Below are 57,671 nucleotides of genomic sequence, written 5' to 3' on the forward strand. Positions count from 1 at the left end.
GCTGACACAGTTGGAGCTAAAAAGCCCAGACCTAGCAAAATGACACCTGTCGCAACAATTGCACCTGTTCTCAATTTTCTAAAGCCACGGAGGGACAAGCTTCCTCTAACATTTGTTTGTCTCATAATGTTTATTTTTCCTCACTAGTTTAAGAAATCGCAAGAAAAACAATCTTGCGATTTTAGCATACTTACTTTCTCCTAGTATTAGCAAAACCAATTCTCATTAAACTTTAGCATCTCACAAGAGAGATTATAAACTTGGAATAACTGATTTTTATATACTAGACGCATAGAGACTTTTCAACCTTACTTCTCTTCAAATCCTTCTGAGACTGCGTCCGCAAAGTTTTCTTCTACGATGCTTGCACAGTGATCACAGATAACTGCGTGGTAGCTACGTTCTGCTGTTGTTGGGTCGATGCGACGGCAGCGGTCACATACTTCACCTGCAGCGCGTTCAACTGTAAAGGCGACATCTTCGAAGCTAACGGCAGCTTCTGGAGCTGGTCCTTCTGCGATGGTCAAGTCTGACACGATCAAGAGTTGAGCCACATTGCTGTTTACTGCTTCAAGTAGAGTTTTCACAACTTCGTTTGGATAAACTATCAAGTGTGCTTCAAGTGATTTACCGATAACTTTTGCATTACGCGCTTCTTCCAAGGCTTTTTGAGCTTGTCCACGGAAGTCCATGAAGGCAGCCCATGTATCCAAGATTTCCTCTTGATTAGCAAAAGTTTGAGCTTCTGGTAATTCTGACAATTGAACAAAATCTTCAGCTTCAAACTCAAGATATGACCAGATTTCTTCCGCAGTGTGAGGAAGGATTGGTGTCAAGAGTTTGGTAATTTTGACAAGAATGTCATAGAAGACAGTCTGCATTTGACGGCGTTCCAATGATTTGGCACCTTCGATGTAAACAACATCTTTGGCAAAATCAAGGTAGAAGGCTGACAAGTCAACGTTGATAAAGTTCACCAATGCCTTATAGATTGTCAAGAATTCAAAGTTTGCATAAGCATCACGAATGGTCTTGACAAGCTGGTTAAAGCGAATCGTCATGTACTTATCAACTGAACGAAGTTCATCGTAAGCGACTGCATCTTGAGCTGGATTAAAGTCAGATGTATTGGCAATCAAGAAACGAAGAGTGTTACGGATCTTGCGGTAAGTTTCAGAAACTTGGCTCAAGATATCCATAGAGATACGCACGTCGTTGCTTGAGTCTACGCTTGTTACCCAGAGACGCAAGATTTCTGCACCAAATTGTTTTTCAACATCGCTTGGAGCAATGGTATTTCCAAGAGATTTAGACATCTTCTCACCTTTACCGTCAAGAGCAAAACCTTGTGACAAGATTTGCTTGTAAGGTGCTACGCCATGGTTGGCAACAGATGTGATGAGTGAAGAGTTGAACCAACCACGGTACTGGTCAGAACCTTCTAGGTAAAGGTCTGCAGGGTAAGTCAACTCAGGACGGTTTACTACCACTCCATTCCATGATGAACCTGAGTCAAACCAAACGTCCATGATATCTGTTTCTTTTTTGAACTCTCCATTTGGTGAACCTGGATGAGTAAATCCTTCTGGCAAGAGGTCCTTAGCATCACGTTCCCACCAAATGCTTGAACCATGTTCCTCAAAGAGTTGAGCCACGTGTTCAATAGTTTCAGCAGTCATGATCGCTGTACCATCTTCAGCGTAGAAAATTGGAAGCGGAACACCCCAAGCACGTTGACGAGAGATGACCCAGTCACCACGGTCACGAATCATATTGTAAAGACGGACTTTACCCCATTCTGAGTGGAATTTCACTTTTTCAATTTCATCCAAGATTTCTTGGCGGAATTTAGAAACTGAGGCAAACCATTGTGGTACTGCACGCCAGATGATTGGTTTCTTAGTACGCCAGTCAAATGGGTATGAGTGAGAGATTTCTTCTTGGGCAAGAAGGAGGTTACCAAGTTTCTCGATAACAGTTGGAACTACCTTTTCATAGAATTGACCTTCAAACTCAGGACCAGCATTCTTCATCATGATACCACGTTCGTCAACAGTCACTGCGACTTCAAGACCATTAGCAATACCAACATTGTAGTCGTCCTCACCAAAACCAGGGGCTGTATGGACAATACCTGTACCAGAGTCAGTTGTAACGTGGTCACCAAGGATCACCAATTCATCTACAGCTGTATCCCATGGGTGTTCTGTTACGATGTGGTTGAGTTCTTGACCACGGTAAGTTGCCAAGACTTGAACATCAACCCAGCCAAATTTTTCAGACAAGCTAGTCAATAATTCTGCAGCAACCACAAACTTACGAGCTTCACCAGCAGGTTGAACCAAAACGTAATCAATATCTGCACCAACAGTCAAACCACGAGAAGCTGTGATGGTAAATGGAGTTGTTGTCCAGACTACGATATAAGTATCTGTATCTAGGATACCTTTTCCGTCCTTAACCTTGTTGGCATAGTAAAGAGAAGTTGAAACCAAGTCATGGTATTCAATCTCGGCTTCGGCAAGGGCAGACTCAGATGACCATGACCAGTAAACTGGTTTTGCACCACGGTAGATATAGCCTTTATTAGCCATCTCACCAAAGACACGGATTTGGGCTGCTTCATAGTCAGGAGTCAAAGTCACATATGGATTTTCCCAGTCACCAGAAACACCCAAACGTTTAAAGTCTTCACGTTGTTTATCTACTTGAGAAAGAGCGTATTCACGACAAAGTTTCAAGTACTCAACCAAGTCCATTTCTTTACGTTTGACACCTTGTTTTGCCAAAACTTGCTCGATTGGCAGACCATGAGTATCCCAACCTGGGATAAATGGTGCGTAAAAACCTGACATTGATTTTGAACGAACAATGATATCTTTTGAAATCTTGTTCATAGCGTGTCCAACGTGAATATTTCCGTTCGCGTATGGAGGGCCATCATGCAAGGTGAAATGAGGTTTTCCTTGGTTCAATTCTTGACGACGTTGATAAAGTTTTGCATCTTCCCATTCCTTTTGCCAAACTGGCTCTTTGGTCGGAAGGCCTGCACGCATTGGGAAAGCTGTTTTCCCAAGATTAAGGGTATCTTTGAGTTTCATGGTATCTCCTTTATAAATAATAACAAATTAAAAACCACGACTGCCAAAAAGGACGAAAATCGTGGTACCACCTTTATTCGGAAAAAGATCTAGTCTTTCTCCCTCTTATCCCGTAACGTGGGGAACGTCAAATCTTACTCCATTCAGACTTGAGTTTTTGAGAGGATAATCTTATCGTTAGGGAATGCAGGACTCACACCATCTCCTGCTCGCTGGAAATATAAGGATAAGATATTGTTCTCAGAATATTTCTTATAAAATTGTAACGGATTCTTGCGGTGCTTCAAATCCTGGTGCTGAATCAAACGTTTCTGTAGCTGGTGTTGGAGCCGAAGGATGTACTGGAGCTACTTCTGGTTCTTCGTACATTGGACCAACTGGATGAGCAGGCTCTTCTTCCATTTGAGGACTCACTACAGGAGTTGGATTTTCCACTCCCTGTTTAGCCTGAGCTTCAAATTCAGCCAATTCTTTATTGGCTGCCTCAATACGAGCCTGTAACTCTGCCATTTCTGCTTGAGAGAACTGACGTGTCATATCAATTGGTTCTTCTTCAATTGGAGCTGGAATCGGTTCTCCAAGCACTTCGCTAACCACTTCTTTAAAGGCTTCATCACTGGTTTGAAGATAAGTAGCTGTTGGACGGAGAATATCTTCCCAATCTGAAGATTCAACAATAGCTAACTGGCTCTCAATTGTAGATTTAAGACGTTGGTGGAAGACACGACTCTTGTTCTTCAATTCTTCGGTTTCAACAGCAACTTTCTTAGCATTATCAGTTGCTTGACGAAGAATCTCGTTTGCCTTATATTTAGCTTCTTCCAACAAGCGTTGCGCATCCTGCTCTGCTTGATGAATGATATTGTTTGAACGTTCATGCGCCGCCTGTTTCACTCGCTCAGCTGTATCTTGGGCAATCAATACAGACTGGCTCAATGAATCTTTCATTTCGTCAAAGTAAGACAAACGCTCTTCTAAACTCTTAATACGCAAATCTTTATCATGATTCGCACGAACAAGATCTTCGTAATCACGAACCACAATATCTAAAAATTCATCGACTTCTTCTGGATCAAAACCTCTGAATCGAGTTCCAAAGGTTTTGTCCTTTATTTCTAATGATGTAATTGGCATTCTATTCCTCACTTACTTAATAATAACTGGACGGTTATTTTTTTCTTCTCTTTTTTTGTTTGTCCCTTATCTTGAAGCAATCTCAAGCGCCCAAATTTTCTTACACTAATCAAGTCTCCAACTTGAACAATATAATCTGATTTGTCTACCACATGATAATTTACTTGGACAAGTTTCTTTTCAATCAACTGGTTTGCTTGATTCCTAGATAGTTTTAAAACATTTGATAAAAGAACATCTAATCGGAAACTAGACACAGATAAATCCAGCTCTCGGTACTGCTCTAGCTTATCTATTTTCTCGGTGAAAGGACGTTCCTCCAGCGAAACGGGTATACGGCCAATTTTCTTTAATCCATCTTGAAAGAGAAGAAGAAATTGCTGATTGACCATAATCTGCGCCCGTTCTTCATCTACTAGGATATCTCCAAAAAGTTTCCGTTCAATCCCTAATTGATTGATGACTGTCCCTAAAATCTTAGCATGCGTTAAGTGTTCAAATTTATTGGAATACACTATTTCCTGGAGAGATATTTCAAAATCTGAAAACTCTGGTTGGAAATAATCTGGGTATAATAAAACTCGAACATACTCACTCGAGACGAACTCCCCACTACTGCTACAAGCAAGACCATAAGTTTTGGCCAAAATCTTTAATAGCTTCTCCTGATGAGGATTGATAAAAGGAGTTAAAAAAGGAGCATAGCTATCTTCTACCTTCTTTATCCATTCCATTCCCTTGTCAAGAAATGGACGATCTTCTATGGAGAAATGCTGGTAAATCCCTTTATTCATCCTATCATCGCCAGAAAACGGACTAGGTTTTCTCCTAAAAATCGAATCAAAACAATCGCAACCCAAACAGATAAATCAAGACCCGCTATCTGTAAAGGCAGGCGTTGCAAGGGAGCAAGCACTGGTTTTACCAACGCTACAATCCAACGACCTAAACTTGATTCGTAGGCGCCTGGAAACCAAGACATGACAGCAAAGGCCACCAAAATCAGGGAGTAAATATCTACTGCATTATAAATCATACGAATTAAAAAAATCATTATCGTACTCTATTTCGCTTCATATCAAAGCCAAACTCACCATTTTGTTCTTCATCTGGTAAACGAATATCTTCTACATTCACAATAACATTCACTGGTGTTAACAGATACATAGTAGATGCTACCTTTTTCAAATTTCCAGCTAAAACATGACAAGCTCCATCCAAATAGTCCAAACAACGACGAGCCTGCACTTCAGTCATATATTGAAAATCAATCAAGATACTTTCGTTTCCTGCCAATAAATCAACAATTTCTGTTGCATCCTCATATTTTCTAGGATAACGAACATCTATAATGACCTTATCCGTTGCACGCTGACTCTGATTTGCCAATTCCTGTTGTCTTGCATGAAGTCTGGTGATATTGCTATCTTTTGCACCAGCAGACTGTGAAGGTTGATGCATTGGGAGAGCCGGTTCCTGTGAAGAATTTACTGGAGTTAACACAGGCTCATCTCTTTTTTCATAAGGGAGACTTGAATCCTCATCCTCCGTAAAATAATCTATAAATCTATCGAATCTATCTTTTAAAGACATGGTTCTCTCCTACTTAAAAAATGATGTACCTATACGAACAAAGGTGGAACCGAATTGAATCGCTTCTTTATAATCACGACTCATTCCCATACTTAACTCGGTCATAGGCATATTTGGAATTTGTTTTTCTTGAATTTCTTTTTGTAAATCTTGGGTCGCATTGAAAATCTCTTTCAACTGCTCACTGCTAGCCTCAAAAGGTGCCATCGTCATTAAACCAACATATTCAATCTTATCTAGTCTGGCTAACTCTGGCAAGATTTCCAGCAGTTCCTCTCTCGAAAAACCGTGTTTGCTTTCTTCTTTAGAAATATTTACTTGAAGAAAACACTTGATGACTCGGTCACTTCTTTTTTGAATTTCCTCTGCTAGCTTGACTGAATCCAAGGCATGGAAATAATCAACGTATTGAATGACATCTTTCACCTTACGTCTTTGCAAGGTACCAATCAAATGCCAAGTCACATCTCGATCTTTTAAAGCTTCATATTTTTCCAGAAACTTATCGACACGATTTTCACCGATATGATGAACACCTAGCGGAAGCAAGGCTTCCGCTGTCGGTACATCTACATACTTGGTAACTGCAATGACAGAGACTGAGCCACTCTCGCGATGAGCATTCAGACTCGCCTCTGCGACTTCTCGAAAAACAAGTTCTGTATTTTCTTTTACATTCATTTACTTAACGATTTTTGAAAAATGGAGGTGTATCCAACTCATCTTCATCTTGTGATGTTGGGGCTTCAAAGCGTTCAACTGGAGAAACGACTGAATCTGTTGTACGAACAATCGATTCACGGCGAAGATCCCAATCACCAAAAGCAGATGCTTGAGTTGGTTCCAAACGACGTGGATTTTGTTTTGGCAATTCAGCTGTTTCTGCCATATCAAAATGACGATCAAAGCCATGTGAATGAGCTGGTTTCACTGTCTCACGGTAGTTAGTAGTAGGTCTAGCTTGTGGAGCAACAACCTTCTCTACGCGGTCTTGACGAACACCTGTTGCGACAACTGTTACACGAATTTCATCACGCATACTTTCATCAATTGAAGTACCGAGCCAGATGTTCACTCCTTGACCTGCTGCTTGGTTCACAATTTGTGAAGCCTCTTCTGCTTCAATCAAGGTTAAATCAAGACCACCAGTAACGTTGACAATCACATCTTCTGCTCCATCAATTGTTGTTTCAAGAAGTGGAGAGTAAATTGCCTTACGCGCTGCTTCAACAACACGTTCTTCTCCACTACCGATACCAATACCCATAAGAGCATTCCCTTTGTTTGCCATCACCGTTTTCACATCGGCAAAGTCAAGGTTAATCAATCCTGGATTAGTAATCAAATCAGTAATCCCTTGAACACCTTGACGAAGAACGTTATCCGCTTCGCTAAGAGCCTCCAAGAGCGGTGTTTTCTTATCAACAATTTCAAGTAAGTTGTTGTTCGAAATAATCAATAGAGTATCTACATGCTCACGAAGTTGATTGATTCCTTCTACAGCAAATTGTCCACGCTTGCTTCCTTCAAAACCGAAAGGACGTGTCACAACACCAACTGTAAGAGCACCTAAATCTTTGGCGATACGAGCAATAACAGGAGCAGCTCCAGTTCCAGAGCCTCCTCCCATACCAGCAGTGATGAAGACCATATCTGCACCACTGATAGCTTCCGTCAGTGTTTCTTCGCTTTCTTCAGCAGCTTTACGACCAACCTCAGGTTGACCTCCTGCACCCAAACCACGAGTCAATTTAGGTCCCAACTGAATTACAGTCTCAGCTTTTGTACTACTCAATGCTTGTACATCTGTGTTTGCTGCGATAAATTCTACGCCTGTAACACCTTCGTCGACCATACGGTTGATGGCATTGCCACCACCTCCACCGACACCAATTACTTTAATCACTGCACCTTGAGCAGCAGCTGTATCAAATGAAAATGTCATAATTTATTTTTCCTCTTTATTCGTCAAACATGCTTCCGATCAAGCCACGGAAACGATCTGCTAATTTCGGTTTATTTTGTGAAGCTTGTTGGAAATCCGCCATTGGTTCTGTAGGCGCCACCGGCTCTACTTCTGGAGCAGGAGCTGGTTGAACAGGCGTTGATTGTACAAACTGAGCTGTTTTCTGTATCATTCCCCCAAAACTAATTGGTTGATGAGTCAGAGCAACTTCACCCTTGACCGCTCTTTGAGCCAAAAGATTGACTTCTGTCAATTGTCCAGCAAATTCTGATAAACTAATCACATGCGCAAAGGCTGGATTACGGATACCAACTTGGTTTGGAACATAGAGTTTGACACGAACGCCAAAGACTTCTTGAGCCAATTCTACCATACCCGGTAAAATAGCATTTCCACCGATTAAGACAATTCCACCAGGGAGCTCCAATAGACGTCTTCTATCTAATTCTTGCTTAATTTGTTCAAGGATGTGCTTGATTCGTGCAGAAATAATTTCTGACAAGTAGGCTTCCGTCACTTCGACTGCTTCTACTTCTCCAATAACTTCTACTTGGAAGGTTTCTTTGCTTGCAAGAGGCGGATAGGCTTCCCCGTAATTCAGTTTCAAGCCTTCTGCTAATTTGCGAGAGGTTTTCAAAACCTTGGAGATATCTTTAGTTACATAATCTCCACCTTCTTGGAGAATATGTGTGAATTGGAGTTCTTGGTTGCGGATTGTAGCGACAGTCGTTTGACCTGCCCCCATATCAATCACTGTAGCACCAAATTCACGTTCACCTTCGTTCAAAACTGATTGAACCATTGCTAGTGGCGAAATGATAATATTTTCAACCTGAACACCTGCACGCTCAACCGTCTTACGCAAATTGTGCAAGATAGTACGAGGGCCTGTATAAAGCAAGCCACGCATTTCAAGGCGAACCCCCATCATGCCACGTGGGTCACGAATCCCTTGGAAACCATCCACAATAAATTCTTCAGGAATAAAGGTAATGACTTCACGGTCAGGTGTCATACTCTTTGTCAAAGCTGATTTGACAACATTTTCAACATCTTGATCCGTAATTTCCTTGGTATCAGATGTTACTGGAATCATCCCTTGAGTTGGTTCGACCTGCAAAAGATTACCAGGCAAGCCGACATTCACTGATTTAATCGAAATACCTGCCTTTTCTTCTGCTTGGGAAATGGCTGACTTGATAGCAGTTGCTGCTGCATCAATATCAACAATAATTCCATCCTTTACACCTTTACTTTTGGCATTACTCACGCCAATTACATTTAATTCACCATTTCTCTGCTCGGCCACAAGCACCTTGACAGAGCTTGTTCCAATATCTAGACCTGTAAAAAAGCCTTCTCTAGCCATTACATCGCATCCTCTCTATCTTCCAAGTTTCGCACTTCGTATTATTCCATAGCTAAACATAGGCATAGCTATTCACAGAATATTATAACACAAAAAATTTAATCGTGCTTGCTTTTTTCCTAAATTTCCCAGCCATTTTTTGAGTTTCTATGTTCAGAAATTCTTATTTTGTAAGCTGCTTGTAAAAACTCTCTAAGACAAAAAAAGAAAGCTCTGTGTTAAGCTTTCTTTGCAATCATTTTTTCTGCTTCTTGTTCTAAAAATAGTTCTAAAATTTTCTTTGTCAACGTAATCGCTGCTGACAGGGCCAGAGAAACGATTAAATAATTAGCCACTAAGCCGTGATCTCCAACCAATGGCGGTTTTGTCAAGAATCCGTAATCTCCACCTGTTACCAAATTGACCATAAAAATCAAAGCATTTAATGCAAAGGTCATGAGAAAAATCCCCTTCACATCCAGCAATCGCGCATTATACTGTCTCAAGAGATAAACCAGAGAGTTCCCCAAGAGTGCTAAATGCCCAAAAATAAAGGATAAAATGGTGATATGGGGGAAAGGATAGGCATCTGACACTGGATAAACAAAGGCTGCTAATGTCCCAAATGTTCCTAGTAATGCAAAATACTGCCTATATTTGGACTGACCAGGAAGCAAAAGTACCACAAACATGGCCATACGGCAATGGTAAAAGGGTAAGCTTTCTGATAGTGGCATATGATTGACCCAGTACCAACCATAAAGTAGGATTAACTGAACGGCCTGTAAAATCTGGAAAAATCGTTGGTAAACCTTCTTTTCACGATAACGATAGGCTGTATAAAAGATCAAAGCCAAGAGTGTAAATATACTGACATACCAAAAAAGGTCAAATTTGGGCGGCTCGGTTGCCTGAGTTGTAAAAAAAATATCCCATAAATTCATTTAGTCTTCCTCATGATTCAAAATTTTCCTGCATTTTATTATACCATGCTACTTAAGAAAAATGGATTTAGAAATACGTAAATGTTTGACAAAATCACTTGTCTTCATGTTCTAAACTTTCTACCAATTTGGCTAGATTCATAGAATTGGAGCCTTTGAGTAGGATTTGGTCGTGGGCTCCTAGACTTTCCTTGACCTGCTTGACTAGGTCTTCAAATTGGTCTTGGTCTTCTGTTTTCTTGAAGTAGTAAACGTGGCCAATTGGGAACATTTGACTGGCCAATTTGGCTAATTCAGCAATGTCTTCTCCATAGAAAATCACGGTATCAAGCACATCTGGAGAGAGACTCAAAATCATCTGGTTATGGAGTTGAACAGACTGGTCACCAAGTTCCTTCATATCCGCCAAGACAGCAATTTTTTTGCCACCTTCATTGGCTGGGATGGCAGAGAAAGTCTCTAAAATCAGCTTCATAGCAGTTGGGTTGGCATTATACACATCTGATAGGATATCTGCTCCATTGGCTGCTTTCTTCCACTCGGTACGATTACGCGTCAATTCAAGATTTTGGAAGGCCTGACGAATTTGCTCCTCTGAAACCCCTTCTTGTAGGACAACATAGGACGCAATCATAGCATTGGTGGCATTGTACTTACCAGTCACTGGCAAATCGAGGGCTTGTTCCAAGAAATTAGCCTTAAAGGTCAGACTGTCCTTGCGCTCAATCAAGTCTGTAATTTCCAACTCTGCTCCTGGCCCAAAACGGACTACCTTTTTATCTGTTGGCAAGTAGTCCTCTACAATGGAGTCAGCTGGTGCCAAAAGCAAGGAACCCGATACCATACCATCTGCAATTTGCATTTTCCCTTTAGCGATCTCCGAACGGTCTTTGAAAAAGGCCAAATGGGCTTCTCCAACCAAGGTCACGATGGCTGTCTTTGGATGAGCCAACTCAGACAAGAGATGAATATCGCCCAAGTGATCCTGCCCCATCTCCAAAACCAACTTTTCTGTTCCTTCAGGCATATGAAGAACTGTGTAGGGAAGGCCGATCTCGTTATTGTAATTGCCTTGTGTTTTGTAGGTTTTGTAGGTTGTTGATAGCAAGTGCGCCAACATATCCTTGGTCGTTGTCTTGCCATTTGAACCTGTAACTGCAAAGACATCAACAGCCATTTTCTCAAGATAGTAGGCAGCTAGTTGTTGAAAGGCAGTCAACACATCGTCTACTAAAATGTAAGGATGATTTGCAAGCTCTTTCTCAGACAGGGTTACAGCAGCGCCATTGTCAAAAGCTGTTTCGATAAAGTCATGACCGTCACGCGCACCTTTGAGGGGCACAAACAAGTCCCCCGTCGCGATTAAGCGACTGTCAAACTCAGCCTTCTCTAACTGGGTGTTCTCAAAGATGCTGATATCATTTTTAGCTCCTACAACTTGAGTCACTTCATGGATTGTTAATTTCATTTCTACTCCTTTAAAAAGGGTCGAAGTCCGAGAACTATGATCACCTTGCAGTGATGGTTCTGGCTCCTACCCTCTCTTTCATTTTATAGCAAATGCGCTTCGCGCTTGTCAAAACTTTCCTTGGCAAGGTCAACCAAACGCTCGATTAGTTCTGGGTAGCTGATTCCCATATTGTCCCAAAGCAGTGGATACATTGACCACTGGGTGAAACCTGGCATGGTATTAAGCTCGTTTAGAAAAATCTCTCCCTTATCTGTATAGAAGAAATCGCAACGAGAGAGACCGAGGCCACCAATGGCACGGAAGGCCGTTTCTGCATTTTGACGCATGACAGCTACCACATCATCACTGATTTTGGCAGGAATATCCATAGTAATCTTGTTATCAATATACTTGGCATCGTAGTCATAAAAGGCAACGTCCTTGACAACTTCTCCAGGTAGCGTGCTCTTGACATCGTAGTTACCCAAGAGGCCAACCTCAATTTCACGGGCATTTACTCCTTGCTCTACCAAGACACGGCTGTCATATTGAAAGGCAAGTTCCAAAGCCTGACGAAGTTCTTCTTGATTTTCAGACTTAGAAATACCGACACTAGACCCCATGTTTGACGGTTTGGTGAAGACTGGATAAGCCAATTTTTCTTCCACTTCAGCGATTTTAGCAGTCACATCATCGCCTTCAACGATAGCCACATAAGGAACTTGGGCAATGCCAGCAGATTCTAACACACGCTTGGTCGTGATTTTATCCATGGCAAGACTAGATGACAAGATATTACAGCCGACATACGGCATTTTCAAAACTTCCAAGAATCCTTGAACAGAACCATCTTCTCCCATCGGACCGTGAAGAACTGGAAAGACAACTGCCCCTTCTTCGTAGATGGCACTTGGTGCAACTTTCTTATCCCAATCAATGGTTTCATTGGTCATGAGACGGTCCTCTTGCCCCGGAGTCTGACTAAATTCCTGTGTTTTGATAAAGTCACCTGACTGACTGATAAAGAAAGTCTTAACTGTGAAACGGTTGTAATTGACCGCACGCATGACACTCTCAGCTGAAAGGACAGAGACTTCGCGTTCCGCACTCCGTCCACCGTATAAAAGAATAATCGTTTGTTTCATATCATTTGTCCTAATTCTACTAGAATACTCGCTCTTTAGTATATCATATTTGCTTGTTTTTTTAAAATTTGAACCTGATACTACCCATCACACTATACAAAAAGAGGCCGATAGGAACGATTTTCAGCCTCCTTGATTTTTTATAAATGAATGGAGTTCGTAAATTTGTCTACACTTACAACTCTGTTCGATTTTCAATAGCCCGTAAGAGGGTCACTTCGTCCGCATACTCGATATCTGCTCCCACAGCAAGGCCTCGTGCCAGGCGAGTGACCTTAATCCCAGCTGGCTTGAGTAAGCGGGAAAGATACATGGAAGTCGCTTCCCCATCTGCTGTGGCATTGGTTGCTACGATTACTTCTGAAACCTCACTATCCATCAGACGAGTCATGAGACTCTTGAGATTGATATCATCTGGACTGATACCATTCATAGGAGAAATAAGGCCATGCAGGACATGATAGAGGCCATGGTATTCTTGGATGTTTTCCATGGCTGCCACATCCCGACTATCTTCGAGAACTAAAATCGTCGTCTGGTCACGAGTCGGATCGGTACAGATAGAACAAGGATCATCGTCTGTCAAACGTCCACAAATGGAACAGTAGGTCAATTCTCTCTTAGCAGAAAGGAGATTTTTTGCAAATTCATTGACGTCGTCATCAGACATTCCAATGGTATAAAAGGCCAGACGCGTAGCCGTCTTAATCCCGATACCCGGTAACTTAGAATAACTGTCAATTAGCTTGGCAATAGGTGTTGGATAAAGCATATGTTCCTTTCTAGTTCATTGGATGGTATTTTTGATACAGATTGATAATATCACGCGCAATGGAAGGTCCTACACCATTTGTTAGATTGGTATTATGAGGAAAGACCACTGCTACAGCGATTTGAGGATTATCTGATGGGGCATAGGCCACTGCATTGGTATTGGTTGCTTGCTGGCCATCTGCTACATAACTTTCGGCTGTACCCGTTTTTCCGCTAATAGATACCAAGGCACCATTTGAAAAGGCACGTCCAGTTGTCAATCCACTAGTCCCATGGGCAACCTGATAAAATCCTTGTTGCAAGATACTCATATCGGAGTCAGAAATGTTGACCTTGTTCATCTCTGTCGGTTTCAGTTGCTGAATCAAGTCGCCCAGTCCTCCCTTATCATTATTTCCATAAATACCTTCAACAATACGAGGAGCCACACGAACTCCATTGTTAGCAATAGTTGCCACATACTGAGCCAACTGCATCGGCGTATAGTTATCAAATTGACCAAATGAATTCGTAATATAATTAGCTAGATCATAATCTTTAGGAATAAAGCCAGTAGATTCATCTGGTAAATCAATACCTGTAGCTGATCCCAAACCATACTCACCAAAGGTTGAGCGTAATTTCCCCATAGCCGATCCTAAGTTTCCAATTCCTGCAATCATATTCGGTTGATAAGTTAATCCCATGATCCCTAAAGCCGTTTGGACCATATAGGTATTGGATGAATACTCCAAAGCTTGAACAGCTGTAATCGGCATCGGACCAGAAAAAGCTGTATACCAAGAATTGATAGGGGGTGAACCTTGAAAAATAATTGACTGGTCTGTCAAAGTTTGATTACCAGATAACACACCATTTTCCCAACCAGAACTAATAGTTGCCGCTTTTACAACCGAACCTGGGACAAAGACATTGGTTATCGTTCCCAAGGAATCCGATGTTAACTCGTCTGTTTTCAAGTCATGTTTGATCCCTGACATGGATAAAACAGCACCTGTTTTGGGATTAAGTGCGACTGCATACACGCCTTCAGAATACTTGGCCCCACCATTTCCCAACTCTGAATTGAAATAACTTTTCAGCAAAGCATCCACGCTATCTTGGAAGGCCAAATCAATGGTCAGTTTAATATTATTCCCTTTCGTACCAGCTTCGATATTTTCGACACTTTCCATGTTTCCGTACTTGTCTAGATGAATTTCCTTCACTGAGCGTTTACCTTGCAAGGTTTCCTCGTATTGCTTTTCTAGATAAGAGGTCCCAACACGGTCATTTAGAGAATAACCTTTTTTAAGATAAGCCTCTGCTTCTTCCGCTGGGAGACCAGCCTTTTCACTGGATACACTACCTACTATAGAAGACAGGGAAGTCTCTAAAACTTTTCGATCCCACGAAGTTGAGATACTGATGCCGGGTAATTGTTTCGAAGCAGAGGCAATCAGAGCAATCTGGGTATCTGTCAGAGCATCTGTCACAATGGTTCCTGTCGCAAAGTTTCCAACGGCATTTAACTGACTAAAAAGATAGATTTCTTTCTTATCATCCTCTGTATAGTTTAGTTGACTCGCTTGGACACTATCGACCGCATTGTTATACAGTTCTGATTCGGATAGGCGATTGCCATCTGAATCCAAGCGTTTCTCACTTGGGAGAGCCTCCACTGTTTTTTTATAGATTTCAGGATCAGCCAAATAGTAATCAGCCAACTGGCGTTCTGTCAAATTGGGCGAACTGATACTCACATATCCAAGCAACTGACTAGCGATTTCTTTCAGATCTTTAGCCGTCATTTTATTACTACGCGTAAAGGAAACAACCTGCTTTAACGTATTTTCTACCAAAGGTTTTCCACTAGCATCATAAATTTCCCCACGGGCAGAACTGGTTGTGACCTTGGTCTGACTAGCTGAGGCTAGCTTTTTTTCGTAAAAATCCTTGTTCAAAACCTGCATATACAACAAACGACCAATAATGGTCATAAAGAGTAAAATGACGATTGAAAACAATAAATTAAGCCGAATCGGAATCGAATGGCTGTTAAATTTTCTCATACAAATCAGTCTCATTTCTAATACTCAATGAAAATCAAAGAGCAAACTAGGAAGCTAGCCGCAGGCTGTACTTGAGTACGGCAAGGCAACGCTGACGCAGTTTGAATTGGATTTTCGAAGAGTATAATTAAAATCTTACTCTTAATTGTACCATAATTTGAGCAGAAAATTATGGAAAAGAAAGAAGCTTTTTTCGTTTTTACGGCAAGATACGTTTTTATTTATTCATCCCTATATTATATGTTATAATGAATGTAAAAGTTCAATAATCTATCCTTTTTCCAATACGACTCATTTAAAGGAGCCTTCCCTATGGACAAACCAGATATCGCAACTGTCATTGATTCACATTTTGAAGAAATGACAGACCTAGAGCAAGAAATCGCTCGCTATTTTTTGCAAGCTGAAACGATTACAGATGATTTATCTTCTCAACAAGTCACTCAGAAATTACATATCTCCCAAGCCGCACTAACTCGCTTTGCTAAAAAGTGTGGCTTTACTGGCTACCGAGAATTCATTTTCCAATACCAACACCAAGCAGAGAAACAAGCCAACCAAGTCTCCAAGCACAGTCCACTGACCAAACGAGTCCTCAGAAGCTATAGCAATATGAGGGAACAAACACAAGACTTGATTGACGAAGTCCAACTAGAACGAATTGCCCAATTAATCGAAGATGCTGAGCGTGTCTACTTCTTCGGAACAGGGAGTTCTGGCCTTGTTGCTCGTGAAATGAAATTGCGCTTCATGCGTCTGGGTGTGGTCTGCGAAGCTTTGACCGATCAAGACGGCTTTGCCTGGACAACCAGTATTATGGACGAAAATTGTCTCGTACTTGGTTTCTCACTTTCTGGTACAACACCTTCTATTTTAGATAGTCTACTAGATGCCAAGGAGATGGGGGCAAAGACTGTACTCTTTTCAAGTGTTCCCAATAAAGATAGCCAGACCTATACAGAGACCGTTCTCGTTGCTAGCCACAGCCAACCTTCCTACATCCAACGAATATCCGCTCAACTTCCTATGCTCTTCTTTATCGATTTGATTTATGCCTACTTTTTGGAAATCAATCGCGAAAGCAAGGAAAAAATCTTTAATAGCTACTGGGAAAATAAGAAACTCAACGGCTATCGTAGACAAAAACGTGTCAGAAAATCCTAGTTTGGCTGAGCCAAACTAGGATTGTTTTGTCTTAAAATGATAATATGCACCAAGCATACCTGCTGTATTCTGGTGATGGGCAAATTCTAATCGTGTTTTTTCTGCTAAACTTGGTACCAAAGCCTCTTTCAAGGCTGTGCGGATCTTAGGTTTGAGGATAGCCTCTTGCCCCATGATACCACCACCAAGAATAACCACTTCTGGATTGGCAACATAGCAAATATTTGCCAGACCTTTTCCTAGATAGTCTACCATGCGGTCAATACCTTCCATGCAGAGTTTATTGCCTTCAGTGGCTTCCTTGAAAATGCGTCGGCCATTCCACTGATCAACATCTTCTCCATGAGATGTTGCTACATACTCCACCAAGGCTGTGGTAGAAGCGAGATCCTGAAAAGCTCCATCTTGCATATGCATATACCCGACTTCACAGGCCGAATTGCTAAAACCATGGAAGACTTTCCCATCCATAATCAAGCAACCACCGATACCTGTTCCAATGGTCAAGCAAAGGGTGACACTTGCTCCCTTACCTGAACCAGATACTGCCTCAGCCAGACCTGCACAGTTGACATCATTTTCAATCTCACAAGGAATAGCAAAGCTTTCTTCGATTTCCTTCTTGAACTGGGTTCCTGCATAATTTGGAATCTGAGGTCCAGCGTAGAAAATTTCCCCCTTATCAGGATCCACCATTCCTGCAGAAGAAATGGCAACACCTGCTACTGGGCCTTGTTCTAAATAGCTAGCTACGATATCTTTGGTCTTTTGTAAGATATGAGGTCCACCCTTATGCGCCTCTGTTGGCATTTCATGCGATTCAAGAAGTTGCCCCTCTTGATCAACCAAACCATATTTGATGTTGGTTCCACCGATATCAATTGCAACATAGTGTGTCATAAATACCTCCTTATGGATTAGAGGAAGCGCTCCTTGGTTTCACGAATCAAGGCTGCAGCTGCTTCTACAACTGGACGATCGTCTTCAGTCACTGGTGTCAATGGTGAACGAACAGAACCAATATTCAAGCCTTCATTGATCTTCAAGACTTCCTTAATCACACCGTACATATTTCCATGTGCAGCAGTGAGTTTACCAATGATAGCGTTGATAGCATACTGTAATTCACGCGCTGTTTCCAAATCTTTATCCGCAATCAACTGATTGAGTTTCAAGAAAAGTTCTGGCATAGCACCATAAGTACCACCAATACCAGCTTTGGCACCCATGAGGCGACCACCTAAGAACTGTTCATCTGGACCGTTAAAGACGATATGGTCTTCCCCACCAAGGCTCACAAAAGTTTGGATATCTTGAACTGGCATAGAAGAGTTCTTCACACCGATAACACGAGGATTCTTCAACATTTCAGTATAAAGACTTGGAGTCAGAGCAACACCTGCCAATTGAGGAATGTTGTAGATGACATAGTCTGTGTTTGGAGCTGCAGCACTAATGTCATTCCAGTATTTAGCGACTGAGTATTCTGGCAAGCGGAAATAAATTGGTGGAATCGTTGCAATGGCATCTACACCCAAGCTTTCTGCATGGCGAGCTAGTTCCATACTATCTTTAGTATTATTGCAAGCAACATGGGCAATAATAGTTAATTTCCCTTTGGCAACTGCCATCACTTCTTCCAAGATTAACTTGCGGTCTTCAACACTTTGGTAAATACATTCACCAGAAGAACCATTGACATAAAGACCTTGAACACCTTTATCAATGAAGTATTGAACCAAGGCACGCGTACGCTCTGGACTTACTTCTCCTTGATCATCATAACATGCGTAGAAGGCTGGAATGACACCTTCGTATTTTTTCAAATCTGACATAGATTTTCTCCTATTATTTTTATTTTCTGCTAAAGCAGATTCTTTCTTTACTTCTTTAGTATACACTTTACCGAAAAGGCTTTCAATATCTTATAGACACTTAGATTTTAGTTTCTTGCTTATAGAATAGCGCCTGGAGCGTTTGAAAGTAGTTTCAGAAATAATTGCACCCCTTACTCATACTTAGCAAATAGCTTTTCCATCACTCCCACTTGTAAAAAAGCAAGAAGTCCAAAACCAAAGAGAATAAAAGCTGATCCTCCCAATAGAAGGGTAAAGGCTGATAGATATAGAATCATCAAAATCAAAAAGATAATTGCAATCATCAAGATAAACCAAGGAGCATTAAAACTAGCCAACATCAATCCTTTTTGGAGAATTTCTTTCCAAGATAGGTCATAACGTGCCGCGATAGGATAGCTAGCCAACATCACAATAGTAAGGAAAATCAGAATACCTAGACAAATAGCTTTAACCAATTGAAAGGGCAGAGCTGTTTGACTCCAGAAAAGATAAAGATCTAGAAGGCTTAATGAAACAATGCCCAACTCAAGCAGACCTAACTGAAGACCGAGCTTCAGATTTTGCTTGAAAGCTCTTAAATAGATTCTAAAGACAGGCACACGTCTGCTCTTCTTAACTTCGAACATGGTCTCGTAGAGGCTGATTTTAGCCACTCCAATCGTTACGATTGGCAAACAAGTTACTACAAAGAGAAGATTGACTGTTACAATATCTAAAACCTTCTCACTAATTCGCATTAGAAAATTATCTGTATCAAATGCAGCCTTGATGAGACTTCTTCCTTTTTGTGACATCTTTGCTCCCCCATCATTTTTCTTTGTAAACTATTTTCTTTTTTATCAGTAAAGCTTTCATAAGTCCCTACCATGAACAAAGCTATTTTTTCTTTTTTCTTTTGGACTTTTTTCTATTTTTATCTATGGACATATAATCTATATATATCCCGGACAGCGAAGCAACTAAAATACTACTCCAAGTATGCTCATTAAATCCATCTAGCCCTCCACGGACTATCATTGCAAGCACTGTCCAAGCTAACATATTCAATAAAAAAATACAAAGTGCTTTTAATAAAAAAATACAAAGTGCTTTCATTCTCTCGTTTTAAAAGTTTATACAACCATATACATCAACTAGATTCACAGCTATTTGTAAAATCCTTCCATAAATCTTGATCAGTGATCCTACTCTTGCTCCCGCAGCCATAAAGACTTTGCTGAACTTCAATCCTGCCATACCAATAGTATTTCTGAATAAAGATACTGACAATAAGAGCTCATTTCTCTACCTCAAAAGAGCAATTTTATGGTAGATTATTGTCAAAGATTTACAAAAAGACAATTCATCCTATTTTTAATCAATCAAAATTTTAAACAAATACTTGCGAACCTTCTCTTCCATACCTGCATAGCCATTTGGCTGATGTGGTTCTCCTGGGAAGAAAATCGCAAAATTGTGATAACCCAACAAGAGTGGGTAGTGTTCATGACAATGAACAAAGCCAATGTCACTCGCTTCGTCAAATGCTACTGCTTCATCTTTGATACGTGAACCGTAGCTCGAATATTCATGCCCTTCTACCAGCAAATGCAAATCTGCATAGTTCTTGTGATGTTCAAACTGGTCATTTTCAGCTTGATTGAGGACATTTTCCTGAACAACTAGAAAGACCTTGTCTCCATCAATCTCATACTTTCCTAACTCGAAAGAATCTTTACGATGTTGGTAGAGATAGTCGATAGCCTTATCTAAATTGGGATGAATCCCTTTGTAAAAGGTAATATTTTTCAAATCGTCAAAAATCATACTCTTTCCTTCGTTTCTGATAGTTAACTAAAAGCATTCTTAAGTTTATAAGTGTCTGACAAAATTTCATAAAGTAACTGCATACCCTCCATTTTGTAGACACTTATAACCTCTATATTCTCTAAATCTATAAAATATACTTCTATATCTTAATAGATTGATTTTCCTGTACTCAATGAAAATTGAAGAACAAACTAGGATGCTAACCGCAGGCAATACTTAAGTATGGCCAGGTGACGCTGACCTAGTTTGCATTCGATTTTCGCAGAGTATTATCCTTTGACCGCTCCCATAGTAATCCCTTGTGTGAAGGATTTTTGGAAGACTAGGAAGACTGTTACGATTGGAACAGCAGCAAGAGCAGCCCCTGCCATAATCAAACCATAGTTGGTTGCCATTTCAGCCTGCATGGTCGCAACCCCAAGTGAAATAGTCAAATTGTTACGTGAAGTCAACATTACCAACTGCATGAAGTAGTCGTTCCAAGTGTTGATGAAGGTGAAGATTGCAAGGGCTGCAAACCCTGGTTTCACAATCGGGAAGGCTACGCTCCAGAAGGTACGAATCTCACCACAACCGTCAATTTTAGCTGATTCAAGCAACTCTGTAGGGATATTTTCACTGAATTGTTTCATGAGGAAGACACCGAATGGCCATCCAATCAAAGGCAAGATAACTGCCCAAAGAGTGTCATGAATTCCCATGAAGTTGACGATACGTACCAATGGTACAAGGACAACTTGTTTTGGAAGCGCCATAGCAGCGATGAAGATAGCGAAGAGAATGCGTTGACCATAGAAACGTTTTTTAGCCAATACATAACCTGCTAGAGATGAGGTTGCACAAACTAAGAACATGGTTACCAATGAGATAAATACTGAGTTCCACATCCATTGCAAGGCAGGGTTCTGCACCATAAGTTGTTGGAAGTTTTCCATGGTTGGCATTTTAGGGAACCATTGTGGCGGAATCATAATGGTATCAGGTTGTGATTTGAATGCCCCTGTCAAAATCCAGTAGAATGGAAAGATGAACAGCACAGTCAACAAGAGCAAAATGATTGTTGAAATAACAGTAAAGGCTGTTAATGGTTTTTTTTCTGTAGATTGCATAGCTGTCTCCTTTCTTTAGTATTCTACGTCGTTTCCGAGCGCCTTAAATTGAACAAAGCTTACGATCGCAATCATGACTGCCAAGAAGACACCGATGGTGTTAGCATAACCGTATTCTGTCAATTGGAAGGCTTTTTCGTACAGGTAGTACATCAAGGTACTTGTAGAGTAGTTTGGCCCACCAGATGTCAACAATTGAATCAAGGCGAAAACTTGGAAGGAGTTGATGGTCGTGATGATTGCGATATAAAGAGTTGTTGGAAGAAGGCTTGGCCATTTAATCTTCCAGAAAACTTGAAATTCAGTTGCACCATCAACACGAGCTGCTTCAACCAATGAATTGTCAATATTCCCCATAGCTGCGATGTAGAGGATAATCGGTTGACCAACAGACGTTGTCAAGAGGATAATCATAATCGCCAGCAATGCCCAGTGCTTGTCGCCCAGCCATGAAATATTTTGTGTAATGATATGACTAGATTTCAAAACAAAGTTTAAGATACCTGATAGCGGATCATAAATCCATTTCCAAACAACTGTTACGGCAACACTACCTGTTACAACTGGAAGGAAGAAGACAAAACGGTAAAAGGATCTAGCAATAGCATTTTGATGGTAGGTCTGTGACGCTACAAAGAGCGAGAAGAGAACAACAATCGGTACAGAGCCAACAACCAAAATAACTGTGTTAATCAGAGATTTTGTAAAGACAGGATCTTTAAACATACGGACATAGTTATCTAAGCCCACAAATTCAAAACTAGTCATAGAGTAGTTAAAGAAACTTGTGATGAAGCCCATAATCATTGGTACTAAAACAAAGATAATAAAGAAGAACAACACTGGTGCTAGGAAAGCATAGGAAATCACTGTTTCCCTCATACGGATTTTATTGACTTTCACAGTCGGCACCTCTCTTTCAAATAGAATAATTTTTTGACTTTCTTGAACTGTTTTAAAATCAAAATGAAATTTTTTATGATTCGCTTATGTAAGAACTTCATTTTAATTTCGTGACAGTTCCTTACATTTTAAACAAAAGCCCCCCTTTTCTTACACTATCTGTGTAGAGGGAAAAGGGGGTATACACTCTTAGATTCTTTAAAAAACTACTTTTTATAGAATGACTAAGGACTATTGTTTCATAGCTTTTTTGATTGTTTCGTTCGCTTTTTCAGTGAAGGCTTTCAAAGCGTCCGCTGGTTTTTCGTCACCATTTGATACAGATTGCAACATTGGGAACCAAAGTGTTCTCATTTCAGCAAATCCATCAATAGTGTTGTAGTATGGTGAGTAGTATTGAGTCCAGCTGCTGATTGTTTCCATGCGTTTGTCTTCATAAAGTTTTCCAAATGAAGTACGGACTGGGAAAGCACCTGTACGAACTACGTCTTTTGGACCCCACTCTTTGTCATCTGCGATAAATTGAACAAATTTCTTAGATGCAGCGACTTTCTTGTCGTCTTTGTTGTTGAATACTGCAAATCCGTTTACAAGGTATTCAAGAGCTGGCTTACCTTCGTCTGATGGGAATGGTACTTCTACCACTTCTACCTTACTTGCTTCTAAAAGTTTAGCTTGGATACCATTTTGAGCTGGTGCCCAAAGGATTGTGTAAGATGTTTGACCGTTGGCAAAGTTTTGGATATCTGCCCCACCGTCAAATTGTGAACCATTATTGAGCAAATTGTCTTTAATCCAGCTAGTTGCTTTTTCAAGACCTTTGACGAATTTAGGATCATCAGTTGTATATTTGCTAACTTTTTCATCTGTTACAGAACCGCTATAAAGGTTAGAGATAAAGGCACGTGTTCCTTGGTCTCCCCCTTGACCAGAACTGAACAATGAACCTGGTGTGTAACCCTTGTCTTTGAGCGCTTTCAATACTTTTTCAAAATCATCAGTTGTCCAACCTTCTTTTACAAGGTTTGCAACTCCAGCATCTTCTAACATTTTCTTGTTCATTGCCATGTAGAATGGGGCAGAACTAATTGGATACATGTAAGCCTTGTCTCCAGCTTTACTTGCTTGTACGATGTTTTCATTGTTGACATCTTTAACAAATTCATCTGTGAAAAGGTCGTTCAACTCAGCCAATTTACCGTTTTTACCGTATTGGATGATACGTCCTGGTGCATCAAAGAGTACATCTGGAGCTGTTCCAGCTTCGATAGCTGTTGTGATTTTTTCAGGGCCTGACTTGAAGTCGATGGTTTCCAATTTCACTTTTACATCTGGATTTGCTTTTTCAAACGCTTCGATGATTGATTTTTCATAAGTTCCAACACCGTCACCAGTTTTTTCTTGGGTAAATACTGGGAATGCCCACCAAGTGATTTCTGTTTTGGCACCGTCACCACCTGATTTGCCAGCATCTTTACTTCCGCCAGAATTGCCACAAGCAGCAAGACCAAGAACCGCAGCACTCGCAAGTACTGTACAAGCTAATTTTCTAAATTTCATTTGTATTCTCCTATTTTATAAGCGTATCCAACTTGGATAATGAGTTCTTTATTTCTTGTATGCGATTTCATTTTATCCTACTCATCCACCACTCTCCTCTTTTTTCAGATTGTGTTATTTGAGACCAGCAACGAAGCGTTCTGTAATCTCTTTTGGTCTAGTAATAGCGCCACCAACAACGATGCCTCGCACTCCATATTCAAGGATTTGTTTGGCTTGTTCTGGTGTATGAATTTTCCCTTCTGCAATGACATCTACACCAGCATCGCAGAGTTTTTTGATGAGTTCAAAATCTGGACCGTCCACTTTTGGACTGTAGGATGTGTATCCTGACAAGGTTGTTCCGACAAAGTCAATTCCTGCTTCTACTGCTGCTAGTCCTTCTTCGAAAGTACTTGTATCAGCCATCAAGAGCTGGTTAGGATATTTCTCCTTAACCTGACGAATGAACTCTTGAATTTCCAAGCCATCGTAGCGTTCACGCTTGGTACAATCCAGAGCAATCACCTCGATGTCCAGTTCTGCCAATTCATCAACTTCTTTCATGGTAGCCGTGATGAAGGGTTCATGAGGTGGATAATCTCGTTTGATTATCCCAATAATCGGAAGTTTGGTGACTTCCTTGATTTCCTTGATATCGCGAACACTATTGGCTCGGATACCGACTGCTCCACCTTGCTCAGCCGCTTTGACCAGCAAGGGAATCACCCCTCCCGCTTCTGTATAAAGCGGTTCATGAGGAAGAGCCTGACAAGAAACGATGATTCCATCTTTGATTTGCTCAATCAAGGCTTCTTTGCTAATCTGTGGCATCCTCTTTCCTCCTTTTCCTTTTTCTTTGTTTCTATGAGATTATTATACCTCAAAAATAAAACGCTTTCAACAGTTTGTAGTATAATAGATTTCAGTTTCAAAAACTAGCCAAGTCAAACAGCTCCTCTAAAAGTACTTTCAGAGGAGCAAGTCGACCTATAATAGGAGAATACCAAAATTTAGTTTACAATTTCTGACAATTTTACTTTGCGATCTTCAAACATAGACTGGGTACAAGCATCTGCAGTAGCAATTGCTTCTAGGGCAGCTTCACCTGTCAATAGTTTTGCAAATTCTTCTGATACTGGAGCTCCTTGCATAATCTCATGCAGATAGCGCATTTCTTTATCAATGACAGATGATAGCCATAATGGAGTGCGTTTACCTGGTTTACCATAAGCAATTGCTCCATCCATCTCTGTACTATGATAGATACGAGTCCGATCATCATCTTCTTCTTGCGATTCGTGAATCAAGAAATAACTTTCTTGTCCATCTAGCTTAAGAGTTCCTTTACAGTTGAATAAGTCTAAGCGGATGGCACCTTTGGTTCCTTGAATTAAGACATAATGTTCACCCCAACGATAAGCTGACCCCCATTCTAACAAGGCAAAACGCTTATTAGAAAATTCCATATTGACAAAAATCATATCATCTTCATCACCGAAATGTTCACCTTCATGGGCTACATTTCCACCTGTCATGGTTACAGTCTCAGGCATGCCCCCCATAAGGAATTGAACACAATCCAACTCATGGATGTGGTGATACAAGTGACCACCTGATTTTTCACGAATTTTTTTCCATGATACTGACGGTTGTTGTTCTTCCCAACCATTACGAGCTGTGTGACAATATAGAACGTCTCCGATGACTCCTTGATTAATGAGTTCTTTTGCATGATGGACACCATTAAAGAAGTTCATAATATGTCCTGCCATGAAGGTTACATTGTTTTCTTTACATACATCTACCATCTCGCGACAATCTTGATAAGAAAGCGCAATTGGTTTTTCACAGAAAACATTTTTACCATGCTGTGCAGCCTTAATAACCGGTTCCTTATGAAGATTATTTGGAGTTGCGACAATAACACAATCGACTTCATCGCTAGAAACCAACTCATCTAAGGAACTTGCTACTTTTGCTCCCAATTCTTCTGCAATTGCCTCTGCATTATCTGGATCATAGAGAAGAGTAATCTCTGCTCCATCATTCTTTTGCATATAGCGAGCCAATTCAGCTCCAAAATACCCTGTTCCAACAACACCGTATTTAACCATGTTTTTTCTCCTTTATTATTGAATAAACTTTCTAATTTTAACTTATACTCTTCAAAAATCTCTTCAAACCACGTCAGCGTCGCCTTGCTGTGCGTATGGTTACTGACTTCGTCAGTTTCATCTACAACCTCAAAAACATGTTTTGAGCTGACTTCGTCAGCTTCATCTACAGCCTCAAAAACGTGTTTTGAGCTGACTTCGTCAGTTTTATCTGCAACCTCAAAGCTGTACTTTGAGCAACCTGCGGCTAGTTTCCTAGTTTGCTCTTTGATTTTCATTGAGTATTACTTCACAGATCCTTCTGACAATCCACTTGCAATCTTATTTTGGATGATAGAGAAGAAAATGATTGATGGAAGAACTACAATAACAGATGCTGCCATCATATCTCCCCAGTCTAAGATTTCTGAACCATTAAGTGATCGAAGGGCTACTGCTACTGTCATCTTTCCTGTATTGTTAATCAAAATCAAGGCATACAAGAATTCATTCCAGGCATTGATAAATGTATAAATAGCTGTTGCTACAATACCTGGTGCTACAATTGGTAGTACAACTTTATAAAACGTAACAAATTTATTTGCACCATCAATTCGAGCTGCTTCTTCAATTCCAATTGGAACTGTTTGGAAAAATCCAACTAAGAGCCAAACTGCATATGGAACACTAAAAGATAGATAAACCATCATCAAGCCAAATAAACTATTTGTTAACCCAACTTTAGCAATGGCAATTGAATAGGGAATTGCTAACAAAATTGGTGGGAAAATGTAGGTAATGACCAGTAATCTTGACATGATTGCTCCCAATTTAGGGAAGAATCGAACAATACCGTAGGCTGCCATAGCAGAAATAATAATCGCAATAACAGTTGTAGCTAAGGCAATGATTAAACTATTTCGAATGTTATCAATAAAGTGCAAATCGTTGATAACATGAGTGAAATAATCTAATGTAAATTGTTCAGGCCAAAATCGTGTTGGATACTGAGTTAATTCCCCTTTACCCTTGACAGAAGATATGATAATCCATACCAATGGGAAAATTGCAACAATGGTCGCACCAATCAAGAGTACATGTGAGAGAATATCTAAATAAATACCGGATTTCTTCTTCATTATTTTCTACCCTCCTTTTCCCACTTACTGATGATAGCAAAGTAGATAAAGCAAATCGCCACCAAGAAGATAAAGAGCAATACTGTGACTGCTGAAGCACGACCCAACAATTTAGTTCCCCACCCTAGGTTGTAAGCAAAAATTGGAAGCGTCGTTGTGGCATTAGCCGGTCCACCACCAGTAATAAGATAGATGATATCAAAGTTATTAAAGATCCATACAGTTCTCAAAACAACTAGAAGCCCTACAACCACTTTAATATGTGGAAAGACGATAAATTTGAAAACTTGCCAACTTGAAGCACCATCTATCTTAGCAGCCTCAAATTGTTCTTCGGGTACTGTTTGCAAAGCTGAAAGCACATTAACCATAATCATCGGCGCTCCAAACCAAATGTTGATAAACACCAAACATAGGAATGCCCATGTACTATCTGTCAAAAATGCAGGCGTATGTTCCATTAAACCTAATTTTACGATTAGATTAGGTAAATAGCCATAAACCCCGTTTAGAATCCATTGCCAAGAGAAGGCAATAACGATTGTAGGAAATGCCCAAGGAACAATCAATAAGGTCCTATATAATTTCTTGAAGTGGCGTACTCTGTGAAGAGCTAAAGCCAATACAAACCCTACTAAAACTTGACCAACTAATGAGAAAATGGTCCACTTAATTGAATTAAAGAACGCATTAAAGAAGTTGGGATCTGATAGCACAGCTTTATAGTTAGCTAAACCAACAAATTTATAATTGGGCATAATCAAATGCTTATTGGTAAAGCTATAAAAAATACTCGAGAAAAACGGATAAACAAAGAGTAATCCTACGATAATCATAGCTGGCAAAACAAATATCCAGCGAGTTAAATTACGTTCTTTAACCATTCTCCTTCTCCCTTCTTTTACAAGATTGGGCTAGGGCTTTTCAGCTCACTAGCCCACCTATTTTCTAGTCTTTTACATCTACTGAACAGCCTCAAATAAATCATTTAATTGTTTTTCTGCTTCTTTTGCTGCTTTCATAGGGTCTGTTCCATTTGTAATGATATCTTGGAACATTTGTTCAATAATGTGTTGGTTAGTCAACATACCAGCTTGTACACTTGGTCCATTTTCATAACCAATAGCAGTACCTTTTTTAACAGCTTCAGTAATTACTTCTTCAGCATGTTTAAATTTCTTACGAGTTTCATTTTCTTTATAGGCTGCAGAATCGCTAATCCCCTTAATAGTTGGCAACATACCTACTGGAGTTGAATCAAGGAATTTAACGTAGTCTTCTTCATTATAAAGTGATTCTAAGAATGCTTTAGCAACTTCTGGGTGTTTTGAATTTTTCCAAACAACCATTGGAATATTTGAGGTTTCAATTCCTTGATCTTTATCAGACTCTTTGATTTTTGGAATAGGATAAGCATCAATTGAATCAATCAATTGAGGACTGTTGGCATTGATTCCTCCAATATGGAAGCCAGAGTTAAAGTCAAATGCTGTTTTTCCTTGATAGAACAAGGTAGCTTGTTGAAGGACATTAAAGTTCAAAGAATCTTGAGGTGAAATTTCTTTATACATTTTAACCCAGTATTTAATACCATCTTGAGCAAGTTGGCTTGTCAAGTCTGCTTTAAGATCTTTTGTTAAGAGGCTTCCCCCACCACTACGTACGTAGAAGTTCAAGAAACGTGTTGCCATTAAGTCATTTGTTCCGAACGGAACAGACAAGCCATAAACTCCAGCTTCTTTCAATTTTTTAGAAGCTTCATAGAGTTGATCCCAAGTTTTAGGAACCTCAATATTATGTTCTTTTAACAAATCTGTTCTAACCCACATGACTTGTGCATGTGAATAAAGAGGAACAGAGTAGTAATCATCTCCGATTTTTGCCTCATTTAAGGCAGTTTCGTTAAATTTATCCTGTCCAATACGCTTGATAGAATCATTTAGCGGAACCAAAGCATCTGAGTTGACCATTTCCATTACTTGGTTAGGAAGAGCTGTACTAATATCTGGCACATTTCCATTTGCTAAACCTGTAGTCCATTTAGTATAGAAGTCATTCCAAGAAAATGTTTCAATCTTGATTTTCGTTTTCGGATGCTTTTGCATGAAAGCATCTGCTGATTTTTGAATACTTTCTAAACGGGGGCCTTGAGTAAAGGAGTGCCACATTGTAATCTCACCAGATAATTCTGTCGGTGGTTCAGTACTAGTTGTAGCTTCTTTTTTTCCTGAACAAGCTACCAAGGCAACGGCTGCTAGCGCAACTCCAGCTAGACATAAAAACTTTCTCATTTTTTTCATCGTTCTTCCCTTTCTACATTAAGAAATCGCAACTTTAAAGACAACTTTTTTCACAGGTTCATCATTTATACGAACCTTGGGTTGATGTAAATCTTCTGGAAAAGTGATGAGGTATTCGCCAGCTCTCAAATGAACCAACTGTTCCACTTTCCCTGTGTATAATTCAATATCCTTCTCTTCATCATATTCTTGGGTAACGTTTACATTTTCCGGCGATGTAACAGCCATGGCTTCTTCGTTTTCCAAAACTAAATGAATATCCAAATATTTTTGGTGTGTTTCAAAGAAAGCCCCTGCTTGACCATCTGCTAGATAAGTAAAGCAATTCCCAAACAATCGATCTCCATCGATAGCAATCGAACCTTCTGTTAAATTTTCTAGTCCTGTTTTTCCTAGAAAATCTATTAATGTTACAAAATGTGGATTTACTCCCACATAAGTTCCTAAACGGCTAATTTTTGTAATAATCATCTCTTTTAACCTCCTTTCTCAATCTCTTTTTCCTATCCAAGTTCCCCATTCTTCTGTCTAGCATTTTCTACTAGAAGGACATAAAAACACAACACTCTCTAGCCTATACTCTTTGAAAATTTCCTCAAACCACAGTCGCTTCACCTTGGATTATATAGGTCAGTCTTATCTACAATCTCAAAGCGGTGTTTTGGGCAATCTGCTACTAGCTTGCTAGTTTCTTCTTTGATTTTCATTCAGTACCTCCTCAATCTTCACAAGGAGGTCTGATTTTTCTAGCGACAAACAGAACAAATAAGTTAGTTCAATGAGCTACCTTCCTTATAGATGAAATTGATATTCATGAAGGAAGTCGCCCTTTATTTTTGCAAAAGATACTGGTATGAATCTATTTGGGGAATTGAATTTATAAGCTGCTCACTTATACTCTTCGAAAATCAAATTCAAACTGCGTCAACGTCGCCTTGCCGTACTCAAGTACAGCCTGCGGCTAGTTTCCTAGTTTGCTCTTTGATTTTCATTGAGTATTAGTTTTTCTAAAATAATTCTAATCTATTATTCTAGCACTAATAGACTCTTTGGCTAAATCTCCTTTCTACATCTCGTTTCACCAAGAACTTTTAAGAGAGAAATACTCTAAATTAGTTTTGTTACCGTTTTCAATTAGAGTATACTTTTTTTTTTTAGTATTTCAAGCCTTTTTCTAATTTGGAATTTAGTTTCAAATCTTTTTAACTATATCAACTACATTAAAAGTACTTTCAAAAATAAGTAGATTTCTTGCAAGACCTGTTTCGAGTGGACAAGATAAAAAAACAAGAAAGTCAATTTTAGGAGAAAACAAGGTTAATAGTCGCATGATATAATGCAATGATGTAAAAATCGAATAAATTGATTGGAAAATTCAAACTAATTTCTAACAATGATTTAAGAATTGTAGTGTCCTAATATAGATTCAATGCACTATAAAACGCATAGTATCAAGCTTGTTCAATACCTGATACTATGCGTGTTTGTGTTTTTTAAGATTTTGTGCCTAGAGTTTTTTAATTCCAAGAATGCCATCTTAACCAGATGGTTTTCTTGTCTATTATTGCTGATCTTACAACAACGCCTCAAACTCAGATACTGACATACCCAACTGCTGACTGGCAACCTCGGAAGTCAGAAGTCCTTGGCGAACCATATCCAGAAAGGCAAAAAGTTTTCCACGTTCAAGTCCTTCTGCCCGACCTCTCTCCAACCCTTTTTCTTCAGCTTGTTCCAAGGCATAGTCCTGTGCTAACAAGGCTTGTTCTTCTCGCATACGTAGTTGACTAAACATTTTCCTGTCCTCCTCGGACCAGCTCTTGTAGTCCAGCAGTTGATCTGCTTGGCTGATGGCTCGCTCGGGGCGCTGGGTAAAGGGTTTGTTCCCAAAAAACTCCAACCACGGTTTGCGAATGCTATCTTTGCTGGTTTCTCTGTATTTTTTTAATTCCAAGAATGCCATCTTGACTAGATGGTTTGCTTGACCGTTATTTGTGATGGTTAAGACCTCACCTGTCGTATCCTCGCGCATGCTAAAGCTATGAAAAGCTAAGTCATCTTGAAAATAATTACTGTCCACGATAGCGATAGCGTATACTGGTGCGATATGCTTGTAACTCTGGTGGGTATCACCTTCTCGTTGACGAATTTTTTCGAGATTTTGATTGACCTGACTACACAAGTAAGCCCACAGGCGATTGATGAAAAAATTCTGATGATGTACCTGAATCTCAATAATAACTTGTGTCCCATTGTCTAACTCTGCCAAGACGTCTATACTGGTATAGAAATCCTGTGCCGAGTAGGGTAGGGAAGGCAAAACGTGAATATTGCTTCCCTCTAAAATGGTTACATTTTTGGCTGGCAAGTCCAGCATATCGCGAATAAATTGACAAGTGATTTCTGGGTTGCTGAAAATTTTCTTAGCAACCAAGTCATTGGTCGGGCTAATGCCCGGATGTCTTAGAATCATCCTTTTCCTCCTTCTATTATACCATAGTTTTAAATCTAATTTTGCTAGATTCTATGGTTCTATCTATTTATTCGGAAAAGAAGTGAGAAAGTTAAAAACTATTGACCCTAATCACTTGCAAAGAGATATATCTTGCTCATATTATTTATTAAAGACTCTATTTTACAAAAAAGATTACAAAATCAACCGTTTTAGAGAACTCTTACCACTTCCTAGACTATGAATTCTAGTGTTTTTATACTCCTAGCTTTCTCGTCAATATGCCATAAAGCAAGTTCAGTTGATCCATTCCCCGTACTCGTTCACTCTATAGCCGTCTGGTGTTAGCGATACGAAATTTTCCTAAACCTTTTAAATATAAAAACATCTTTTTCCTCACTTTAGTTTCTAATACTTATTTATCCAGATATAATAGCTTACAATCTTTTAAAATCTTCAAATAAGTTATGATTGATCCATACTCTTCAAACTAGGTCAGCCTTGCCGTGTATATGTTACTGACTTCGTCAGTTTCATCTACAACCTCAAAACAGTGTCTTGAGCTGACTTCGTCAGTTTCATCTACAACCTCAAAACAGTGTCTTGAGCTGACTTCGTCAGTTATATCTGCAACCTCAAAACGGTGTTTTGAGCAGGCTACGGCTAACTTCCTAATTTGCTCTTTGATTTTTTGAGTATAAGGACATATTGGATTCTATGTGCTGTATTGTCAACAATACACTCTTCTTGTATATCTACCAATATGATTTACAGAATTTTATTTTACTATAACTTTACCTATATTCCAAGACAAGAAATAAAATAATTAAAAACAAAAACGCATATAACCAATAGCTAGCTATATGCATTTTAACACTTAAAGTGAACTGTTAAGTTGCGACTATTAGTATCCAGTCAGAAATATACAGTTTATTTACGACTAGCAAGTCATTTACCCGGCAATAGGAGCTCATCTAAATTGATTTTTTCTTAGAGTAGAAATTTCTACTAAAACTATCTAAATAAACTTTTAATCTCTATGACGGACAAAACGTGTCTCAGTTATTCATCAACATCCAAGGTTCTAGTAGTTGACCCACTCCCCATTGGAGTTAACTTGATAACCATCTACTATAGTATTAACCGCTAATCTTCCGCTTTCATTAACATAGTACCATTTGTCTCCAACTTGGAACCATTGATTTACCTTCATTGCACCAGATGATTCCTGATAGTACCAATGGTCTCCATCTTTTATCCAACCAGTTGCCATTGAACCATTAGCATTGAGATAGTACCACACACCACTGGATTCAACCCAGCCAGTAGACATTGCTCCGCTCTCACTCAAATAATACCATTGGTTACCATCTCTGACCCAACCAGTTGCCATCGCACCAGTAGAACTCAAGTAGTACCATTTACCCGCTTCCTGATGCCAGCCTTTCACCACTTCACCAGCAGATGTATAAAAATACCACGCACCATTTTCTTGCTTCCAACCAGTCGTTATTGGAACTTTAGTCTCAGTTTTAATAACATCTCCTACATAAGATTGGAGGTAACGAGGAGCAAGAGAAGTAAGAGGAGAGTTTGCTACTATTCTGTCTGAAGGCTCCATAGACACTTGATTCTTCTCTGACTTCCTTTCTGTCATCTCCTCAGATACATTTTCTCTTACTGTATTCATGGTATCGACAGGATTTTCTTTCGCATCTTCAGGAATTCTACTACCAGCTAGTGTAACTGGTAAGTCATGCATACTGTCAATTCTACCGACCAGTAGACCTGTAATTTCTTGACCTGCATCTTCTTTATTAAAGGTGAAAAGTAGAGTTTTTTGATCTGCTTGTGTCAAAAAGGTAGCTTTGTGTCCATTCGCTAAAGTCAAAGTCGGAATAGAATTCACTAGTACCTCAGAATCAAATTGCATAGCTAAGATGCCTTGTTCTGCATCCTCTTCTTCTGTTTCCAATTTACGAACTTCCCTGATAGTTACACTTGTTGGATATACCGGATCTTTTGTTAAAAATTCCCAGTTAAATTTTCTAAATGATAGGGTATAGGCATTTTGTCCTTTTTCAGTATGTTCATACAAGATACCATACTCACCGTTTCCTAATTCTTGAAGCGAATTATAGGCAAACTCTCCTTTTTGAATTGGTCTATGATGTAACCAAGTCAAGTCTCCGTTGTCCTCTACACGAGCCAAATGAGCCATTCCATTCGTCCGTTTAGGTCCTCCTGAATTGGTTAAAATGATGTATTCTTTTCCTTCGTGCATGGTGTGAATAGCAGCCATTTGGACATAAACATCTTTAACCTGATTGTATCTCTTGATTTCCTTGTCCCAAGTTTGCCCACCATCTTTACTTGTGGCAACCTGTAAATAACCCGTTAATCCTCTCATAAAGAGTTTCACATCACCATTATTTAACTGTACAGCAACTGACTCTGTATTTTGGGCAGGACTATTATTCATAGTTGAGGAATGAATTTTCCTTCTGCCTACTGTCCTATCATCATTAACAGCAGCTCCAGCCTGCCATGTTTCTCCATGGTCATCTGAATAAATCAAACGAGAAGACTGAGATCCGCTTAGATGGGAGATAGCGTTGGTGGTATAAGTAGGAACTAGGATACGACCCTTGTGCTCTCCTGTTCTAAGCACAATTCCTGTACCTGGACCTGTTCCTAAAAATTTCATCCAATCTTGGCGAATTGATGGTGTAATATCTCTTGGTTTCGACCAAGTTTTCCCATCATCATCACTATAGGAAAGCCACAAATAGCTCGTATAGGCTACACGAAATGGATTTTTAGCAGATGGAGCAAAGTAGATATTCCCAAGAAGCTCTTCTCCTTTATAGAGGTCACCCTTATCTCTGTAGGCTTCTTCTTTTGGATCCACTACAACGCGATAATCTGTTTTTTGATTATTTGCATCATATACTTCTCCGTTTTCTCGAACAGTATATGCTTGATTTTCCCCTTGTTTATATAGTAATTGATAGTGCTTGTCTCCAACTTGTTGATAAGCTTTTTGAGGTTTGTTTGGCATTCCAAAGACAGCTCGACCCTCTGGAAACATATCGTAGATTGAAAAAATTCTCTTTGTGGTATGATCTTGAACCAAGACCATATCGATATTAAGTGGAGATGGTGCCTGCGGATCTTTTGCTTCTGGATTGTCTCGCAGGTTGGTCAAGGTTAAGGTTGGCTGCCAAGTAGTTCCCCCATCCTCACTTCTCCTAACGACCATAGCAATATCTCCCCAATCAGAATGGTGGAGACGACGCTGATCTGCTCCTGCTAGTAATGTTCCTTTATCCGTACGTAGCAAAGCTGGAATCCGATAACTCTTAATTCCTTCACTATTTGGCTTATCATTGACACCACTCATAAACAACTCTTGCTTTTCTGTCAAGACAGCTCCTTCAGGAAGTGATGGTTCAATATCTGTTACATCAAATAACTGGCTACGTTTTTTGACTTCCTCTGGAGTTAGAGCACGATTGTATACAGTCAGATTACGAATAGACAGATCTGAGCCCCACTTCAGTTCTCCTGCTCTATTAGTTGCACCTAACTGGAGTTTATCCACATCTGGCATGTCTGCCAGGAATTTCCCTGACTTTTTATTCGTACGAGATAATACACCATTCACATAAAGACGAACCTGACCATTTGGACTATCCTTTCTTGGTCTTTCAACAGTAAAAGTAACCGAATTATACTTGCCTGGTCTAATCTTCAAAGGCGCATCTGTATAACTTCCATAAAATTGGCTACCATCAGCTCCACGTCCCTCTATCAAAGCTGTCCCATTATTGATTGCCATTGTAAAGTACTCATTTACTTTAGTTGTACTGGAAGCAGAAAAGAGATTGTAAAAACTAGGACCATCAGCAGCCGGTTTGAACTCCACATGAACAGTTGCATTTTGGAGTCCCTTTACTTTCTCTAATTCATCAGACAAGTCTACTCTTTTTCCATTTGAATCATTCGTCTCTAAGTCATCTTTTTCTATCACTGTTTCGACATTTTCCAAATCTCGTGCATAGTAATCTCTTGGAATTTTTTCTTCTTGCTTATCTTCCCTTTCTTGTTCTTGCTCATTGCCAGAAAGTTCAGTCTCTGAAACAGACTCTACATGCTCTGCAGGAAGAGTTATATTTTCTCCTTCCTCAGAAGGCTGGCTCTTTTCTGTATCAGTTAGGGTTGAGCTCCCCCCCCCCGAAAGTTGAGTTTCATTTGCCAGAGGTTGCTCACTCGCCCCTTCTTGAGCTAAAACAGGAGACGTTCCAAACACCACTGCTCCCACAATCATAGAAACCGCTCCTACCGATAGTTTCCTAATGCTATAACGACACTTACGTTCTTGAACATTCCGATTCATACTGTTCCTCTCTATATCTATATCCCGATTTCTGAAATAAGACATTTACTCCAGAAAATGCACTTAGTTTGTCTTTTCTTAACTTTCTTTTACTACAGTTCATTTAAATGACAAAAATGAACTAAACAAACTATCTCAAATTGGTGCCAAATTTCCCCTCTCCTTTCTCCAATCAGACTCCTGCCAATCTAGTTTATCTACCAGGACACCGCTGCAATTAAACTAAAATATCTCTTTATAAGCAAATGATGGACATCAGCTTATGCTATTTACACCATACTTCCTGCTCAATCCTTATCGAACACTTTTTCAAATAGCTTTTCATAAGCATAAATACTTGTAGAAATAATGGGAAATATAATCAAGCTCACAATCAGAATCTTATCCAGCTTAAAGGGGACAATCCCAAATAAGTGAAGAAATAAATCAATCAGAAAACTGTCGAAAAAAACTGTCAAAAGTAGTTCAATTTGTCTTTTTCTCTGCTTTTTTGTCTTGAATGCCTTAAATATCATATTATTCCCCTTTTCTAAGCTTCAATCCCTTCTCTCTATCTGTCATTTCGCATAGCTGCTACTATTTTTACAGCAATCTATCTTTAAATATACATAAAGATAAGATTCTATCACTTTTTATAAGTGTTAGCAAATTTATTATACCTCATTTTTAAAACGCTTTCAATACAGTGTGATATAATAGATTTTAGTTTCAAGAAACTCTTTTATATAATAATCTCCTTAAAAGTAGTTTCAGCTGAACATTTATAGTCCATAAAAAGAAAACAGAGATTCATTTGTTTTTATACTCAATGAAAATCAAAGACCAAGCTAGGAAGCTAGCCGCAGGTTGCTCAAAACACTGTTTTGAGGTTGTAGATGAAACTGACGAAGTCAGCTCAAAACACGTTTTTGAGGTTGTAGATGAAGCTGACGAAGTCAGTAACCATACGCACAGCGAGGCGAAGCTGACGTGGTTTGAAGAGATTTTCTAAGAGTATGAATTTCAAAGTATATATGAACTAGAATATTTGCTGACTAGACTCTATACAAAAAGAGAGCTACTAGGCTCTCTCATTCATCACTTCACATACTTAAAAGGAATTTCACTACCACAAAGCCAGTTGTAGACTTGGTCATTGACAAATACATTCATGGCTTCGTGGGCATACTCAGGCATGATGCGATAGGCTTTATCGCAGGTCAGACGGTTGTAAATCGCAAACTGGGTAATAGGATAGCAAACATCATCGTCCAAGCCCGTAATCATCTTAACCTCACCCTTGATACGATGGGCAAGATTTTTCACATCGATATAGGCCAGGGTCGCCATGATTTCCTCCTCTGTTTCATGGAAGGGGTCGTGAAACTTGAAATAACGGAAAAGTTCGTCGTAAGCTTCGCTAGTATTACCAATCTCAAGCACTCGTCTGAAGTCTGACAAGAAGGGATAGATGGCAACTGTTTTCTGAATTCGAGGATTGAGCGCTGCTGCAACCAAGGCCAAAGCCCCTCCTTGTGAGGCACCATAGCTAGAAAGACGCTTCTCATCAACCTGAGACAGACTAGCAACAATTTCGACCAACTGGTAAATATCCAGATAAACATCCTTATAAAAGAGGTGATCCCGACCTTCCACAGCACCACGGATGATATGCCCCTTAACCGTATTTCCTAGAGGAGAACGCAAGCCGTCTTGTGAGTAACCTGACTGACCTCGAACATCCATGGAAACAACACCGTAACCAGCCACGGTGAAGGCTAGCATGTCGGCCCAGTCCCAGCCACGTCCCATATAACCATGGAAATGGAAGATTAGCGGAACCTTCTTCTCACTCTTTGGAAGAACGACGCGTGCATAGACCTTGCCTTCCTTGCTTCCTTCAAATGTTAACTCATAGCACTTGACTTGAGGAATGTGGAAATCTCTTTCCTCCAAGTGGTAGTATGGAAGAGTTGAGACTTTTTTCACTTCCTCATCCCAGAAAGCATCAAAGTCCTCTGGAACCTCATCCCTTCCTAGATAAGTCTTCATTTCTTCTAACAAAGTTGGATTTTTCATAGCATGCTCCTTTTATTTTGTAATCGCTACCACAACTGTAGCATATCTATGTAATCAATGCAAGAAAGAAGGGTAAATAGAAAGTGCATTTAGCTTTTCCTCCTTCAAGCCTATTGACTGAAAGTAGTTTTAGAAACGAAAAAAGAGCAGTTCCGCTCTTCTTCTCCTATTCAAGCTTATTTTGTTGCTTCTTTCTTTTGAAAAGTGCTTGGGTAATTTACTTTAATCGTTACTGTCATGTGAGAGTCCTCGCTTCTTTTTGATGACTCTAGTATAAGGGCCAAACCTGAAAGCTAGCTTAAGATTTCCTTATAGAAAGCTTATACTCAATGAAAATCAAAGAGCAAACTAGGAAACTAGCCGCAGGCTGTACTTGAGTACGGCAAGGCGAAGTTAACGTGGTTTGAATTTGATTTTCGAAGAGTATTAATCTAGATGTTCTTTCTTTTCCAAATGAAGGGCAATCATGCGCCACTCTGGATCCTCTTGCCAGCCTTCTATCGAACTAATGTAGCTAGCAACCTTTCTGGCTTCTTCTAAAATCGGAAAATCTTCGATAATATCAGCCACTTGGAATTCTGGAAGTCCTGACTGTCTGGTTCCAAAAATCTCACCAGAACCACGCATTTTCAAATCTTCCTCAGCAAGAACAAATCCATTGGTCGTTTCTGTCATGATGCGCATGCGGTCTTTCCCAGAATCAGTCTTGGGATTGGCAACGAGAACAGCATAGGACTGCTTGTCTCCCCGACCGACACGACCTCTAAGCTGGTGAAGCTGGCTGAGTCCGAAGCGATCCGCATCCATGATAATCATGACGGTCGCATTGGGAACGTTGACCCCAACCTCAATAACCGTTGTCGAAACCAGAATATCTGTTTTTCTCTCTTTGAACTCCTGCATAATCTGGTCTTTTTCGTCACTCTTCATCTTACCATGTAGAAGAGCCACCTCTGCCTTTCCTGCAAAATGAGCCGTCAACTCTTCTGATAAGGCAATAGCATTTTTCAGATCCAGAGCTTCTGATTCTTCAATCAAGGGAGAGATGACATAGGCTTGTGAACCTTTTTGAATTTCCCCCTCTAACCAAGTCAAGACCTGAGGTAGTTGCTCATGCTTGATCCAGCGCGTCACAATAGGCTTCCGCCCTGCTGGCATCTGGTCGATAATGGAAACATCCATATCACCAAAGGCTGTGATGGCCAGCGTCCGTGGAATGGGAGTCGCCGTCATCATGAGGACATCAGGATTGTCCCCTTTTTCCCGTAAAATACGCCTTTGTCCCACACCAAAACGGTGCTGCTCATCGATGATAATCAATCCAAGACGAGCATAATCTACTCCATCCTGAATCAGAGCGTGAGTTCCGATAATCAAATCAGCCTCGCCCTTGGCAATGGTCTCCAAGACTTCTCTCTTTTCTGCAGCTTTCAAGGAACCTGTCAAGAGAGCCAGTTTTAGGGCTGGGAAGAGACTCTGTAGACTCTCAAAGTGTTGCTCTGCGAGGATTTCTGTTGGTACCATGAGGGCTGCCTGGTAGCCTGCTGTCACTGTCGCAAACATGGCCAAGCCAGCGACCACCGTTTTTCCGCTCCCCACATCCCCTTGCAAAAGACGATTCATGTGGTGGTCGGACTTCATATCGGTTAAAATTTCCTGCAAACTCTTTTCTTGAGCTGGGGTCAAGGCAAAAGGCAGCCTTTCTTTGACTTCTGTCACTTTTTCCTGAGACCAATCCAGAACCAGACCGCTTCCCTGAACTCTATTTTCAGACTTAAGCGTCTGCAATTGCATTTGGAAGTAAAAGAGTTCCTCAAATTTAATACGGCGAAGGGCCTGCTTGTATTCCGCCAAATCCTTGGGGAAATGCATGGCACGAACGGCCTGACAACGGGACATGAGTTTGTATTTGTCCAGCAAAGACTGGGGAAGATTTTCTTCTATCAAGAGGTCCAGTCCCTGATCAAAGGCTGTCTTGATAACTTTGACCAGACTGGCCTGACTGATTCCCTGAGCCAAGCGATAGACAGGTTGGAGGTCATCTTCCACCTGAGCCAGGACCTTCATCCCAGTCAGACTAGCCTTGGCGCGGTCCCATTTTCCAAAGACAGCAAGGGTTGCTCCCAACTCTATCTTATCAGCTAGGTAGGGTTGGTTAAAGAAGTTCACGGCAAAAACGACTTCTCCCTGCTTGAGGCTAAAGCGCAGACGATTGCGCTTGAAACCATAATACTGAATACTGGCAGGAGTCACGACTTGACCAGATAGGACTGCCTTCTCCCCGTCTTCCAGCTCCAGCACTTGCTTGGTCTTAAAGTCTTCATAACGGAAAGGAAAGTAGAGCAAGAGATCTTGCAAATTTTCAATTCCTAGTTTGGCGTATTTTTCTGCTGACTTTGGTCCCACACCAGGTAAGACATGCAAGGGTTGATGTAGATTCATGCTCCACTCCTTTCTTTTCTAATAATATTCTCTCGGAATGCGGTCGCTGAGGAGACAAACCACTTCATAGTTAATAGTCCCACGGTAGGTCGCTACCTGAGTTGCAGTGATTTCCTTATCTCCGTCGGAGCCAATCAAGGTTACCTTAGTTCCGAGTGGGTAAGGCTTAGGTAATCGAATAGCGATCTGGTCCATCGAAACCCTGCCGACAATTGGGCAAGCTTTCCCATCTACCAAGACAGAGAAATTCTGCATGTCTCGTGTCCAACCATCCGCATAGCCGATTGGCACGGTCGCGATGACTTGCTCGCTATCCGCTTGATATGTCGCTCCATAGCCCATGCAAGCCCCAGCTGGAACTGTCTTGACGTGAACCAAGGCAGATTCCAAGGTCAAGGCTGGAGTCAAGTCATAAGGCAAGTCCAAAACCTCTCCACTAGGGTTAAGGCCATACATAGCATCTCCCATACGGACCGCATTGAAAATAGTCTCTGCATGCCAAAGAGTCGTTGCAGAATTACTGGCATGAACCAGCTCTGGAAGACCTTTCATACTAGCTAAAATAGTTTTAAACCGTTCCAACTGCTCATTAAAATAGTCATCTGATTCCTCATCAGCAGTAGCAAAGTGGGTAAAAATCCCTTCAACACGAGCACCATGTTGTTGGAGCAAAACTTGAGCCTGCTCAGCCTCACCGGCCTCTCTAAAACCAATCCGTCCCATTCCTGAGTCAATCTTAAGGTGGACTGTCAATCCAGTTAGGTCCGCTTCCTTATCTAAGAGTGATTGAATCCACTCCAGTCCAGCCACCGTCAAGGTGATGTCGTATTCTTTAGCTAGAGCAACAGCTTCTAGCTCCGAAACTCCTAAAATAAGGATTTTCTTGCTGAGTCCAGCCTGTCTGAGTTCAATGGCTTCATCAATATTGGAAACGCAAAAGCCATCAACATCATCTTGAATAGCCGTCGCAACGGCAACAGCTCCATGACCATAGGCATTGGCCTTGACTACTGCAAATTTGAGCGTTCCTTGAGGGATATGAGCCCCCATTTGCTGAATATTTTGTCGAATAGCTCCCAGATGAATCAGAGCCTTGGTTGGTCTATGCGGACTAGCTTTCATGATTTTCCTCCAAAATGACACTGGCTGTCACAAACTGATCTGTATGGCTGATAGACAGCCAAATCTTCCCTAAAAATGGTGACTGACTAAAATAAGGCGCTCCGCGTTCATTGTTCAAGACTTCCAAATCCTGAAAACCAAGCTTGCCAATGCCCGTCCCCAGAGCCTTGGAAAAGGCCTCCTTAGCCGACCAGCGACCAGCCAAATATTCAATCTGCCTGCGCCCTTTAAGACTGTTAAACCGTTCCATTTCCTTAGCGGTCAGCACGCGCTTAGCAAATCCTTCATGTCGTGTAACTGCACTTTCTATCGAAGCCAATTCTTCGATGTCAATTCCGTGTCCAACTATCATTCTCATCAAAAGGAGTTGAGATTCCCCAACTCCATCCTTTTCACTTATTTTGTCAAGGTAGCGTAAATCTCTTCTACCAAGGCCTCTGTATTTTCCCAACCTAGGCAAGGGTCAGTAATAGAGCAACCAAAGACCTCTGGTTGGTTTTGGCGACCATCTGCTAGGTAAGATTCAATCATAAAGCCTCGAACTGTCTTTTTGATTTTCTCATTCCAATCACGATTTTGCAAGGTCTGACGAACAATTCGAATCTGCTCCATATATTGCTTGCCGGAGTTATCATGGTTGGTGTCGATGAGGATAAAGGGATTTTCAAGTCCCATAGTTTCATAGCGTTCAATGGCTTGGAGTAGGTTTTCATAGTAGTAATTCGGCATATAATTGCCATACTCGTTAACTGCTCCACGGAGGATGACATGGGATAAAGGATTACCTGAAGTCTCAACTTCCTGCCCATGATAAAGGAAGGTTTGCTTGTTTTGAGCAGCATAGATGGCGTTAAACATAACACCCAAATTTCCAGAGGTTGGATTTTTCATCCCTACTGGTGCATCAATCCCAGAAGCCACAAAGCGGTGCTCTTGGTCTTCCACAGAACGAGCGCCAACGGCATGATAGCTGACCAAGTCATCCACCAAGATTAGATTTGACGGATAAAGCATCTCATCTGCCGTCGTCAAACCAGTCTCTGTAATCACGCGGTAGTGCAACTGGCGCACAGCCTGCAAACCGTTAATCAGGCTTGGAGCCTTAGAAGTATCTGGCTGGTGCACCAAGCCCTTATAGCCGTCTCCATTGGTACGAGGCTTAGCAGTATACACGCGCATAACCATGAAAATCTTGTCCGCTACCTTCTTTTGCAAGGCGGATAAACGGCGAGCATATTCCAAGACCGCCTCTTCATTATCAGAAGAGCAAGGACCAATCACCAAGAGGATACGGTCATCTTCCCCTGAAATAATGTCTGCCAATTCTCTATCACGGCTTTCCTTGAGTCTCAAGGCTTCCGCAGACAATTGGGTTTCAGCCTTGATGACTTCCATATCGATTTCTTGACCTTTTTCACTAAATGCCATCTTATTCTCCTAACGTTTTGTAAATTTCTCTGACAAGAGCTTCTGTGTTATCCCAACCCAGGCAAGGGTCTGTGATAGACTTACCAAATACTTCTGGCTCATTTTGTCGACCATCTTCCAGATAAGACTCAATCATAAAACCACGAACGAACTGCTTGATTTTTTCATTCCAAGCACGGTTAATCAAGGTCTGGCGGACAATTCGAATCTGATCCATGTATTGCTTACCAGAGTTGTCATGATTGGTATCAATGATGATAAAAGGATTTTCCAAGCTCATTTTCTCATACTGGGCAATGGTATCAATTAAATTGTCATAATAGTAGTTGGGAATATTTTTTCCATACTCATTAAGAGCACCACGAAGAATAGCGTGCGAAAGCGGGTTCCCAGTTGTTTCCACTTCTTTTCCTAGGAAAAGGAAACTTTGTTTGTTTTGAGCAGCATAAATCCCATTAAACATGACATTGAGATTTCCAGAGGTTGGATTTTTAAAACCAGTAGAAAATCCTGCCCCACTTGCCACAAAGCGGTGTTGCTGGTCTTCAACTGAACGGGCACCAACCGCCATATAAGAAATCAAATCATCTACAAGCGGCAGATTTTCAGGATAAAGCATTTCATCAGCTGTTGTCATACCGGTTTCCGTGATGACACGATAATGAAGATGGCGAACAGCCTTAATTCCATTGATAAGACTAGGCGCTTCTGTCGCGTTAGGCTGGTGAATCAAGCCCTTATAGCCATCTCCGTTGGTACGCGGTTTAGCAGTGTAAACACGCATAACCATAAAGATACGGTCTGCTACTTCTTCTTGCAAAGCTGCCAAACGCTTAGCGTACTCAAGGACAGCTTCTTCATTATCAGATGAGCATGGCCCAATTACCAAGAGAATTCGCTGGTCTTCTCCACGTATAATGGCTTCTAGCTCTTGATCGCGCTGTGATTTTCTCTCCAAAGCTTGACCTTCTAATTTTGATAAGGCACGAACTTCTTCAATATTAATTTTAGGACTTTTTGCTGTAAATACCATAACTCATCTCCTTATAAATCAAACGGATACCAAGTAAAAATTTACTTTTCACAAGGTATCCGCCTCTAAACTATCTCATTTTATTGTCTTTTACCGTGACAGTTTTTAAACTTCTTACCAGAACCACATGGGCAAAGTTCATTCCGTCCAATCTGGCTCAAATCCAAATCTTCAGGCATATTTGCTTGGTGGGCAGCGATATTGCGAGTCGCTGTTGTACTGATATGGTGTTCTGCCTGTGGTCTTTCTTGTTCATGAATTTGTGCTTTCATCATCAAGCGTGTCACATCAAACTCAATCGAACCAATCATGTCATTAAACATACGGAAACCTTCTGCCTGATACTCAACAACAGGATTGTTCTGAGCATAGCCACGAAGTCCAACCGCGTTACGTAATTGATCGAGGGCATCGATATGATCTGTCCACTTGTTATCTACCACTCGTAGAATCAAGACTTTTTGGAACTCTTTAACTGCTTCTTCATCACGTAGTTTTGAAACCTGACTATCGTAAACCTTCAAGGCACGTTGGAAAAGCTCTTCCTTAATAGCCTTATCAGACAAGCCTGACAAGTCTTCTATCGTAATAGAATCTTCAGGAAGCAAGTTGTACTTAGCAAAGTTCAAAATCGCTTCTAGTTTTTCATCTTGTTTGGCACGCGCATGACCATCAACGACACGTTCAATCGTGCGTTTAATCATAGACTGAATTTCAGGTGCCAAGTCACGATCTGCAGTGATAACGTCGTAACGTTGAGCGTAAATAATTTCACGTTGCTCACGCATGACGTCATCGTATTGAAGGACTTGTTTACGGGTATCGTAGTTATTTCCTTCGACACGTTTTTGTGCTGCTTCAACCTGACGTGTCAACATACGAGACTCAATCGCCTCTTCAGACATGTTGAGACGTTCAAAGATTCCCTTCAAGCGTTCAGAACCAAAACGTTTCATCAAATCATCTTCAAGAGATAGGTAGAATTGTGACTCACCTGGATCACCTTGACGACCTGAACGTCCACGAAGCTGGTTATCGATACGACGGCTTTCATGACGCTCTGTACCAATAACACACAGTCCACCTAATTCGCGAACCCCTTCACCAAGCTTGATGTCGGTACCACGACCGGCCATGTTGGTTGCGATAGTAACGGCACCACGTTGACCAGCATTCATGATAATTTGGGCTTCTTTATAGTGGTTCTTAGCATTCAAGACTTCGTGAGGAACACCAGCTGCGACTAATTTCTTAGAAATATAGTCACTGGTTTCAACCGCTACTGTACCAACCAAGACAGGCTGACCTTTTTGGTAACGAGCCTTAACGTCTTCGACAACCGCCTTAAACTTAGCCTCGATACTTGCATAAAGAAGGTCTGAGTGGTCAATACGTTGAACAGGACGGTTTGTTGGAATTGGAATAACACGAATGTTGTAAATTTCACGGAATTCTTCTTCCTCAGTCTTACCTGTACCCGTCATACCAGACAATTTCTTGTACATACGGAAAAGGTTTTGGTAAGTGATTGAGGCAGAGGTCTTTGTTTCATCCTGAATTGGCACACCTTCTTTAGCTTCAATAGCTTGGTGCAATCCATCAGAATAACGACGACCTTCCATGGTACGACCCGTAAATTGGTCGACAATCAAGATTTCTTGCTCTTCGCTCACCACATAGTCAATATCGAGAAGCATGATGTAGTTGGCACGAAGGGCGTTATCGATAAAGTGAGTCAGAGCTACGTTTTCGATGTCATAGAGATTTTCAAGTTTGAAGTAGCTTTCAGCCTTGTCAATCCCTGAATCAGACAAACCAATAGTCTTAGACTGCACATCGATGATGTAGTCGTCTTTGTCCAAAGATTTTACATAGTGGTCTGCCATGTGGTAGAGCTGACTGGTTTCAACTGCATTAGCACCTGATACGATCAAAGGTGTACGGGCCTCATCAATCAAGATTGAGTCAACCTCATCGACCAAGGCATAGTTAAGCGGACGTTGTACCATATTTTCAGCACGAACGACCATGTTGTCACGAAGGTAGTCAAATCCGATTTCTGAGTTGGTTGAGTAAGTAATATCACACTCATAGGCTTCTTTTTTCTCCATTGGAGATTTAGCAGCCAAGTTAATCCCTACTGACAAACCAAGCCATGAGTACAATTCACCCATCTCAGTCGCATCACGTTCTGATAGGTATTCGTTAACTGTAACTACGTGAACCCCTTTACCTGAAAGGGCATTGAGGTATACGGGCATAGTCGCAGTCAAGGTTTTTCCTTCCCCTGTACGCATCTCTGGCACGTCACCATGGTGAAGAACGATTCCCCCCATGACCTGAACCTTATATGGGAAGAGGCCTAGGACACGTTTGGCACCCTCACGGACAACCGCAAATGCTTCATAAAGCAATGAATCCAGTGATTCTCCATTTTGATAACGTTCTTTAAATTCAACTGTTTTTGCTTTTAGTTGGTCATCAGTCAAAGCAGCCATTTGGTCTTCGTATTTGAAAACCTTGTCAGCCATCTTTTCCAGACGACGGATTTCTCCTTTATCATTTTCGATAATTGTTTTTAAAATATTAGCCATGTTTTTCCTTACTTTAAATTCCGAATATTTTAGAATGTTCTTTTAATTTTAGCACAATTACTGATTATTTTCAAGGAAGAATCCCCATTTTGAAAAGGAAAAAGAGGCTAGTTTCCAAGCTAACCTCTCTGACTTTTATGATGATTTAATTGCCAACAAAAATCGGCAAAATCGCAAATAGGATAAATAGATTTATCCAAAGAGAAAAACAGCAGATCAATCCAAAAACAAAGAGACTGACTTTCTTGGACAGCAAGGCCATCAAAATAGACAGAATACCAAAAACTAGCAAGACTTTCTGCATGATTAAGAGATTGATAGATATTCCCAGAACTGGTTTATCCCAAGGAACAAAGAAGAAAGCCAGCCAGATCAGCAGAACTAAGCCAATATAGACCTTAGAATAGCGTGTAATAAATGATTTTAGATGTGCCATAAGCTACCTCCTAGGATTGTATATCCTTTATATATTGTATATGTCCGTTTTCGACAACTAATACATCTGTACAAAGATCTGAAATATCTTCCGATATGTGTGACGTCAGGATAACCAGACTATTTTCTTTTTTCAGGTAAGATAAAATGACCTGTTTGGTTAACCTCACACTCTTCTCATCTAAAGCATTCATAGGTTCATCGAGAAAGAGTATAGATGGTTCGGCAATAAAGGCTTGAATCAAGGCCATTTTTTGTTTCGTTCCTAAGGATAAATGACGGTACTCAACGTCTTCAAATTCCTGTAAATCATAATATTGGATCCAATCGGCAATTCTTTTTTCCGTAACTTTAGATGAAAAACACCTTAACAATTCCAAATTTTCTCTAAGGGATAAATGAGATAAAAACTCGACTTTTTCAATTAAAACCCCTGCATCCTGAATATAATGATTTTTTATCCCATAGACTTCCCCATCTTGAAGAACTTTTCCTTTATCAAGCTTAATATAACCAGCAAGTATCTTTAAAAGAACTGTCTTACCAGATCCATTATCACCTTTAAGACCATAAATATTTCCTGATTGAAAGACCAGATTCAACTCATTTAAAATAGGTCTTTTCCCATAAATTTTCTGTCCATTTATAATTTCAAGTCTCATCGTTTATCCTTTCTTAAATTTCTCTTCCAAGCGACTAACAATCAACATAACTAATAAACTTAAGAGTACTAAATACACTGTTACAATATGATCCATCATCCATTCTTGTCCCACAAATGCTAAAAAATAGAGAAAAAAGGAAAAACCAGCGCCCGCACTAATAAGTGCTATCAGATAAGACAGTAGTAAGTACAAGATCATTAACTGAGCAAGTAAAAAGAAAAGTGCGACTGTTTTGAAATGAATTCCTAGAGGAAGTAAACCAAGGAACCAGACAAATAAATCTTGAATAAAAAATTTAGAGATGACAACCAATCGTTTCCTTGTATAATCGAAAAAGGAGGTTGATTGATAGCGGATCAAGTGATGGTAATGGTCTGCCAAATCAGTTTCAAGTAAAATGACAGAGAGCCATCCTACCATGAAAAGCGAAAGATTTAACAAGAGTTTGGGGATTTCTAAATTCGCTTCAGAATAGTCATTATAGGAAAAGATTGAAATCAATTCCCTCTTGAAAAAGAGAAAAACATCCTGCTTTTGAACCGCTATTGACAATAGATAGTTAATCAAAATCATCATCAGAACTATACGAAGTAGTAAAACGATCTTTCTCTTTAGCCAAATATTGTTAAAGTTCTTAAACATTATCTTCATATTTTTTAAGTACCATATAGGGGACAATATAAAGGATATAAGGAGTAAAGAGTCTCATCAAACTTACATCCCCATAGCTAGCTTGCATCAAACTCGTCATAGGAACCATATAGTATGGCAAGATACTATAGAGCATCATAGAACCAAGCCATAGAAACATCAAATAGGCAATTGCCGAACGAGTCACATTCCCTAAATAATCAACTATTTTAAAAAAATAGACTGCATTGATGAAAATACCGATTAGTAGGACAGAAGTAAAGAACAAATAGCTTGTTATCTCTCCATCTAGGAGTCTTTGTAAACTACTCCCATCAGAAAATAGAGAATTCCATTCAAGAGGAGAAAAAGTCCCAAAGAAATAAGTTAAAATTGCAATTATCAGCACAGTCACTAAATATATCACACAAGGGATACTTGCAACTTGTAAAGTCAACTTTCTTTTTAACCCTTGATAACTCACTTCTCTTCCAATACTCAATCGTAAAACTTTATTTTTCAGCTCAATATATTGAAAACCTAGCAAAACAATGATGATTGGAATAATAAATGATTGATAAAAACCTAGATTGAACTGGAGAATACGAAAATCTAATGCTGATTTTAATAAGTCATTTTTAATTGCTTGTCCATCGAATTTAGCTAGATCGGGCGCATGAATATCAAAAAAGAAATAAGTCATCAAAACATCACGATAAACCAAAGCAAGAAAAAGCAAAGTAAGCAAGACATAAACAAATTTATGCCTTGCCAAAGTTAAGAGAGGAATCTTCATAAATTATACCTACTTTACGAATTAATTTGGTGACCAACTACCTGAAATGGCAGCTGATAAATCCCACCAATTTTGTCTTGCCATATCTGCTGCATAAACATAGCCAACCGTTGCCCAATTACCATGAGTTGAACGAGTACCACAGGTTGTTAACGATTCTCCACTACGAGCTTCTCCATTAGAATTTACTATACGATGCTTAACAGTCATGGGATGTAAATTTCTACAAGGATTTAAGTTCATGATATATTCCGCACCTTCATTTTCTTTGGTCAAATAACCTGTTCTCTTATAACTGGTAGTAATAACAAAATTACTAAAAGCACCTATCTGATTTGCTTCTACGAAAGTAGTTCCAACAGCACTTATCATTAAAACAGGAATAACCATTTTCAATAATTTTTTAGTTTTCATTTTTTCTGTTTCCTTTCATTTTTTATTCAAGAAGATTCCTTATAACTTCTATTTTAAATATAGACTTATTCTAAACGATGGTATATCATACAAATTCCTCCTTTACTTAATTATGTATGGACTCTAATTTCTTTATCCCCAAAACCACGTTTCAAACCAGATAAGTTGAATCCAACTCCAAATCAAAGATATAATAAATCCAGAGTTTTTCGGTAAATTCTTCAAATATTTTTTAAAGCCCATGACTTTTTCCCTCCTTTTTGATATAATAATACCACCTTTTTCTACGTTTTTTATAAATGTAGAAAATATTCACATTTACCTAGGAGGAACAATATGAGATGGGATTATGGACAAATTTTTAAAGAAATTCGAAAGTCAAAAGGATTGACCCAACAAGATGTATGTGGACAAGTCATACATCGAACAACTCTAACAAATATTGAACACGGTAAAGTTATTCCCAGTTTTGAAAACATGGTATTTCTTCTTGAACAAATTGATATGAGCTTAGCAGAATTCAAGTATATATGCAACGAATACCATCCTAGTGAAAGGCGAGATATTATTGTAGAGAGCCAAAATCCGTCTACTTTTCAAGATACTAGAAAAATGGTTGAACTCACTGAGAAGTGTCAAAAATATCTTAAGACACATCACGATGTTCCTATTCAAAATATCTATCGTCATACAAAAATTGTCACAGAGTTACGAACTAAAGGATTCAAAAACAACCACGTCTTGAAAGATTTGTATGAAGAAATTTGGGACTATCTTGAACCTATGGATACATGGTACATTAGTGATTTGAAATTACTTGGAACCATTCTCTTTTTCTTTCCTTCTGAAAATCTTCCCCTTCTTATTGATAGAATTATGAAAACCATCGAGAAATATAAATACTTCCGAGAAACAAAAGTATTTTTATCATCTTTTTTAGCCAATCTCTCCACTGTATATTTTCAACATCATTTATTCAAAGAATGTGAAACAATCACCCTACAACTTTTGGTATTAGCAGAAGAATTAAAAATATACGATATTCTTGGATTTTCTCAAGTACGCTTGGGAATACTACAACATAACTCCGATTTGATTGATAAAGGAATAACCTTATTACGACTAACCAAAGAAGAGTCATTAGTTAAAATACTCGAAAAAGAAATTAATGATTTTTCAAACCTATAATTTATAATAATTCTTATCGTTTTATTGTAGTAGATTGGAATAGAATGTGAACGAATCAATCAGGGGATCTAAAGCATTTTATACCAATGTTTTATAAGTTGTATTGTATTATTCCATATTCAATCCACTATACAAGACGAACACTTCTCTCAGGTTTCACGATTAAAATAAAAACGACTGTATCTATAGCTCCATAAACAAATCATAGATACAGTCATTTTTTAGTTCCTACACCTTCCTTTATTCACGCCTTTAGACTTCCCTAGTTCTCGTCTCAAGCGAAGCATTTTTTTGAAACAGAAATAAGTTAACCTATTCAGACCAATAGCTAGCAGAATAAAAAGAAACCAAATGCCCCATAACTTGATATCTGTCAAATTTCTCAAGACGATATTGAAAAACAGAACTGAAACAACTGCCCAAGCAAGGCTAAAAAGAGCATAGAGGGGAATGTAAAACCAGTAAAAATAGTAAAAAATTGGGAAAAATTTACTTTCTCTATTATCCTTTTCAATCCAGCTGAAAAAGTAAAACCAGGGAAATAAGATTATCAATTTGAACAAATGTTTCATCGACACCTCCTTTTTGATAGCGTTTTCTATTATTTTATTATATCAAAAAAATCTGGAAATGTCATTCCAGATTCTACTTTTTTATTTACGCTTTCTTGCGATGAGATGGATTGGAGTTCCCTCAAAGACAAAGGCCTTGCGGATTTGATTTTCCAAGAAACGCAGGTAAGAAAAGTGCATAAGCTCTTCTTCGTTGACAAAGATAACAAAGGTTGGTGGTTTGGTTGCCACTTGGGTCGCGTAGAAAATCTTAAGACGTTTTCCTTTGTCTGTCGGTGTTGGGTTGATGGCAATGGCATCCATGATGACATCGTTCAAGACAGCTGATGGAATACGTGTGTTTTGACTTTCACTGATTTGCTTGATCATCTCAGGAAGTTTGTGGAGGCGTTGCTTGGTCAAAGCGGATACAAAGATAATCGGGGCGTAAGGCAAGTATTGGAACTGCTCACGGATATCTTCTTCCCAGTTTTTCATGGTGTGGTTGTCTTTTTCAAGTGTATCCCACTTGTTGACCACGATAATCATCCCTTTACCGGCTTCATGGGCAAAACCTGCGATACGCTTATCGTATTCACGGATGCCTTCTTCCGCATTGATGACCATCAAGACCACATCAGAGCGGTCAATAGCTCGCATGGCACGCATGACAGAGTATTTCTCAGTATTTTCATAAACCTTACCAGACTTACGCATACCAGCCGTATCAATCATAGTAAATTCTTGGCCATCTGTATCTGTAAAGTGGGTATCAATGGCATCACGTGTTGTTCCAGCAACAGGACTAGCAATAACACGGTCTTCTCCCAAGATAGCATTGATCAAGCTTGATTTTCCGACGTTAGGACGACCAATCAAACTAAACTTAATGACATCTGGGTTTTCTTCTTCATATTCATTTGGAAGATTTTCTACAATAGCATCTAGCACATCCCCTGTACCGATACCATGGACAGATGAGATAGGCAATGGTTCACCCAAACCGAGGGCATAGAAATCATAGATATCATTTCGCATCTCAGGGTTGTCCACCTTGTTAACCGCGAGGATAACTGGTTTGTGGGTCTTATAAAGCTTACGGGCTACGTATTCGTCCGCATCGGTAATTCCTTCCTTACCAGACACCACAAAGACGATAACATCAGCTTCTTCCATGGCAATTTCTGCCTGGTGCTTGATTTGTTCCATAAAAGGAGCATCGACATCATCGATTCCTCCTGTATCAATCATGCTAAAGGAACGATTGAGCCACTCACCCGTTGCATAAATACGGTCACGTGTCACTCCTTCGACATCTTCTACAATGGAGATTCGCTCACCAGCGATCCGATTAAATAGGGTTGATTTCCCAACATTGGGACGTCCTACAATGGCAATAGTTGGTAGGGCCATAATTTCTCACTTTCTACAATAACTTCTTCTGTTCAAGATTTTTTCTAGTTGAGCTTGGTTCAGCTTGACCAAACTGTTCTGCTAGGCGCTGACTCCAGCTTGTGGTCGCACGCGCCCCAGCATAGTCCGCCTGTACACGGTCATAAGCCTCAATCACATCAACTGTTTGTTCCTGATATTCTTCCTCAAATACCACTTGAGTCAATGGCAAGCGAGGTTTGACTTCATGTTCTTCATTTGGCACACCTAGTGCCATCCCAAAGACAGGATAGGTGTAGTCAGGCAGGTTAAAGAGCTCTGCCACTTCTTCTGACTTGTATCGAACCAAACCGATAATCACACCACCATAGCCCAAGCTTTCAGCTGCCAACAAGGCGTTTTGTCCAGCAAGAGCTGCATCGACCGAACTAATCAAGAGACCTTCCACACCTTGGGGTTGGAAGGTGTCGGTATGAAGTCGGGCTCCCTTTTCTGCTCGGTTCAAATCTCCGACAAAGAGAAGGAAAACAGCAGACTGGCGAATGGCTTCTTGAGGTACCAATTCATACAAGGCATCTTTCTTCTCTTGACTTCGTACCACAATCACAGAGTAGGATTGGAAATTCTTCCAAGATGATGCCATCTGGGCTGCTGTCAAAATCTCATTTAAGTCTACTTGGGGAATTTCTTGCTCTTTAAACCTGCGCACTGAAGTATGAGCCTTCATCAATTTAATGGTTTCTGTCATCGACGGTTTACTCCTTCTAAACGAGTCTCCTCAGCCAAATAACGGATGCGTTCCATGACGCGTCTGGCTTCCCAGGTTTCGTCATTTCCATGTTTCCCTTTAGCGAAATGCTGCTCCAATTCTTCAAAGTTGAAGTTAGAGGTGAAAAAGGTCGGTAAATTTTCCTGCATCCGATATTGGAGAATGACCTGCAGGATTTCATCACGCACCCAAGCGGTGGATTGCTCGGCACCAATATCATCTAAAATCAGGACTTCAGAAAGCTTAATCTCATCCACTAAGGTCTTAACATTGCCATCACCGATAGCATTTTTGACATCAATGACAAAGCTAGGATAGTGGAGGAGAGTTGATGAAACACCACGTTTTTCTGATAAATCATGGGCTAAGGCAGCCACCATGAAACTTTTACCCACACCAAAGTCTCCATACAAGTAAAGACCTTTTCGAATAGCTGGATATTGCTCTACGAAGGCTAATAGCTTTTCAAAAACTGGCAAGCGCCCCAAATCATCCAAGTCAACTTGAGCCAAACTAGCTTGCTTGAGACTGGCTGGCAGATTGATTAACTTGAGGCGGTTCTTAATAGCCGCTTCTTTTTCCGCTGCGATTAGTTCAGGAGTTTCTTCATAAGAAACGTCCGCATAACCATGATTCATAACCAAAATCGGCTTGTAGCCTTTGGCAATATAATCCGTATCCCCACGGAGAAACTTGTCACGCTCGGTAATGTACTGATTAAACTTGGAGATACTGCGATTCAATTCCTCTGGAGTCAGGGATTCTTGCTGGATAAAGGCCGCAACATCAGGGTCCTTCATGATTTTCTGGACCAAATCTTGATAATGAAAACGGCTAGGTTGACGTTTGAGTACGTCTCCGACACTTTCCATCTAATCTCCTCCTTTTTCTAATCGAGCTAATAGTTCTTGTTTCTTACGTTCTAGTTCCAGACGAGTTTCCTCGCTGGTTTCATTTTTATAATCTGGATTGCTCCACTTGGGTACATTGGACTTGGTAGGACTGGGTTTACTGCTTTTTTGAGCCTGATTCTTCTGTCCTCGCTCACGGATGCGCAAAACCGCCTCTTCTGCCGAATGAATCTTTTGATAGGCATAGTCATTGGCTACCTTCATGGCATATTTCTCGTTGATGTTTGCCGAATCCACCTTATTAAAGGTCAATAAGAGAATGATATTGATGACTTCATCCAGCAAGCCCAAGCTAGCCATCTGTTGCAAGAGTTCTCTTTCTGTTTGGGTAATGGTTCCCTTGCGTGTTTGCTTGATTTCTGCCAAGAACTGCAGGGCAGTCTTACTTTTAGCCTCTTTGATAATGGTTGCTTCCTTAGGACTAAAGTCAGAGGAAACAGATTTTTGAGCGATTTTTTCCCGCATGCGTTTGGTTGAAATAACCTGGGAAACAGCTGTTGACTTGGCCAATTGATAGGTCTCAAACCAAGTCCATTTCTTCTCCTCAGCAATGGCAAAGAGGTTTAAGACATCGGACTGCTCATCCGCAAAGCGAAGACCATCTCGAGCCATAAGCTGACGAAAATGATCCAAGTCAAAATCGTTGGCCACTTTCTTCTTGAGACCAAGGTCTTCTTGATTTCCTAGTTCTGCCAAGTCTGGAAAGACTTGATTGAGTGAGACAGGTCTTTCTTCTCCCTCAGCACTCTCAACTTTCAAATCCTCCACAGCTGTATCACCAATCTTTTTTTCCAAGAGTCTACGATAAACAGGGTGTTCCAAAAAATCCTGACTCGAAAGAGGAGCATGGAGGGCTAGCTGATAAACATCCCCCTTTTGATAGAGGGTCAAGAGATTAAAAGCAGATAGGATTTTCAGAGATTTTATCAGTCTATCCATCCCAAAGTTGAGATGGTTGAGAATACTTGAAAAGAGGTATTCCTTTCTGCCATTATCCCAAAAACTGATTGTATAAAGATAAAGGCTCAGTGCCTCCTGACCGATAATCGGGAGGTAGCACTGTACCAGAGATGAGGTATCTTGCGACACCCGATTATTCTTTAGATAAGAAAAACGGTCAATTGGCTTCATTTATCTTTCCTTTTTCTTTTTAGAGGACTGGGTGATTTGTTGGAGCAAGCTCTCTAACTCACTGACATCCTTAAAACTACGATAGACACTGGCAAAACGCACATAGGTAATCTCATCCAACTCAGCCAACTCCTCCATGACGAGTGAACCAATGTCCTCACTTTGAATTTCGTTTTCATTTCGACCACGGAGTTTCTGTTCGATACGATTGACTACCATGTTGATTTCATCACTTGACACAGGACGTTTCTGGGCTGAGCGGATAATCCCATTAAAGATTTTATCTCTGGAGAATTGTTCTCGTGTGCCATCTTTTTTAACAACCACTAAGGTTCTTTCTTCTACTCGTTCGTAGGTTGTAAAACGGTGCTGGCATTCGTCGCACTCACGTCTTCTACGAATAGTGTTCCCTTCTTCTGCTTGGCGACTATCGATAACACTTGACTTGGTAGCCCCACATTTTGGACAACGCATCCTTTCCCTCCTTATCGTTTTCTTTTCATTATACCATTTTTTAAACGATTCCCAAAACAATTCTTCTTTTTGCTTGACAAGTTTTTTGTTTTGTTGTATTATTTAATTAAGACAAAAAGATAAAAGAAAGGAGACCAAGATGTCCTGGACATTTGACAACAAAAAACCCATCTATTTACAGATTATGGAGAAAATCAAGCTTCAGATTGTTTCCCATACACTGGAAGCCAATCAACAACTTCCAACCGTGAGAGAGCTAGCGAGCGAGGCCGGTGTCAATCCCAACACCATCCAAAGAGCCTTGTCAGACCTTGAACGAGAAGGATTTGTCTACAGCAAGCGAACAACTGGACGATTTGTAACTGAGGATAAGGAACTGATCGCCCAATCACGCAAACAATTATCGGAAGAAGAATTGGAACACTTCGTTTCCTCCATGACCCATTTTGGCTATGAAAAAGAAGAACTACCAGGCGTAGTCGGCGATTATATTAAAGGAGTTTAAGCCTATGTCATTACTAGCATTTGAAAATGTATCCAAATCATATGGAGCAACACCAGCCCTTGAAAATGTTTCCCTTGAGATCCCAGCTGGAAAAATTGTTGGTCTCCTTGGCCCAAACGGCTCAGGGAAAACAACCTTGATTAAACTAATCAATGGCCTCTTACAACCAGATCAAGGACGTGTCCTGATCAACGACATGGATCCAAGCCCAGCAACCAAGGCCATCGTAGCTTATTTGCCGGATACAACCTATCTTAATGAACAAATGAAGGTCAAAGAAGCCCTAACCTACTTCAAGACCTTCTATAAAGATTTCAATCTTGAACGCGCCCATCATCTACTTGCAGACCTTGGTATTGATGAAAATAGTCGTCTCAAGAAACTATCAAAAGGTAACAAAGAAAAGGTACAACTGATTTTGGTTATGAGCCGTGATGCCCGTCTCTACGTTTTAGACGAACCCATTGGTGGGGTGGATCCAGCAGCCCGTGATTATATCCTCAATACCATTATCAACAACTACTCCCCAACTTCTACCGTTTTGATTTCTACCCACTTGATTTCAGATATCGAGCCAATCTTGGATGAAATTGTCTTCCTCAAAGACGGAAAAGTCGTTCGTCAAGGCAATGTAGACGATATTCGCTATGAGTCAGGTGAATCCATTGATCAACTCTTCCGTCAGGAATTTAAGGCCTAAACAAAGGAGATTATTTATGTTTTGGAATTTAGTTCGCTATGAATTTAAAAATGTTAACAAGTGGTATTTAGCCCTCTACGCTGCCGTGCTAGTCCTTTCTACCCTTATCGGGATACAAGCACAGACCTATAACAATCTGCCTGTCAAAGAAAGTCAAC

Annotated in this window: 55 protein-coding genes (1 of these 55 running past the window's edge); 6 read left to right on the forward strand and 49 right to left on the reverse strand. The window is 40.2% G+C overall.

Annotated features, from left to right (window positions below; genetic code table 11):
• Positions 1 to 308: 308 nt before the first annotated feature.
• The 13 genes from ileS to pbp2b all read right to left on the reverse strand — a co-directional run bounded on the left by ileS (position 309) and on the right by pbp2b (position 15,521).
• The gene (gene ileS / locus HT725_RS04840) at positions 309 to 3,101 is read right to left on the reverse strand and encodes an isoleucine--tRNA ligase (protein ID WP_173253160.1); all 2,793 of its coding nucleotides are present in this window, start codon (positions 3,099 to 3,101) and stop codon (positions 309 to 311) included.
• 252 nt (positions 3,102 to 3,353) lie between these two features.
• Positions 3,354 to 4,235, reverse strand: coding sequence for a DivIVA domain-containing protein (locus tag HT725_RS04845; protein WP_001123176.1), 882 nt, complete (start codon positions 4,233 to 4,235; stop codon positions 3,354 to 3,356).
• A gap of 8 nt (positions 4,236 to 4,243) precedes the next feature.
• Positions 4,244 to 5,029 carry an RNA-binding protein gene (locus HT725_RS04850; protein ID WP_050207847.1) on the reverse strand — a complete coding sequence of 262 codons (786 nt, stop codon included), beginning with the start codon at positions 5,027 to 5,029 and terminating at the stop codon, positions 4,244 to 4,246.
• Positions 5,026 to 5,289, reverse strand: coding sequence for a YggT family protein (locus tag HT725_RS04855; RefSeq protein ID WP_000576512.1), 264 nt, complete (start codon positions 5,287 to 5,289; stop codon positions 5,026 to 5,028). Before HT725_RS04855 ends, HT725_RS04850 begins: the two co-directional genes overlap by 4 nt.
• Positions 5,289 to 5,828 carry a cell division protein SepF gene (locus HT725_RS04860; protein ID WP_172931413.1) on the reverse strand — a complete coding sequence of 180 codons (540 nt, stop codon included), beginning with the start codon at positions 5,826 to 5,828 and terminating at the stop codon, positions 5,289 to 5,291. The genes HT725_RS04855 and HT725_RS04860 overlap by 1 nt, the downstream gene beginning before the upstream one ends.
• Positions 5,829 to 5,837: 9 nt before the next feature.
• Positions 5,838 to 6,509 (reverse strand): YggS family pyridoxal phosphate-dependent enzyme, encoded by a 672-nt coding sequence (locus HT725_RS04865; protein ID WP_173220115.1) that lies wholly within the window; start codon positions 6,507 to 6,509, stop codon positions 5,838 to 5,840.
• A gap of 4 nt (positions 6,510 to 6,513) precedes the next feature.
• Positions 6,514 to 7,773: a cell division protein FtsZ gene (gene ftsZ / locus HT725_RS04870; protein WP_000144272.1), complete on the reverse strand. Its 1,260-nt coding sequence runs from the start codon at positions 7,771 to 7,773 to the stop codon at positions 6,514 to 6,516.
• Between the two features lie 16 nt (positions 7,774 to 7,789).
• Positions 7,790 to 9,163, reverse strand: a complete 1,374-nt coding sequence (gene ftsA / locus HT725_RS04875; RefSeq protein ID WP_000090392.1) for a cell division protein FtsA — start codon at positions 9,161 to 9,163, stop codon at positions 7,790 to 7,792.
• A gap of 218 nt (positions 9,164 to 9,381) precedes the next feature.
• On the reverse strand, positions 9,382 to 10,086 hold the full coding sequence (locus HT725_RS04880) for a TIGR02206 family membrane protein (RefSeq protein WP_173220112.1): 705 nt from the start codon (positions 10,084 to 10,086) through the stop codon (positions 9,382 to 9,384).
• A gap of 94 nt (positions 10,087 to 10,180) precedes the next feature.
• Positions 10,181 to 11,554, reverse strand: coding sequence for a UDP-N-acetylmuramoyl-tripeptide--D-alanyl-D-alanine ligase (murF, locus tag HT725_RS04885; RefSeq protein WP_173253161.1), 1,374 nt, complete (start codon positions 11,552 to 11,554; stop codon positions 10,181 to 10,183).
• An 83-nt stretch (positions 11,555 to 11,637) separates the two neighbouring features.
• Positions 11,638 to 12,681: a D-alanine--D-alanine ligase gene (locus tag HT725_RS04890; RefSeq protein WP_000814698.1), complete on the reverse strand. Its 1,044-nt coding sequence runs from the start codon at positions 12,679 to 12,681 to the stop codon at positions 11,638 to 11,640.
• A 175-nt stretch (positions 12,682 to 12,856) separates the two neighbouring features.
• A complete protein-coding gene (gene recR, locus HT725_RS04895) occupies positions 12,857 to 13,453 on the reverse strand; it encodes a recombination mediator RecR (RefSeq protein ID WP_000966754.1) in 597 nt (198 codons plus the stop codon).
• Between the two features lie 10 nt (positions 13,454 to 13,463).
• Positions 13,464 to 15,521 (reverse strand): penicillin-binding protein PBP2B, encoded by a 2,058-nt coding sequence (pbp2b, locus tag HT725_RS04900; RefSeq protein WP_173253162.1) that lies wholly within the window; start codon positions 15,519 to 15,521, stop codon positions 13,464 to 13,466.
• Between the two features lie 297 nt (positions 15,522 to 15,818).
• Between pbp2b and HT725_RS04905 the strand changes: the two genes are divergently transcribed.
• Positions 15,819 to 16,670, forward strand: coding sequence for a MurR/RpiR family transcriptional regulator (locus HT725_RS04905; RefSeq protein WP_173253163.1), 852 nt, complete (start codon positions 15,819 to 15,821; stop codon positions 16,668 to 16,670).
• 15 nt (positions 16,671 to 16,685) lie between these two features.
• On the opposite strand, the gene HT725_RS04910 is transcribed toward HT725_RS04905, so the two are convergent.
• The 18 genes from HT725_RS04910 to HT725_RS04990 all read right to left on the reverse strand — a co-directional run bounded on the left by HT725_RS04910 (position 16,686) and on the right by HT725_RS04990 (position 36,790).
• Positions 16,686 to 17,570, reverse strand: a complete 885-nt coding sequence (locus tag HT725_RS04910) for an ROK family protein (protein WP_173253164.1) — start codon at positions 17,568 to 17,570, stop codon at positions 16,686 to 16,688.
• Positions 17,571 to 17,587: 17 nt separating this feature from the next.
• Positions 17,588 to 18,505 carry a dihydrodipicolinate synthase family protein gene (locus HT725_RS04915; protein WP_001281483.1) on the reverse strand — a complete coding sequence of 306 codons (918 nt, stop codon included), beginning with the start codon at positions 18,503 to 18,505 and terminating at the stop codon, positions 17,588 to 17,590.
• Between the two features lie 173 nt (positions 18,506 to 18,678).
• Positions 18,679 to 19,323 carry a YesL family protein gene (locus HT725_RS04920; RefSeq protein ID WP_173218880.1) on the reverse strand — a complete coding sequence of 215 codons (645 nt, stop codon included), beginning with the start codon at positions 19,321 to 19,323 and terminating at the stop codon, positions 18,679 to 18,681.
• Between the two features lie 310 nt (positions 19,324 to 19,633).
• Positions 19,634 to 19,765: a hypothetical protein gene (locus tag HT725_RS10395; protein ID WP_275690225.1), complete on the reverse strand. Its 132-nt coding sequence runs from the start codon at positions 19,763 to 19,765 to the stop codon at positions 19,634 to 19,636.
• 117 nt (positions 19,766 to 19,882) lie between these two features.
• On the reverse strand, positions 19,883 to 20,335 hold the full coding sequence (locus HT725_RS04925; protein WP_000575448.1) for a YhcH/YjgK/YiaL family protein: 453 nt from the start codon (positions 20,333 to 20,335) through the stop codon (positions 19,883 to 19,885).
• A 272-nt stretch (positions 20,336 to 20,607) separates the two neighbouring features.
• Positions 20,608 to 21,447 carry a carbohydrate ABC transporter permease gene (locus HT725_RS04930; RefSeq protein WP_001192006.1) on the reverse strand — a complete coding sequence of 280 codons (840 nt, stop codon included), beginning with the start codon at positions 21,445 to 21,447 and terminating at the stop codon, positions 20,608 to 20,610.
• A 15-nt stretch (positions 21,448 to 21,462) separates the two neighbouring features.
• Entirely contained in the window at positions 21,463 to 22,329 is an 867-nt protein-coding gene (locus tag HT725_RS04935; RefSeq protein ID WP_162278974.1) for a sugar ABC transporter permease, read from the reverse strand.
• Positions 22,330 to 22,581: 252 nt separating this feature from the next.
• Positions 22,582 to 23,910 carry an ABC transporter substrate-binding protein gene (locus tag HT725_RS04940; RefSeq protein WP_173249590.1) on the reverse strand — a complete coding sequence of 443 codons (1,329 nt, stop codon included), beginning with the start codon at positions 23,908 to 23,910 and terminating at the stop codon, positions 22,582 to 22,584.
• 114 nt (positions 23,911 to 24,024) lie between these two features.
• Positions 24,025 to 24,723, reverse strand: coding sequence for an N-acetylmannosamine-6-phosphate 2-epimerase (locus HT725_RS04945; protein ID WP_173253165.1), 699 nt, complete (start codon positions 24,721 to 24,723; stop codon positions 24,025 to 24,027).
• 179 nt (positions 24,724 to 24,902) lie between these two features.
• Complete coding sequence (locus tag HT725_RS04950) at positions 24,903 to 25,949, reverse strand: Gfo/Idh/MocA family oxidoreductase (protein WP_240149610.1); 1,047 nt, start codon at positions 25,947 to 25,949, stop codon at positions 24,903 to 24,905.
• Entirely contained in the window at positions 25,862 to 26,284 is a 423-nt protein-coding gene (locus HT725_RS10220) for a hypothetical protein (protein WP_240149607.1), read from the reverse strand. The genes HT725_RS04950 and HT725_RS10220 overlap by 88 nt, the downstream gene beginning before the upstream one ends.
• 6 nt (positions 26,285 to 26,290) lie before the next feature.
• Entirely contained in the window at positions 26,291 to 27,124 is an 834-nt protein-coding gene (locus HT725_RS04960) for a carbohydrate ABC transporter permease (protein ID WP_000730332.1), read from the reverse strand.
• Complete coding sequence (locus HT725_RS04965) at positions 27,124 to 28,008, reverse strand: sugar ABC transporter permease (RefSeq protein WP_000237985.1); 885 nt, start codon at positions 28,006 to 28,008, stop codon at positions 27,124 to 27,126. Before HT725_RS04965 ends, HT725_RS04960 begins: the two co-directional genes overlap by 1 nt.
• A 78-nt stretch (positions 28,009 to 28,086) precedes the next feature.
• Positions 28,087 to 29,424, reverse strand: a complete 1,338-nt coding sequence (locus HT725_RS04970; RefSeq protein WP_000738775.1) for a sugar ABC transporter substrate-binding protein — start codon at positions 29,422 to 29,424, stop codon at positions 28,087 to 28,089.
• Positions 29,425 to 29,442: 18 nt separating this feature from the next.
• Positions 29,443 to 29,895 (reverse strand): YhcH/YjgK/YiaL family protein, encoded by a 453-nt coding sequence (locus HT725_RS04975; protein WP_173253167.1) that lies wholly within the window; start codon positions 29,893 to 29,895, stop codon positions 29,443 to 29,445.
• Positions 29,896 to 30,997: 1,102 nt separating this feature from the next.
• Positions 30,998 to 31,897, reverse strand: coding sequence for an Rpn family recombination-promoting nuclease/putative transposase (locus tag HT725_RS04980; RefSeq protein ID WP_173218885.1), 900 nt, complete (start codon positions 31,895 to 31,897; stop codon positions 30,998 to 31,000).
• 1,063 nt (positions 31,898 to 32,960) lie between these two features.
• Positions 32,961 to 36,275 (reverse strand): sialidase domain-containing protein, encoded by a 3,315-nt coding sequence (locus tag HT725_RS04985; RefSeq protein ID WP_173253168.1) that lies wholly within the window; start codon positions 36,273 to 36,275, stop codon positions 32,961 to 32,963.
• A 287-nt stretch (positions 36,276 to 36,562) separates the two neighbouring features.
• Positions 36,563 to 36,790, reverse strand: a complete 228-nt coding sequence (locus tag HT725_RS04990; protein ID WP_000576348.1) for a hypothetical protein — start codon at positions 36,788 to 36,790, stop codon at positions 36,563 to 36,565.
• Between the two features lie 293 nt (positions 36,791 to 37,083).
• Here HT725_RS04990 and HT725_RS10225 point away from each other — a divergent pair, with 293 nt between their 5' ends.
• The gene (locus HT725_RS10225) at positions 37,084 to 37,266 is read left to right on the forward strand and encodes a hypothetical protein (protein ID WP_240149608.1); all 183 of its coding nucleotides are present in this window, start codon (positions 37,084 to 37,086) and stop codon (positions 37,264 to 37,266) included.
• Between the two features lie 86 nt (positions 37,267 to 37,352).
• On the opposite strand, the gene HT725_RS05000 is transcribed toward HT725_RS10225, so the two are convergent.
• The 12 genes from HT725_RS05000 to HT725_RS05055 form a co-directional block, all read right to left on the reverse strand.
• Positions 37,353 to 38,333 carry an acetylxylan esterase gene (locus HT725_RS05000; protein ID WP_173219755.1) on the reverse strand — a complete coding sequence of 327 codons (981 nt, stop codon included), beginning with the start codon at positions 38,331 to 38,333 and terminating at the stop codon, positions 37,353 to 37,355.
• A 426-nt stretch (positions 38,334 to 38,759) separates the two neighbouring features.
• A complete protein-coding gene (gene recG, locus HT725_RS05005) occupies positions 38,760 to 40,775 on the reverse strand; it encodes an ATP-dependent DNA helicase RecG (RefSeq protein WP_173253169.1) in 2,016 nt (671 codons plus the stop codon).
• A gap of 18 nt (positions 40,776 to 40,793) precedes the next feature.
• A complete protein-coding gene (alr, locus tag HT725_RS05010) occupies positions 40,794 to 41,897 on the reverse strand; it encodes an alanine racemase (RefSeq protein WP_173253170.1) in 1,104 nt (367 codons plus the stop codon).
• A complete protein-coding gene (gene acpS, locus HT725_RS05015; RefSeq protein WP_173253210.1) occupies positions 41,887 to 42,249 on the reverse strand; it encodes a holo-ACP synthase in 363 nt (120 codons plus the stop codon). Before acpS ends, alr begins: the two co-directional genes overlap by 11 nt.
• 44 nt (positions 42,250 to 42,293) lie before the next feature.
• Positions 42,294 to 43,325, reverse strand: coding sequence for a 3-deoxy-7-phosphoheptulonate synthase (locus HT725_RS05020; RefSeq protein WP_173219743.1), 1,032 nt, complete (start codon positions 43,323 to 43,325; stop codon positions 42,294 to 42,296).
• Position 43,326: 1 nt separating this feature from the next.
• Entirely contained in the window at positions 43,327 to 44,358 is a 1,032-nt protein-coding gene (locus HT725_RS05025; RefSeq protein ID WP_173219741.1) for a 3-deoxy-7-phosphoheptulonate synthase, read from the reverse strand.
• Between the two features lie 80 nt (positions 44,359 to 44,438).
• Positions 44,439 to 46,952: a preprotein translocase subunit SecA gene (gene secA / locus HT725_RS05030; protein WP_173219738.1), complete on the reverse strand. Its 2,514-nt coding sequence runs from the start codon at positions 46,950 to 46,952 to the stop codon at positions 44,439 to 44,441.
• A 145-nt stretch (positions 46,953 to 47,097) separates the two neighbouring features.
• Positions 47,098 to 47,388 (reverse strand): hypothetical protein, encoded by a 291-nt coding sequence (locus HT725_RS05035; protein ID WP_173253171.1) that lies wholly within the window; start codon positions 47,386 to 47,388, stop codon positions 47,098 to 47,100.
• 10 nt (positions 47,389 to 47,398) lie between these two features.
• Positions 47,399 to 48,049 (reverse strand): ABC transporter ATP-binding protein, encoded by a 651-nt coding sequence (locus tag HT725_RS05040; protein WP_001235271.1) that lies wholly within the window; start codon positions 48,047 to 48,049, stop codon positions 47,399 to 47,401.
• 3 nt (positions 48,050 to 48,052) lie between these two features.
• Positions 48,053 to 48,694 carry a hypothetical protein gene (locus HT725_RS05045; RefSeq protein ID WP_000475785.1) on the reverse strand — a complete coding sequence of 214 codons (642 nt, stop codon included), beginning with the start codon at positions 48,692 to 48,694 and terminating at the stop codon, positions 48,053 to 48,055.
• Positions 48,687 to 49,478, reverse strand: coding sequence for a hypothetical protein (locus HT725_RS05050; protein ID WP_173219735.1), 792 nt, complete (start codon positions 49,476 to 49,478; stop codon positions 48,687 to 48,689). The genes HT725_RS05045 and HT725_RS05050 overlap by 8 nt, the downstream gene beginning before the upstream one ends.
• A 21-nt stretch (positions 49,479 to 49,499) precedes the next feature.
• On the reverse strand, positions 49,500 to 49,892 hold the full coding sequence (locus HT725_RS05055; RefSeq protein WP_000850412.1) for a hypothetical protein: 393 nt from the start codon (positions 49,890 to 49,892) through the stop codon (positions 49,500 to 49,502).
• Positions 49,893 to 50,228: 336 nt separating this feature from the next.
• Here HT725_RS05055 and rgg1518 point away from each other — a divergent pair, with 336 nt between their 5' ends.
• A complete protein-coding gene (rgg1518, locus tag HT725_RS05060; protein WP_050973728.1) occupies positions 50,229 to 51,080 on the forward strand; it encodes an Rgg/GadR/MutR family transcriptional regulator Rgg1518 in 852 nt (283 codons plus the stop codon).
• Between the two features lie 221 nt (positions 51,081 to 51,301).
• Here the strand turns inward: rgg1518 and HT725_RS10230 are convergent, their stop codons facing one another.
• The 6 genes from HT725_RS10230 to nrdR form a co-directional block, all read right to left on the reverse strand.
• Complete coding sequence (locus tag HT725_RS10230; protein ID WP_240149609.1) at positions 51,302 to 51,652, reverse strand: hypothetical protein; 351 nt, start codon at positions 51,650 to 51,652, stop codon at positions 51,302 to 51,304.
• Between the two features lie 81 nt (positions 51,653 to 51,733).
• Positions 51,734 to 53,044 carry a ribosome biogenesis GTPase Der gene (der, locus tag HT725_RS05065; RefSeq protein ID WP_001207696.1) on the reverse strand — a complete coding sequence of 437 codons (1,311 nt, stop codon included), beginning with the start codon at positions 53,042 to 53,044 and terminating at the stop codon, positions 51,734 to 51,736.
• Positions 53,045 to 53,057: 13 nt separating this feature from the next.
• A complete protein-coding gene (locus tag HT725_RS05070) occupies positions 53,058 to 53,771 on the reverse strand; it encodes an NADPH-dependent oxidoreductase (protein WP_173249592.1) in 714 nt (237 codons plus the stop codon).
• Positions 53,768 to 54,664, reverse strand: coding sequence for a primosomal protein DnaI (gene dnaI, locus HT725_RS05075; protein ID WP_000446508.1), 897 nt, complete (start codon positions 54,662 to 54,664; stop codon positions 53,768 to 53,770). The genes HT725_RS05070 and dnaI overlap by 4 nt, the downstream gene beginning before the upstream one ends.
• Positions 54,665 to 55,834, reverse strand: coding sequence for a replication initiation and membrane attachment family protein (locus HT725_RS05080; protein WP_173219726.1), 1,170 nt, complete (start codon positions 55,832 to 55,834; stop codon positions 54,665 to 54,667). It lies immediately after the preceding gene.
• Complete coding sequence (nrdR, locus tag HT725_RS05085) at positions 55,835 to 56,308, reverse strand: transcriptional regulator NrdR (RefSeq protein WP_001203672.1); 474 nt, start codon at positions 56,306 to 56,308, stop codon at positions 55,835 to 55,837.
• A gap of 139 nt (positions 56,309 to 56,447) precedes the next feature.
• Between nrdR and HT725_RS05090 the strand changes: the two genes are divergently transcribed.
• The 3 genes in view from HT725_RS05090 to HT725_RS05100 are tightly spaced (at most 16 nt apart) and all read left to right on the forward strand, a layout consistent with a single transcriptional unit that may run on beyond the window.
• Positions 56,448 to 56,813 (forward strand): GntR family transcriptional regulator, encoded by a 366-nt coding sequence (locus HT725_RS05090; RefSeq protein ID WP_000119147.1) that lies wholly within the window; start codon positions 56,448 to 56,450, stop codon positions 56,811 to 56,813.
• A gap of 4 nt (positions 56,814 to 56,817) precedes the next feature.
• Complete coding sequence (locus tag HT725_RS05095) at positions 56,818 to 57,513, forward strand: ABC transporter ATP-binding protein (protein ID WP_050073389.1); 696 nt, start codon at positions 56,818 to 56,820, stop codon at positions 57,511 to 57,513.
• A 16-nt stretch (positions 57,514 to 57,529) separates the two neighbouring features.
• Positions 57,530 to 57,671, forward strand: the 5' end (the start) of a protein-coding gene (locus HT725_RS05100) for a hypothetical protein (RefSeq protein WP_173219723.1). The gene runs 626 nt beyond the window's last position; only the first 142 of its 768 coding nucleotides appear in the window; the start codon lies at positions 57,530 to 57,532; its stop codon lies beyond the right edge, outside the window.

The sequence above is a fragment of the Streptococcus sp. 2579 genome, from assembly GCF_013277195.1.
Lineage (GTDB): Bacteria > Bacillota > Bacilli > Lactobacillales > Streptococcaceae > Streptococcus.

Bases quoted from the DNA above. Each gene is read 5' to 3' on its own strand.
- ileS (WP_173253160.1), bottom strand. From the start codon at position 3,101: ATGAAACTCAAAGATACCCTTAATCTTGGGAAAACAGCTTTCCCAATG.
- HT725_RS04845 (WP_001123176.1), bottom strand. From the start codon at position 4,235: ATGCCAATTACATCATTAGAAATAAAGGACAAAACCTTTGGAACTCGA.
- HT725_RS04850 (WP_050207847.1), bottom strand. From the start codon at position 5,029: ATGAATAAAGGGATTTACCAGCATTTCTCCATAGAAGATCGTCCATTT.
- HT725_RS04855 (WP_000576512.1), bottom strand. From the start codon at position 5,289: ATGATTTTTTTAATTCGTATGATTTATAATGCAGTAGATATTTACTCC.
- HT725_RS04860 (WP_172931413.1), bottom strand. From the start codon at position 5,828: ATGTCTTTAAAAGATAGATTCGATAGATTTATAGATTATTTTACGGAG.
- HT725_RS04865 (WP_173220115.1), bottom strand. From the start codon at position 6,509: ATGAATGTAAAAGAAAATACAGAACTTGTTTTTCGAGAAGTCGCAGAG.
- ftsZ (WP_000144272.1), bottom strand. From the start codon at position 7,773: ATGACATTTTCATTTGATACAGCTGCTGCTCAAGGTGCAGTGATTAAA.
- ftsA (WP_000090392.1), bottom strand. From the start codon at position 9,163: ATGGCTAGAGAAGGCTTTTTTACAGGTCTAGATATTGGAACAAGCTCT.
- HT725_RS04880 (WP_173220112.1), bottom strand. From the start codon at position 10,086: ATGAATTTATGGGATATTTTTTTTACAACTCAGGCAACCGAGCCGCCC.
- murF (WP_173253161.1), bottom strand. From the start codon at position 11,554: ATGAAATTAACAATCCATGAAGTGACTCAAGTTGTAGGAGCTAAAAAT.
- HT725_RS04890 (WP_000814698.1), bottom strand. From the start codon at position 12,681: ATGAAACAAACGATTATTCTTTTATACGGTGGACGGAGTGCGGAACGC.
- recR (WP_000966754.1), bottom strand. From the start codon at position 13,453: ATGCTTTATCCAACACCTATTGCCAAGCTAATTGACAGTTATTCTAAG.
- pbp2b (WP_173253162.1), bottom strand. From the start codon at position 15,521: ATGAGACTGATTTGTATGAGAAAATTTAACAGCCATTCGATTCCGATT.
- HT725_RS04905 (WP_173253163.1), top strand. From the start codon at position 15,819: ATGGACAAACCAGATATCGCAACTGTCATTGATTCACATTTTGAAGAA.
- HT725_RS04910 (WP_173253164.1), bottom strand. From the start codon at position 17,570: ATGACACACTATGTTGCAATTGATATCGGTGGAACCAACATCAAATAT.
- HT725_RS04915 (WP_001281483.1), bottom strand. From the start codon at position 18,505: ATGTCAGATTTGAAAAAATACGAAGGTGTCATTCCAGCCTTCTACGCA.
- HT725_RS04920 (WP_173218880.1), bottom strand. From the start codon at position 19,323: ATGTCACAAAAAGGAAGAAGTCTCATCAAGGCTGCATTTGATACAGAT.
- HT725_RS10395 (WP_275690225.1), bottom strand. From the start codon at position 19,765: ATGGCAGGATTGAAGTTCAGCAAAGTCTTTATGGCTGCGGGAGCAAGA.
- HT725_RS04925 (WP_000575448.1), bottom strand. From the start codon at position 20,335: ATGATTTTTGACGATTTGAAAAATATTACCTTTTACAAAGGGATTCAT.
- HT725_RS04930 (WP_001192006.1), bottom strand. From the start codon at position 21,447: ATGCAATCTACAGAAAAAAAACCATTAACAGCCTTTACTGTTATTTCA.
- HT725_RS04935 (WP_162278974.1), bottom strand. From the start codon at position 22,329: ATGAGGGAAACAGTGATTTCCTATGCTTTCCTAGCACCAGTGTTGTTC.
- HT725_RS04940 (WP_173249590.1), bottom strand. From the start codon at position 23,910: ATGAAATTTAGAAAATTAGCTTGTACAGTACTTGCGAGTGCTGCGGTT.
- HT725_RS04945 (WP_173253165.1), bottom strand. From the start codon at position 24,723: ATGCCACAGATTAGCAAAGAAGCCTTGATTGAGCAAATCAAAGATGGA.
- HT725_RS04950 (WP_240149610.1), bottom strand. From the start codon at position 25,949: ATGCAAAAGAATGATGGAGCAGAGATTACTCTTCTCTATGATCCAGAT.
- HT725_RS10220 (WP_240149607.1), bottom strand. From the start codon at position 26,284: ATGAAAATCAAAGAGCAAACTAGGAAACTAGCCGCAGGTTGCTCAAAG.
- HT725_RS04960 (WP_000730332.1), bottom strand. From the start codon at position 27,124: ATGAAGAAGAAATCCGGTATTTATTTAGATATTCTCTCACATGTACTC.
- HT725_RS04965 (WP_000237985.1), bottom strand. From the start codon at position 28,008: ATGGTTAAAGAACGTAATTTAACTCGCTGGATATTTGTTTTGCCAGCT.
- HT725_RS04970 (WP_000738775.1), bottom strand. From the start codon at position 29,424: ATGAAAAAAATGAGAAAGTTTTTATGTCTAGCTGGAGTTGCGCTAGCA.
- HT725_RS04975 (WP_173253167.1), bottom strand. From the start codon at position 29,895: ATGATTATTACAAAAATTAGCCGTTTAGGAACTTATGTGGGAGTAAAT.
- HT725_RS04980 (WP_173218885.1), bottom strand. From the start codon at position 31,897: ATGATTCTAAGACATCCGGGCATTAGCCCGACCAATGACTTGGTTGCT.
- HT725_RS04985 (WP_173253168.1), bottom strand. From the start codon at position 36,275: ATGAATCGGAATGTTCAAGAACGTAAGTGTCGTTATAGCATTAGGAAA.
- HT725_RS04990 (WP_000576348.1), bottom strand. From the start codon at position 36,790: ATGATATTTAAGGCATTCAAGACAAAAAAGCAGAGAAAAAGACAAATT.
- HT725_RS10225 (WP_240149608.1), top strand. From the start codon at position 37,084: ATGAAAATCAAAGACCAAGCTAGGAAGCTAGCCGCAGGTTGCTCAAAA.
- HT725_RS05000 (WP_173219755.1), bottom strand. From the start codon at position 38,333: ATGAAAAATCCAACTTTGTTAGAAGAAATGAAGACTTATCTAGGAAGG.
- recG (WP_173253169.1), bottom strand. From the start codon at position 40,775: ATGAATCTACATCAACCCTTGCATGTCTTACCTGGTGTGGGACCAAAG.
- alr (WP_173253170.1), bottom strand. From the start codon at position 41,897: ATGAAAGCTAGTCCGCATAGACCAACCAAGGCTCTGATTCATCTGGGA.
- acpS (WP_173253210.1), bottom strand. From the start codon at position 42,249: ATGATAGTTGGACACGGAATTGACATCGAAGAATTGGCTTCGATAGAA.
- HT725_RS05020 (WP_173219743.1), bottom strand. From the start codon at position 43,325: ATGGCATTTAGTGAAAAAGGTCAAGAAATCGATATGGAAGTCATCAAG.
- HT725_RS05025 (WP_173219741.1), bottom strand. From the start codon at position 44,358: ATGGTATTTACAGCAAAAAGTCCTAAAATTAATATTGAAGAAGTTCGT.
- secA (WP_173219738.1), bottom strand. From the start codon at position 46,952: ATGGCTAATATTTTAAAAACAATTATCGAAAATGATAAAGGAGAAATC.
- HT725_RS05035 (WP_173253171.1), bottom strand. From the start codon at position 47,388: ATGGCACATCTAAAATCATTTATTACACGCTATTCTAAGGTCTATATT.
- HT725_RS05040 (WP_001235271.1), bottom strand. From the start codon at position 48,049: ATGAGACTTGAAATTATAAATGGACAGAAAATTTATGGGAAAAGACCT.
- HT725_RS05045 (WP_000475785.1), bottom strand. From the start codon at position 48,694: ATGTTTAAGAACTTTAACAATATTTGGCTAAAGAGAAAGATCGTTTTA.
- HT725_RS05050 (WP_173219735.1), bottom strand. From the start codon at position 49,478: ATGAAGATTCCTCTCTTAACTTTGGCAAGGCATAAATTTGTTTATGTC.
- HT725_RS05055 (WP_000850412.1), bottom strand. From the start codon at position 49,892: ATGAAAACTAAAAAATTATTGAAAATGGTTATTCCTGTTTTAATGATA.
- rgg1518 (WP_050973728.1), top strand. From the start codon at position 50,229: ATGAGATGGGATTATGGACAAATTTTTAAAGAAATTCGAAAGTCAAAA.
- HT725_RS10230 (WP_240149609.1), bottom strand. From the start codon at position 51,652: ATGAAACATTTGTTCAAATTGATAATCTTATTTCCCTGGTTTTACTTT.
- der (WP_001207696.1), bottom strand. From the start codon at position 53,044: ATGGCCCTACCAACTATTGCCATTGTAGGACGTCCCAATGTTGGGAAA.
- HT725_RS05070 (WP_173249592.1), bottom strand. From the start codon at position 53,771: ATGACAGAAACCATTAAATTGATGAAGGCTCATACTTCAGTGCGCAGG.
- dnaI (WP_000446508.1), bottom strand. From the start codon at position 54,664: ATGGAAAGTGTCGGAGACGTACTCAAACGTCAACCTAGCCGTTTTCAT.
- HT725_RS05080 (WP_173219726.1), bottom strand. From the start codon at position 55,834: ATGAAGCCAATTGACCGTTTTTCTTATCTAAAGAATAATCGGGTGTCG.
- nrdR (WP_001203672.1), bottom strand. From the start codon at position 56,308: ATGCGTTGTCCAAAATGTGGGGCTACCAAGTCAAGTGTTATCGATAGT.
- HT725_RS05090 (WP_000119147.1), top strand. From the start codon at position 56,448: ATGTCCTGGACATTTGACAACAAAAAACCCATCTATTTACAGATTATG.
- HT725_RS05095 (WP_050073389.1), top strand. From the start codon at position 56,818: ATGTCATTACTAGCATTTGAAAATGTATCCAAATCATATGGAGCAACA.